Origin of the sequence: Nocardia sp. NPDC059154 (assembly GCF_042755705.1) — a bacterium.
Taxonomy (GTDB): Bacteria; Actinomycetota; Actinomycetes; order Mycobacteriales; family Mycobacteriaceae; genus Nocardia.
In genome coordinates this window covers 56,205-112,863 of sequence record NZ_JBHZCS010000030.1, presented here as the reverse complement: position 1 = coordinate 112,863, position 56,659 = coordinate 56,205, and the positions used below count along the sequence as shown (strand labels likewise).

Here is a 56,659-nt window from a genome sequence, read left to right as displayed (position 1 = left end):
TGCGGATGTCGTCGAGCCCGGTGAAGGCGCCCTCGGAGCCCTGCGAGCCCAGACTCTCCCCGTACACCAGTAGTTTCGGACGCTGTCCCGGCGGCAGCTGCGCCCAGCGCTCATGGACGGCGTGGATCACCGCATTCCCGGACTCGGTGGCCTTCTGGCGGTCGGACAGGAACGACAGCACGCTCGGCAGGTAGGAGTACTGGGTGGCGGCGATGGCGGTGTCACCGCCGTACATGTACTCGATGGACGAGGCGGTGGTGGAGTCCACCCAGCCGGTTCCGGTGGTGGTGACCACGACCAGCACCTTGCGCTCGAAGGCGTGGGTGCGATCCAGTTCCCGCACCACCAGATCGGCGATGTCCTGCTGCGTGTTCGCCGAGTCCAGGCCCGCGTACACCCGAATCGGTTCGCGCGCGGGCCTTCCCGTGACCTGGGCGATCCGGTCCGCGGTCGGCGCGGTGGCGACGAACCAGCGGCCCTCCGACCCGAGGGTGTCCCACGGCGCCAGTGACTGTGGGCTGCCGGACCTTTCGGGCAGCTGCGGCTGGACGGCGCTTGCCGAGGTCTTGCCGTTGCGCAGGCTGAACGCCGAATTCGCCACGGAGAAGAAGGCTTTCGCCAGCACACCCTGGAACAGCAGCACCGCGACCACCGCGACCACGATCACCGCGCCCGGGTAGGCGATGTCCCTCGGCACCCGCCATTCGATGTTGAGCAGCCGCACGATCAGCCGGATCAGCCACCGCACCAGGCGATACGACACGATCACCAGCGCGAGGGTCGCCGCCGCCACCAGTTCGGCGCGCAGGTAGCTCGAGGTGGTGGTCGGCATCATCCCCATCAGCACTTCGAGATCACGCTGCCAGCGCGCCGACCTGGCCAGCACCAGGGCCGCGCCGACGATGGTCCCGACCACGATCACGGCCTTGCTGACCGCCAGCGTCGTCTCGCTCGGATGCCACAGCTTGGCCAGGCCCTCCGCCGACTCCGGCAGCCGTGGCCGCACCCACTTCTTGAAGGCCCACTCCAGCACGCCACCCACGCCGTATCCGATGGCGGCGCTGATCCCGCACACCAGACCCTCGAACAGCCAGGTACGCGGCAGCAGTGAGGGCGACACCGCCCAGAGGAAGAAGATCCAGGCCACCACCAACCCCGGATAGCTCGGATTGACGGCCCGCTCCGCACGATCCGCGACCGCCCATACACGTGAACGCAGCGATGCCGGCCGTGCCGTGCCTGCGGCCTGCCCATTCGTCTCACCCGTGTCGGTCGACTTACCAGTCGCGGTCAGCTCTTCGCGCGCTGTCGTCTCATCACGCCCGGTTGTCTCGTCACGCCCGGTTGTCTCGTCACGTTCGGTCGTCTCATCACGTTCGGTCGTCTCGGCGGGCTCGATCGGCTGCTCGGGCTCGGTCGGCTGCTCCGGCTCGGCCGCAGGCTGAGATACGGGCGGCTGGGGTTCGGTCGCTTCGCCGCGCCCGGTTACCGCGTCGCGGGCATCGTCCCCGTGCTCGTCACCCTGCTGTTCGTCCGCCGTCATGCCCTCGAGTCTGGTCGCCGGACGGCGGCCGCACGGCAGCGACACGCGCGGGCACGGGCGCCTGCACCGCCCGGACAACGGGGGCTCAGTCCGTCGCCCGGCGGTGCCGGCTATCCGAGATCGTCTCACCGGGTAAATGAGGCAGTCGCGAGCCTTGGGCGGGCTCGCCGGTGGACGCCGCACCCCCCGCGTTGACCGCCCACGCGGAAACACATTAGGGCGCAGGGGAACCGGTGTGAAACAGCTATTTCCCAGCCAGTGACAAGCGCCGGTTGTCAATCACAGATGCTGCGGCAGGGTGCAGTCGTCGAGATCGGGTTGTTCCAGGCGCGCGACCAGGTCGGGGTTGGCGTCGCGAACGCGGCGCGCGATGTCCACGAACGACCGCACCAGCGGCGTCTCGTGGTCGACGCGCCAGCCGACCGTCACCTGGTTGTGCGGGGCGTCCGCAATCGGCAGCACCCGGACCCGGGGAAAGGGCATCCACCGCGCCGACGCCACCGTCAGCACGACGCCGACCCCCACCGCGACCTTGTGCAGCTCCTCGAGCAGCGAACTCGACCGGGACACCACCGGGGCGGGCCGCCCGTCGCGGTGATCGTGCAACTCCCAGAAGGCATTCCACTCCGGATCGGTGGTGGCCGCCCCGAGCAGCGGCTCGTCGAGCAGGTCCCGCACCCGCACCTCGGGCAGTTCCGCCAGCCGGTGCGCGGCGGGCACCAGCGCCACCAGCGGCTCGGCGAACAGGGGCTCGAAGCGGATTCCGGCCGCGCGGAACGGGAGTCGCACGAAGGCCACGTCGACGGTCCCGCTCTCCAGTCCGGCCGCGGGCTCCTCGTAGGTGAACTGCCGCATGTCCACCGTCACCCCGGGATGCTGTGCACGGAAGGCCGCGAGGATCGGCTCGGTGAGGGTGAGCGCCGCGCCCTCCAGATAGCCGAGCACCAGCCGATCCGACTCTCGCCGCTGCGCCACCCGCGCCTGCTCGACCGCCATTTCCAGTGTGGTCAAAGCACTTCGGACACCTTCGAGGAGGGCCGCCCCCGCCGCGGTGAGCTCGACGCTGCGGGTGGTCCGCGTGAACAGCACCAGATCCAGCGCCTTCTCCAGCTGCCGGATCTGCGCGCTCAGCCCCTGCTGCGCCACATGCAACCGCTGCGCTGCGCGCGTGAAGCTCAGCTCCTCCGCCACCGCAACGAAATACCGCAGCTGCCGCATGTGAATTTCCATAGCGGGCGAGTCTAGAACCTGTTCTCGGTGGCAAAAGGGCCATCGCCAACCACAACTCACCCGACGCGGCAGCAACCCGGCCGCCGAATCGCCACTGCGAACAAGGGGCAGCGACCACAGACGCCGAACGGCGGCGGTGCCGGCGCGGCGGCAGCCATGGCCCTCGGCCCGATGCGAGCCGTGTCACCTCATCGCCTGCTAGTCCCGGCTGCTGAGCCGCCTCGAAGCCTTCTCGCCTCGATCCTGGAGCGGCTGGCCCGTTACGCCGCCGGAACCCTGTTCCGCAGTGGCTTCCGTGCCCTGCCGCCGGGCCGAGAGTGTCGGCAGAAGGCGATCGGCTATGCGCGACGGGCGGCCGCGGTGCCCGCGCGGCGGCCGAAGAAGGTGCCGTCGCCGAGGGAGGTGCCGGAGATGTAGCCGAAGCCGTGCAGGCCGTTGGCGGCTCGACCGGCGGCGTAGAGGCCGGAGATGGGGCGGCCGTCGAGGTCGAGGACGTGGCCGTCCAGGTCGGTGTGGAGGCCGCCGAGGGTGAAGACGGAGGCGCCGGTGCCACGGCGGTCACCGGCCTCCGACGGCGGGCGCACGCCGGCCTTGACGTCGATGGCGGCGAACGGCGGGGTCAGTTCGCGCAGCCAGCGGGGCGACTTGTGGTGGTCGAGATCGGTTCCCTGCCGGGCGAATTCGTTGTAGCGGGTGATGGCCGCGGTCAGCGAGCCCGCCGGCAGGCCGGTCAGCTCTTCCAGTTCGGCGGGCGTCTCGGCGACGTGGGTGGGCCGCACACCCCAGCGCTGCGGCTCGGGGACGTCCTCGAAGCCGTCCTCGTCGACGACGACCCAGACCGCGGTGTCGTCGCCCGCCCAGCTGCCGCCCATGTTCTGGCGGTAGAGCGCGTGCTGGCCGATGCGGCCGGGGTAGGTGTCCTCGTTGACGAAGCGGCGGCCGAGGGCATTGACCACCAGGCCGCGCGCGGCCAGCCCGGGAACGAGGGACATGCCGACCTGACCGGCGGACATGTGGCGCACGGCCGCGCCGAGGGCCTGGGCCATGCGGATGCCGGAACCGTCGTCGGTGCCCGCGCTGACCTTGGTGTGGCCCAGCAGTTGCGGCGCGTGGGCGGCGAGCATGTCGTCGTTGTCGACGAAACCTCCGGTGGTGAGCACGATGCCGCGCCGGGCGCGGATGGTGATCTCCTTGCCGTACCGCCGCGCGACCGCTCCGACCACGACACCGTCGCCGTCCACGATCAGGGTGCCGACGTGGGTGTCGAACAATGCGGTGGCGCCGGCGGATTCGGCCGCGCCGGCCAGGCACTCCATCAGCAGCTTGCCGCCGAAGTCATTGGCGGTGGGCCGGTGCCCGCGCGGGGCCGGGTGCGCCAGTTCGGTGAAGGGCCAGCTGTTCTCGCCCAGCCACATGAGCCCGTCGTCGGTGGGCGGCACCCAGGTGGGGGCGTCCCACATGGTCGGCTTGAACGGCACGCCGCGGTCGACCAGCCAGTGGAAGTGCTCGACGCTGCCCGCGCAGTACTCGTCGATCTTGGCCGCGTCCGCACCCGCGCCGAGCGCCGCCTTCAGGAAGGCCGCCATCGCCTCGGGGGTGTCGTCGTAGCCGCAGGCCACCTGGATCGGGGTGCCGCCGCCCAGATAGATCTCGCCGCCCGACATGGCCGACGCGCCGCCCGGACCGCCGGACCGGTCCACCACCAGCACCCGGGCGCCCGCGTAGGCCGCCTCGTAGGCCGCCGAGGCGCCCGCCGCGCCGTACCCGACGACCAGCACATCGGTCTCGATGTCGTAGTGGCTCACCTCGCCGGCCGCCCGCGGCGTGACCGGATTCCGCACTGTCATGCCTCGACGGTGCCCGCTCCGACCGCCGTCACTTAGCGCCCCATCTTGCTGAGCGATTCACCGATCCCGTTGACCGGGACTGTGACCCGTCACCACCCGTTGCACTGGGGATGGTGTGTGAACGGCGTCACTGTGGTTGGGGATGCCTGCACGAGGAGGAGAGTCAATGCGGATTCTGGTCACCGGTGTCACCGAGCCGAGCGGCCGTGCCGTGGCGCGCATGCTGCTGGCGGCCGGCCACGAGGTGGTCGGCCTGGACCGGCAGCGGCACCGCTACGTGGACCCGCGGGTCGAGGTGATCGTCGGCGATCTGTCCGACGCCCAGGTCTGCGCGCGGGCCGTGGCCGGAGTCGACGCGATCGTGCACCTGGCAGGTCCGGCGGTGGCGGCAATCGCCCAGGCGGTCAAGGATTCCGGTACGCGCCTCGTGGTTCCCGTTGCGGCGGGCGGCGATTCGAGTGTCGAGAAGATCGTGACCGGCTCCGGCGCGGACGCGCTCATCGTGCGCACCGCGCTGGTGGCCGGCCGGCGCATCGACCGCGGCAGCTGGCGCGCGCTGGAGAGCCTGACCGCCGGCGGCAAGGGCAGCATCCAGGTGCTGCACTACGACGACCTGGAGCGCTTCCTGGTGCTGGCGACGCTGTCGCAGCGCGGCGGCGTGGTCGAGCTGGCCGCGCCCGGCAACGTGTCGAGCGCCGAGGTGAAGCGCATCCTCGCCGACGCGGGCGTGAAATACGGTGCGTGGCTGCCCAAGTCGTCTGCGTCGCAGACCTCGGTGGACGCGAGCGCCGCCCGCGAGGACTGGGGCTTCCGCTACGGCTGGACCGCCACCGAGGTGATCGCCGACGTGGCGCGCGCCCTGCACGGCCGCAAGAGCGGCGGCTCCGGTATCCGCGCTCGCCGCGGCGCGATTCCGCTGCCCACCCACGTGGTACCCCAGAACGCCCCGACCTCCGACGGCTACGCGCTGAAATCGGCTGCGCCCGAAGGCCTGCAGGGCGAGTTCGACGACATGGTCGACGACCGCATCCCGGTCTACACCGCCACCAACACCTCCGAGGCGCTGCCCGGCCCGCTCACCCCGCTGACCATCGATCTGCAGGCGGGCGCCATCCGGCTCGGCAACGAGGCCATGGGCCACATGATCGCCATCGAGGGAATCGCGCTGGAGCACTGGGTGTCCCGCGTGACCAGCGTGCTCGGCCACAGCGTGTACATCAACGCCTCCATCGGCGTCTTCTCCGCGCAGAACATGCCCGGCTGGGACGAGGAGAGCGTGCGCCGCGACGTCTACGGCACCATCGGCGATGTCGAACTGCACCCCAAGGGCCGCCCGGCCATGCCGACCGGCCTGGCCGCCCGCGCCGGCACCTTCAAGGCCATGGGCCGGGTCGCCGCCACCGCGCTCGGCTTCAGCAAGACCGCCGAGCACATCAATGCCGCCTCGCACGCGGAAGCGCTGACCCGCGACCAGATCTCGGAGCTCACCGACGAGCAGCTGCACGCCCGCGCCCTGCTCTGGCGCGACCGCCTCAACCAGGCGTGGCAGGCGGCCTCCATCGGCGTCATGATGACCGGCGCGGCCACCGCCGCCCACAAGGGCGAGGTCAAGATCGACCTGAACCGCCTGGAGTCGGCCAAGACCATGCTGGCCGTGGAGCGGCTGGCGGCCCTGTGCCGCAAGGACGCCGGACTACAGGCGCTGGCCAAGACCGGTGACGTGGCGGCCGCCCGCGAGAAGTCGCCGGAGTTCTCGCAGGCCCTCGACCAGGAGCTGGCCCGGATCGGCCACCGCGGCCCGGGCGAGTGCGAACTCATCAACGCCACCTTCGGCGACCGCCCCGAGCTGCTGGTCACCGCCGCCGGGCGGGCCGCGGAAATGCCCGCGCCGCACCGCGAACCGGTGCCGGAGCCGACCAGCCGCACCGCCAAGATGGCCGTCGGCGCGACCGTCTACCGCGAGCGCGCCCGCGACGCCGTCGTGCGGGTCACCCATTGTCTGCGCCTGGCCACCCAGGAGCGGGCCGCGCGCCTGGTGCACGCGGGCAAGCTCACCGCGATCGAGGATTCGGCGTTCCTGAACCTCGACGAAATCCTCTGGGCCCCGGCCGATCTGCAGGAGCGGGTGGCGCGCCGCCGCGCCGAGCGCACCCGCTTCCAGGCCATCCGGATGCCCGATGTGGTCAACGGCCCGTGGGAGCCGGAGGAGATCTCCGGCGCGATCGCGGTCGGCGACACCATCTCCGGCCTGGGCGTGAGCCCGGGCGTGGTGGAGGGCACCGTCAAGCGCGTACTGACCCTCGACGACGACATCGAGCCGGGCGACATCCTGGTGGCCGCGGTGACCGACACCGGCCACACCGCCATGTTCGGCTACGCGGGTGCGGTGGTCACCGACATCGGCGGCTCGGCCTCGCACGCCGCCATCGTGGCCCGCGAGTTCGGCGTCCCCTGCGTCGTCGACACCAAGACCGCCAGCACGGCGCTCCAGGACGGCCAGCGCGTCCGGGTCGACGGCGCCGCCGGAACCATCACGCTGCTGGCCGACGCGGAATAGCTCGGCCGGCAACCGCACCGTGCCTCGGGCGCGCTCCCGCGCTCGCGCCCGAGGCCGGTCGGTCATGCCCGGACCCGCGGGGCCCGCGCCGTATCCGGCAGCCGGGCCCGCGTCAGAAGCCCGGACCGGGACACCCCACCACCCGGTCCGTGACCGAAAGGAACCCCCTAGTGACGATCTCGCGCGCCGTACGCGGCACACTCACCGGTGTAGCCGCCGCGCTCATCGCCCTCACCCCGATCGCCGTCACCCCGGCGCTGGCGGCGCCCGTCCCGGTGCTACAGACGCCCAAGGGCGCGTCACTGGACCTGCCGTCCGCGCCGAATGCCCGGGACCTGAGTGGCATCCCGACACAGGGCGGCGGGGGGAAGGTCAAGGACGGTTCGGTCTTCCGCTCCGACGCGCTGAACAAGCTGAGCGACGCCGAGCAGCAGCAGCTGGTGTCGGCGGGCATCGTCGAGATCATCGACTTCCGCAGCCCGACCGAGCGCGGCCAGAACCCGGACAAGCTCCCGGCCTCCATCCCGGAGAAGTCGCTGCCGGTCTACGACCCGAACAACGACTTCTACCTGTTCTTCGCCAAGGCCGTGCAGGGCGGCCCGGCCGTGCAGCAGCAGCTGCTCGGTGACGGCAAGGGCCATCAGTACATGGTCGACTACTACAAGTGGATGGTCACCGACCCGACCGCGCGCTCGCAGTTCAGCGCCGCGGTCAAGGAGATCGCCAACGCCAACGGCCCGGTGCTGTTCCACTGCACCGCCGGTAAGGACCGCACCGGCTGGATGTCGGCCATCCTGCTGAGCGCCCTGGGCGCGCCGAAGGGCCAGATCTACAACAACTACCTGGCATCCAACGACAACCTGGCCGCGTCGAACAAGGCCACGCTGGACGGCCTGGTCGCCAAGGGCCTGGTCACCGATCCGTCGCTGTTCGAGCCGGTGCTCGGCGTGGACCGCGACTACCTGGACGCCTCCTTCGACGCGGTCCAGCAGAGCTTCGGCTCCTTCGACAACTTCCTGTCGCAGGGCCTGGGCGTCGACGACGCGACCGTCGCCGCGCTGAAGTCCAAGCTGGTCGGTAAGTAAGCAGTTCCCGGGATGCCGGCGCCGTGTGTGGGACGGCGTCGGCATTCGCATGTCCGCCGCATGTCCGCTTCACATTTGTGATCGACATGCGAAAATTCGCATGGTGCACGAGATCTGGCAGCTGGACGGGCGGCGCACCCGCTCGGTGAGCGCGGAGAACCCCACCGGCGCGGCCGGCAAGGGCGGGCGCGCCATCTCCGGAACCGGGGCCTTCGCGGCCGCGGGGCTGGGACGCGGGTGGAAGGTGTCGCCGTCCATCGATCTGCCGCCCGGCGAAACCGCCACGCTCGCCGACCTTTCCGGGCCCGGCGTGATCCGGCACCTGTGGCTCACCACCGATCGCGCGCTGCTGCGCGACTTCACCCTCCAGATGTATTGGGACGGTTCGCCCGAACCGGGCATCGCGGTGCCGCTGGGCGACTTCTTCTGCAACGGCTGGGATCAGCTGGCGCTGATCAATTCCGCCATGGTGGTGGTCGCGCCCGCCGGCGGGCTGAACAGCTACTGGCCCATGCCCTTCCACACTCGCGCGCTCATCACCCTGCACAACGGGTCCGAGCGGGCCGCGCCGGTGTACTACCAGATCACCTATCTGGAGGAGGAGTTACCCGGCGCCGCCGGGTATCTGCACGCCCGGTGGCGCTGCTCCGATCCGCTGGGCAACCCGGCGGAGCATCCGATCGTCGAGATCGACGGCGGCCCCGGACGGTATGCCGGGACGTATCTGGCCGTGCAGCCGCGGGCGGCGGGCTGGTGGGGCGAGGGCGAGCTGAAGTTCTATCTCGACGACGACACCGAATTCCCCACCCTGTGCGGGACCGGCACCGAGGACTATTTCGGCGGGGCCTGGAATTTCGAGCTCGACGGCGCTTATCAACCCTACTCCACCCCCTATCTGGGCATGCCGCAGGTGTTGCCGCCGCATCGAATCTACGAACCGCACCAGCGATTCGGCATGTACCGCTGGCACATTCCCGACCCAATCTGTTTCGACCACGGCCTGCGCGCCACCGTGCAGGCGCTGGGCTGGCGCGCGGACGGCCGCTACCTACCGCTGGACCAGGCGCATGTGGCCTCCACCGCCTTCTGGTATCACGCCCTCCCCTGATCCCCCGCGTGTCCCCGTAACGATTGCGGGAAAACAGAAAGATTGCGATTGCTATTGCGTAAAACGCGTCGAGCGGGTGGCACGCGGGTGCATGGTTATTGCTATGCGCGCCTTGGTGGTCGAGAAGCCCGGACAGTTCTCGGTCGAATCCGTGCCGGATCCTACTCCGGGCACCGGTGAGGTAGTGATCCGGGTGGATGCGGTCGGGATATGCGGTACCGATATCCATATCGTGGAGGGCGAATTCCCGCCCACGCCCTATCCGATCGTGCCGGGCCACGAATTCGCGGGGGAGGTGGTGGCGCTCGGCGCGGACGCGGCCGGGGTGCGGGCCGGTGACCGGGTGGCGGTGGATCCCTCGCTGTTCTGCGGGCGCTGTCACTACTGCGCGATCGGGCGCGGCAATCTCTGCGAGAACTGGGGCGCCATCGGCGACACCGTGGACGGCGCCATGGCCGAGTACGTGAAAGTGCCCGCCGCCAACTGTTATCGGCTGCCCGGGCATGTGCCGCCCGCGCACGGCGCACTGGTGGAACCACTCTCGTGCGCGGTGCACGGATTCGACGTGCTGCCACGGCGACTCGGATCGCACTACCTGATCTACGGCGCGGGCACCATGGGGCTGCTCATGCTGCAGCTGGCCATCGCGGCCGGCGCGGCGTCGGTGTCGATGGTGGACACCAATGCCGACCGGCTGGCCACCGCGCGCACGCTCGGCGCGGACGCGGCCACCGTGTCCGCCGAGGACATGGACCGGCCCGAGGGCTGGGAGATCGTGATCGATTGCAGCGGAACGGTGGCCGCGATCGAGGACGGGCTGTCCCGGGTGCGGCGCGGCGGCACCTACCAGCAGTTCGGGGTGGCGCCGGCGGCGGCGCGGGCGAGCATCTCGCCGTTCCGCGTCTACAACGACGAGATCACCATCGTCGGCTCCATGGCCGTGCTGCACAGTTTCGGACGGGCCGTGGACCTGCTCGGTGAGGGCGTCATCGACGCCGACACCGTGATCACCCACGACTTCGCACTCGACGAATTCGGCGATGCCCTGCAGACCTTCCGCGCGGGCACCGGACGCAAGATCCAGCTGCATCCCGGACGGGCGGCGGCACGATAGAGGGTGGTGGCTGGCCAATGACGGTCGTTGCCGGAGTGGACTCGTCCACTCAGTCCTGCAAGATCGTGGTGTGCGATGCCGATACCGGAACGATATTGCGGCACCGCCAGATTCCGCACTACGACGGGACCGAGGTGCCGCCGCTCATGTGGTGGGAGGCACTGCGGGCGGCGTGTGATCGCATGATGCGCGATGTGGAGGCCATCGCGGTGGCCGGGCAGCAGCACGGACTGGTGGCGCTGGACGCGGCCGGGCATCCGGTGCGGGATGCGTTGCTGTGGAACGACACCCGGTCCGCGGAGGCGGCGACACAGCTGGTGGACGAGCTGGGCGGGCCGCAGGCGTGGGCGGACGCGGTAGGGAGTGTGCCGCTGGCCGCGCACACGGTGGCCAAGCTGCGCTGGTTCGCCGATCACGAACCCGAGCTGGCCGACCAGACGGTCCGGGTCCTGCTGCCGCACGACTATCTGACCTGGCAGCTGCGCGGCGGTGATCCGGCCACCGAGCCGACCACCGATCGGGGTGACGCCTCCGGCACCGGGTACTGGTCACCGGCCGCGGGCGCCTACCGCCCGGATCTGCTGGCGCTGGCCTTCCGCGGCCGCAGTCCCGCGCTGCCGCGGGTGCTGGCGCCCGCCGAGATCGCCGGGCACACGCCGGGCGGGCGGCTGGTGGCGGCCGGCACCGGCGACAATGCCGCCGCTGCACTGGGTTTGGGCATCGCGGAGGGGGATGTGGTGGTCTCGCTCGGGACCAGCGGCACCGTCTTCACCCGCGCCACGCACCCCAGCGCCGATCCCTCCGGCGCGGTGAACGGGTTCGCCGACGCCACCGGGGCGTTCCTGCCGCTGGTGTGCACGCTCAATGCCGCCCGGGTGCTGGACGCGACCGCGATGCTGCTGGGCATCGATGTGTCCGGCCTGGAGGTGCTGGCCGCCCAGTCGCCCGCGGGCGCGGACGGTCTCACCCTGCTCCCCTATCTCGCGGGTGAGCGGACCCCGAATCTGCCGTACGCCACCGGCAGCCTGCACGGCCTGCGCCCGCACACCATGCGTCCGCACCATCTGGCCCGCGCCGCCATCGAGGGCATGCTCTGCAATATCGCCGAGGCCCTGGACCGCCTGCCGACGGTGCCGAATCGAATCCTGTTGATCGGCGGGGCATCCCGGTCCCGCCTCATCGCGCATGCCGCCGCCACCATCTTCGGCCGCACCGTCACGGTGCCCAATCCGAGCGAATACGTCGCCCTCGGCGCGGCCCGCCAGGCCGCCTGGGCCCTGCGCGGCGGTCCCCGCCCGCCCCGCTGGCCCGCCCCCGCGGGCACCGAATTCCATGCTCTGGCAGTGGGGATCGGCGACGCTATTCGCCAGCGCTACACCGAGATACGCGACACCTACTACCCGTAGACGACCGGACCGTCGGACAGATAGTCGTCCCAGGTCTGGTGCCGGGTGATGTAGGTCCGGATGGCGTCCCGGGCAATGTCGTGTTTCGACCGCCCCTCCGTCGCCGCCTGCGCACTCAGCGCAGCTTCTTCGTCCTCGCTGAGCCGCAAAGTCCATGCCACCGCGAATTCATACCACCCCCGCGCAACCCTGTCTGCCGAACGGTTGACCAGTTGGCGTCCATCACATGGCCGGCGGGTAGCTCCGGGGCCGTGCGACCGGCCGCGATTGCGCTCACGGCGAGCGTAACCATCGTCGGTACCGGTGGCCGGGTCGTAGCTTCACGCGGTATGACAACCGAGCTGAGCACTCCGTTGAACGACATCGTCGAGGCGACCGGCCGGGCCGTGGCCGAGACCACCCTCGTCACCCAGTAGGAACACGTCCCCAACCCACCGGAGGCCCCGATGACCGCATCCGCTCTGCCCGAAGACCCCACCGCCGCCTGGAGTTTCGAGACCAAGCAGGTCCACGTGGGGCAGACGCCCGACGGCGCGACCGGCGCCCGCGCGCTGCCCATCTACCAGACCACCTCCTACGTCTTCCGCGACACCGATCACGCCGCCGCGCTGTTCGGGCTGGCCGAGCCGGGAAACATCTACACCCGCATCATGAATCCCACCCAGGACGCGGTGGAGCAGCGGATCGCCGCGCTGGAGGGCGGCGTGGCCGCGCTGCTGCTGGCCTCGGGTCAGGCGGCGGAGACCTTCGCGATCCTGAACCTCGCGGGGGCCGGGGACCACATCGTGTCCAGCCCGCGGCTGTACGGCGGCACCTACAACCTGTTCCGGTACACGCTGCCGCGGCTGGGCATCGAGGTGAGCTTCGTCGAGGATCCGGACGACCTCGACCAGTGGCGGGCGGCAATCCGCCCGAACACCAAGGCTTTCTACGGGGAGACGGTGTCCAACCCGCAGAACCACATTCTCGACATTCCCGGCACCGCGGAGGTCGCGCACGGTTCCGGGCTCCCGCTCATCGTCGACAACACCGTCGCCACCCCGTATCTCATCCAGCCGCTCGCAAACGGGGCGGACATCGTCGTGCACTCGGCGACGAAGTACCTGGGCGGGCACGGCGCGGCCATCGCGGGCGTGATCGTGGACGGCGGTGCCTTCGATTGGCGCAGTGGACGTTTCCCCGGATTCACCGAGCCCGACCCGAGCTACCACGGTGTGGTCTACGCCGATCTCGGCGCACCCGCCTACGCGCTCAAGGCGCGGGTGCAGCTGCTGCGTGATCTGGGCTCGGCCATCTCGCCGTTCAACGCCTTCCTCATCAGCCAGGGCCTGGAGACCCTCAGCCTGCGCCTCGAGCGGCACGTCGCCAATGCCCGGGCGGTGGCCGAATTCCTCACCGAGCGACCCGAGGTCACGGCCGTCTCCTATGCGGGCCTGCCGTCGTCACCGTGGTACGAACGCGGAAAGCAACTGGCCCCCAGGGGCGTCGGCGCCATCATCGGCTTCGAGCTGGCCGGCGGGGTCGACGCGGGCAAGCGCTTCGTCGAAGCCCTCACCCTGCACAGCCACGTCGCCAATATCGGCGACGTCCGCTCCCTCGTCATCCACCCCGCCTCCACCACCCACTCCCAGCTGACCCCCGAGGAGCAGCTCGCGGCGGGCGTCACCCCCGGCCTGGTCCGCCTGGCCGTGGGAATCGAGGGCATCGACGACATCCTCGCCGATCTGCGCGCCGGATTCGCCGCCGCGCAGTAGCCCTCAGAAACGATCGAACGGGCGAATCGGCGGGGAGACAGCCGAATTCACCTGGAGTGCGATGATCAGCCCGATGCTCAGGTAGGTGCTGATCGGGCAGAGGACCACCGCCGCCGCATACAGCAGTTGCACGATGCCGATGCGGCGGCGGATGGCCGTCAGGTCCTCGGGTCCGGTGTGCTCGGCGAGCAGACCGGCGCGACGCGCATAGCGGAGCGCGGCGAGCTGGACCAGGCCCAGATACAGCAGGTCGGCCCAGTACACCAGCAGGGCCAGGCGGGACTGGGGGAAGGCGGCCAGCAGCGCGGTGGCGAAGGGCACCAGGCAGATTCCGAACAGGAACATGAGATGGATCCAGGTGAGCGAGCGGTCCGCCCGGTCCATGAGGTTGAGCTGGGTCTGCTGGCCGATCCAGAACATGCCGAGGGTGAGGAAACCCAGCAGGCAGATGAGGAACTGCGGGCCCACGTGGGTGAGGGCATGCCAGACCGGTTGCTCGTCGGAGACCGCGCCCGCACTCCACAGCGAGCGCTCGTGCCACGCCTCGCCCGCGGGCACGTGCAGATCCAGCACCAGCAATGTCATTGCCACAGCGAAGATTCCGTCGCTGAGCGCCCCGAGGCGGCCGAGGTCCTGCGCCGCGATGCGGTGATATCGAGTCATCCACCTGCCCTTCCCCGCCGGACCCTAGCGGGTGTCACGGGGCGGCGCGGTGTTGCTCCCGGGCGAGGAAGTGGGCGGTGGCTCTCGTTGCGTCGTAAAGGGATCGGTAGTGGCGGTAGTACGGGGCGTAGTGGGCGGTGACCGACGGGTCGGGTTCGACCGTGGTGATGATCGGGTTCCAGGCGGCGGTGTCCAGGCCCAGGGATTCGGCGGCGAGCAGGGCGTCGCCCAGGGCCGCACCGACCGTGTCGGCCGGAAGCTGCTGGGGCAGGCCGGTGATGTCGGAGACGATGCGGGTCCACAGCCCGCCCTTGGTGCCGCCGCCCACGGCCACCAGCCGGGTGGCGGGAGCCCCCGCGGCGGCCATGGCCTCGAGGTTGTGCCGCACGCCGTAGCCGATGCCCTCGAGGACCGCGCGGTAGAGGTCGGCGCGCTGGTGGGTGACGGTGAGACCGGCGATCACGCCGCGGGCGTCCGGATCGAACAGGGGCGTGCGTTCACCCGCGAAGTAGGGCAGCACCAGCAGCCCGCGGCTGCCGGGCGGAACGTGGGCTGCCTCGTCGACGAGTTCGGAGAAATCGCCGCCGGTGAGGGTGCGCAGCCAGTCGGTGATCGCGCCGGAGGTGGCCATGCCGGCGGCGGACGTGTAAGTGCCGGGCCAGGTTCCGCAGGTGGTCCACAGGCCGGGCTGGGGGCGGGGGCCGGTCAGCACCTGGATGAGGAACATGGTGGTGCCGTACATGATCATGCAGTCGCCGGGGGCCCGGACGCCGACACCGGCGGCCTCGGCCCAGGCGTCGATGGTGCCGGTGGTGACCGGCAGCCCGGCGGGCAGGCCGGTGGCCGCGGCGGCCTCGGCGGTGACCCGGCCGACTATCTCGGTGGGCCAGGCCAATTCGGGTAGTCGCAGGCCGGGTGCGACGGATTCGGCCCAGTCCACGGCCCAGTCGCGGGCCATCAGGTCGTACATGGGCACGCACTGGCTGGCGGATTGATGGTCCAGGACGTAGCGGCCGGTGAGTCGATGGACCAGAAACGAGCTCGCCATCAACAGCATCCGGGTGGCCCGCCACACCTGCGGCTCGTGGCGGATGAGCCAGCGCAGCTTCGGCCCGACCGCCTGACTGGTGAGCGGCGAGCCGCAGCGCTCCAGCACGGTCTGTGCGCCCAATTCCGCGTTCAGTTCCTCGATTTCGTCGCCGGCGCGCGTGTCGACCCCGTAGAGGATGGCGGGCCGCAGCGGACGGCCGGCGGCGTCGGCGGGCAGCAGGCACGGCCCGATGCCGCTCACCGCGAGCCCCTCGAGGGGTTCGCCGTCGGCGGCCGCCACCAGTTCGCGGGCGATGGCCGCGAAGTCGGCCCACCACACGGTCTCCGCGTCGTGCTCCACCCAGCCCGGGCGCGGCGTCGAAACCCGGTGCGGTCGTTCGGCTCTCATCGCGACCGTGCCCGCGTGGTCGACCAGGACGCCCTTGGATCCGGAGGTGCCGATATCGATGCCGAGGAACATGTCAGCTCGCCCGGCTGAACTCGTCGAGCGTGACGTCGAGCAGTTCGCAGGCCGCGCGGACGGTGGCGCGCTGGTCGCCCGGCACGGCGTGAATGTGATTGGCGCCGAAGCGGGACAGGAAGTCCCCGGCGTCGGCGTCCAGGCGGGCGAAGGCGTGCGGCCACTCCCAGGTGGACTGTTTCATCAGCGATTCGTTGGTGGCCGGGTCGTAGGTCTCGAACTCGCCGAGCATCAGCTGCATGCGGTAGGCGCCGTCGCGGCGGGTGAGCCGGGCCAGCGTCATCTGCCCGGGCGCGGCCAGGTGATGCACCGACGCGCCGCCGGCCGGGAAGAAGAACACTTCCGGATACAGGTGCACCCGGGCCAGATTCTCGGCCGGATCGTCGCTGCGCGCCGCGTACCAGGTGGCGTGCTGGCCGGAATTGCACAGATCCCAGATGTCGCGGTCGGCGTGATAGTGCCGGACATCGGCGAAGAGCACCGGCGTGCCCGCGATCTGCTTGAGCAGCTGCATGGTGAGCGCCCCGTCCATATCCGCCTCGGTGGCGCATACATGGGGCTGTTTGGGCCCGTTCCAGTCGTAGGGGTCGTTGAGGAACGCCTCGGTGATGTCCATGGTGGCGAAGTACTGGGTGAGCTCCGGCTGTCCCTTGATGCCGGAGAAATCCAGCCGCCATTCCGCGATCAGATCCCGCATGGCCAGGTACGAGCGCAGCTGCCGTTCCAGCAGCTCAGGCGTCAGCTTGCCGCCGTCGTAGTGGACCCCGGCGGTATTGCGCTCCAGCCATTCTCGCGCCGCCCGGGCCTCACCAGCGTCGGCGAGTTCGGCCCGGCGCACGATCTCCCACTGGTCGATCTCCTCGACATCGATGCCGAACGCCCGCTGCCACTGATCGGTATTGGCGACCGCGGTGTTCATGCCCATGGGCCGCCCGCCGATGCGCCCGAAGGTGCTGCCCCGCAGGCCGGCCACCGCCGCCGCACCGCGAGCGCGTTCCCCGATGGCCGCGATCAGGTCTGGATCGGCGGGATCGCCCCACAGCCGGGCGTGCGCGCGGCCGATCTGATCCAGCGCGCCGCCCGCAGCCAGCATGCCCACCATGCCCGGCTGCACCGGGTCGATATTGGACAGCAGCAGCAGCGGCCCGCGCAGCGCGCCCGCGGCCAGCATGGTGAAGTGCGGGAACGCCCACACCGCGTAGTGCAGCACGGTCAGGTCCACCCCGGCCGCCTCGACCTGCCGGGCCACCCGCACCGCCTGGTCGTTGCCGCCGATGGGTTGCACACCGCGAATCACGGTGTGCCCGGCCGCGGTCAGCTCGGTGACGAGCCGGTCCTCCGCGGTCCGGATGAATCCGACGATGCCGCCGTGCACATAGTCGCGGCCGTCGGAAAGACTGATCACGCCGATTCGGGCCATACTGCCTGCCTCCCCGCACTGGGTGGACTCTCGACTCCGTTCAGAATTCCAGTTCAGGCCGCACGCCACGCCCGAAATCGGATTTTCGGGGTGAACGCGGGCCGGGCTCCCTCAGCGTGGGAAGTGCAAGCGGGCCAGCGCGACTCCGCCCTGCGCCCAGCCCGCGTGGGTGATCCAGAGGGCGTCCTCGTGGGTGATCACCTCCGCCGCGTGGGCGGGCACGTGCCCCACGCGGCCGGACGCGTCGAAGTGAAAAGGGTTGTCGCCGCGGAAGATCTCGGTGCCGACATAGCCGGGGCGCGGACCGATCAGCAGATACCAGGCGCCGGCGTGGCGGAGTACGAACGGCGATTCGGTATTGCCCGCGCCGGTTCCGGTCGCCGGGTCGGTGTAGGCGATGCGGCGCTCGCTCCAGTGCACCAGGTCCGGGCTGGTGCGGTAGGCGACGACGTGGTTGCCGCCGGTGGGGGCGCTGGTCGCGCAGTAGTACATGACCCACTGCCCGGCCACCCGCAGCACCATGGGGTCGCGGGCGTCGTAGCCGTCGCGGAAGACCGGGCCGCCCGGATGCCGGGTCCAGTGGAACAGGTCGGTGGAGATGGCCAGGCCCATACCCGTTGCGGTGCGGTCGGTTCCGCCGCCGTCGTAGAACATGAAGTAGGTGTCGCCGTCGCGCACCACGAAGGGGGCCCACAGGTGGGTCTCGCCGCGCTCGCGGTCCACCGTCAGCGCGGCCGGATGCTTGGTCCACGGGCCGTGCGGGTCGTCGGCGGTGGCGTGCGCGAACTCGGTCTCGTCGAAGGGGTCGGCGGGCTCGGGATGGGTGATGCCGAACAGGTGCCAGCGCCCGCCGGTGTCCTGGATCAGGGTGTGATCGTTGATGTACCAGCACTGATCCGGCCCGCTGGGGTCGTAGATGTGCCGGAACTCCCCCGCCGTCACCGTGCCCATACGTCCTCCATATAGGATCTGATCTGTCCTAGTTCCGTCGAAAATGGACCCATGCCGGAACTCTCGCTGCGAACCCTAAACCGCACGCTGCTGCTGCGTCAGAAGTTGAACGAACGGGTCGCCATGCCCGCCGCCGAGCTGGTCCGGCATCTGGTCGCGGTGCAGGCGCAGGAACCGAACTGGCCGTATGTGGGGCTGTGGTCGCGCCTCACCGATTTCCGTCATGAGGATCTGACCGCGCTGCTGCGTGATCGAACCGTGGTACGCGCCACCACGATTCGCCGGACCGTCCACCTGACGGACGCCCAGGACTACCGCTGGCTGTACCCGACGGTCCGCCCGACGATCGAGCCCACGCTCCGCTCGGTGTATCTCCGGGATGCGGTCGAGGGCCTCGATATCGCCGAATTGGCCTCGGCCGGAACGGAACTGCTGACCGGCACCACCATTTCCCGCCGCGACCTCGGCAAGCGGCTGTCCGAACGCTTCCCGGGCCGTGAACCGCGCGCCCTGGTGCACGCGCTCGGCATCATCCACCCGCTGGTACATGATCCCGCCGCGGGTGTGTGGGGCGCGTGGCGCGGCCGCTCGGTCTCGGTGTCGCCGGCCGCGGAGGCGATCGGCGCGTCCCTGGCCGACGGCCCGCGCCCGGAAGCCCTCATCCGCCGCTACCTGGCCGCCTACGGCCCGGCCACCGCCGCCGACATCCAGGAGTTCGCGGGCGTCACCCGCCTGGCAGCGGTGATAGCCCGCCTGCGCCCGGAACTCCGTGTCCTGCACGATGACTCGGGCCGCGAACTCTTCGACCTCCCGGACGCCCCGATCGCCGACCCCGAACTCCCCGCTCCCGTCCGCTTCCTCCCCGCCTTCGACAATGCCTGCCTCGGCCACCGCGACCGCAGCCGCATCATCAGCGACGCCGACCGCGCCCGCATCGCCAAGATCGCCTCGGGCGGCGTGCCCATGTATCTCGTCGACGGATTCGTCCACGGCCGTTGGGATCTGGACGGTTCCACGATTCGGATCACGCCCTGGCATTCCCTCACCCGTGCCACCGAGGCCGCTGTCCGCGACGAGGCCGAACGCCTGCTCCCGCTCGTCGTGCCCGGTGAAGAAGGCAAGATCATGATCGAGGCGCGCTGATCGGATCTCTCTCCGGCGCGGCCACATCAGGGGGTCAGCGGGCCTTTCTCGCAGCGCGGAGGAAGTCCCTGTTCAGGCGGCCGATGACGTCCTGCGGGATTTCCTTCGGGCAGGCCAGGGTGCATTCGCCGGTGTTGGTGCAGCCGCCGAAGCCCGCATCGTCATGGGCTTCGAGCATGCCGACGACGCGGGAGCGGCGCTCCGGCTGCCCCTGCGGCAGGAGGCCGAGGTGGGTGACCTTGGCGGCGGTGAAGAGCATGGCCGAACCATTGGGGCAGGCGGCCACGCACGCGCCGCAGCCGATGCATTCGGCAGCCTGGAAGGCCAGGTCGGCGTCGGGTTTCGGCACCGGGATCGAGTGGGCCTCGGGTGCGGCGCCGGTCGGCGCGGTGATGTAGCCGCCCGCCCGGATGATCCGGTCGAAGGCCGAGCGGTCGACCATCAGGTCCTTGATGACGGGAAAAGCCTTGGCCCGCCACGGTTCCACGGTGATCGTGTCGCCGTCGGCGAACTTCCGCATGTGGAGCTGGCAGGTGGTGGTGGCCTGCTCCGGGCCGTGCGGAGTGCCGTCGATGACGAGTGAGCACGCGCCGCAGATGCCCTCGCGGCAGTCGTGGTCGAAGGCGATCGGCTCCTCGCCGGCGCCGGTGAGCCGTTCGTTGAGGACGTCGAGCATTTCCAGGAACGACGCGTCGGGCGAGACCTCCACGCCGTAGTCGACCATCCCGCCCTTGTCGCGGGAGTTCCGCTGCCGCCAGATACGCAGGGTGAGTTTCATTCTCGATTCCGCTCTTACTTGTAGGACCGCGTGCTGGGCTGGACGTACTCGAAGCTCAGCGCTTCCCGGTGCAGCGTCGGTGGCGCGTCCTGGTTCCATTCCCACGCGGCGACATAGGAGAAGTTCTCGTCGTCGCGGCGTGCCTCACCGTCCTCGGTCTGCGACTCGGCCCGGAAGTGGCCGCCCGCCGATTCGGTGCGGTGCAGGGCATCGATGACCATGAGCTCGGCCAGTTCGAGGAAGTCGGCCACCCGGCCCGCGCGCTCCAGCGACTGGTTGAGGTCGTCCCCGGAGCCCGGCACGTTGACGCGCTCCCAGAACTCCGCGCGCAGTGCGGGAATCAGGGCCAGCGCCTTGCGCAGACCCGCCTCGGTCCGTTCCATGCCGCAGTACTCCCACATGAGGTGGCCGAGCTCGCGGTGGAAGGAGTCGACGGTGCGGTCGCCCCGGATGGACAGGAGTCTGTCGATCATCGCGGTGACCCGGGCCTCGGCGGCCGCGATCGCGGCGGCCGGCACCTCCCCGACCGGACCCCGGGCGAGATAGTCGCCGAGGGTGGCCGGCAGAACGAAATACCCGTCGGCCAGGCCCTGCATGAGCGCCGAGGCCCCGAGCCGGTTGGCGCCGTGGTCGGAGAAATTGGCCTCCCCGATCACGAACAGTCCCGGAATGGTGGATTGCAGGTCGTAGTCCACCCACAGCCCGCCCATGGTGTAGTGCACGGCGGGGTAGATGCGCATGGGCATCTCGTACGGGTTCTCGCCCGTGATCCGCTCGTACATCGTGAAAAGGTTGCCGTACTTGGCTTTCACCGCATCGACGCCGAGCCGCCCGATGGCGTCGGCGAAATCGAGATAGACGCCGAGCCCGCCCGGCCCGACCCCGCGCCCCTCGTCGCAGACGTTCTTGGCCGCGCGGGAGGCGATGTCGCGCGGCACCAGATTGCCGAATGCCGGATAGATGCGTTCCAGGTAGTAGTCGCGCTCGTGCTCGGGCACATCGCCGGGCTTGCGTTGGTCCCCAATGTTTTTGGGCACCCACACCCGGCCGTCGTTGCGCAGTGACTCCGACATGAGCGTCAGCTTCGACTGGTGTTCGCCCGAGACCGGGATGCAGGTCGGATGAATCTGTGTGAAGCAGGGATTGGCGAAGTACGCGCCGTGCTTGTGCGCCCGCCACGAGGCCGTGACATTCGAGCCCATGGCATTGGTCGACAGGAAGTAGACGTTGCCGTACCCGCCGGAGGCCAGCACCACGGCGTCGGCCGTGTAGGACCGGATCGCGCCGGTGACCAGGTCGCGCACGACCACGCCCCGCGCCACCCCGTCCACCATGATCAGGTCGAGCATCTCGTGCCGCGCATGCAGTTCCACGGTGCCCGCGTCGACCTGCCGCAGCAGCGCCTGATACGCGCCCAGCAGTAGCTGCTGCCCCGTCTGGCCGCGGGCGTAGAAGGTGCGCGAGACCTGCGCGCCGCCGAACGACCGATTGTCGAGCAGGCCGCCGTACTCTCGGGCGAACGGAACACCCTGCGCCACACACTGATCGATGATCTGCGTCGAGATCTCCGCCAGCCGGTGCACATTCGACTCGCGCGACCGGTAGTCGCCGCCCTTGACCGTGTCGTAGAACAGCCGGTGCACGCTGTCACCGTCGTTGCGGTAATTCTTGGCGGCATTGATCCCGCCCTGCGCGGCGATCGAGTGCGCCCGCCGCGGCGAATCCTGGAAACAGAACTGGATCACGCGATAGCCCTGCTCCCCGAGCGTGGCCCCCGCCGAGCCGCCGGCCAGCCCGGTGCCGATGACGATGACCGTCTTCTTGCGCTTGTTCGCGGGATTGACCAGCTTGGCCTCGAACTTACGGGCGGTCCAGCGCTCGGCGATCGGCCCGCCCGGCGCTCTGGTGTCGGCGATGGGCTCGCCGATGCGGAAAAGACTGTCGTTCATGGCTATTTCACCCATCCGAAGGAGACAGCGATCGGGACGGCCAGGAAACCGGCGACCAGCAGGATCGAGACGGCGGCCGCGAGCAGGTCGTAGCCGCGAGCCCCGGCCAGACCCAGGGTCCGGGCGGCACTGCGAATGCCGTGCCGCAGGTGCAGACCCACCATGACCACGGCGACAACGTAGAAGAGCGTGACGTACCAGTGGGACGGCGCGAAGTCGGCGACCACCTTCTCATACGGAGTCGCGTTGCGGCCCAGAGGATTCACCGCGCCGAAGGTCAGATCCAGCAGATGCCAGACGAGATACAGCGCGATGATCACCCCGCCCCACCGCATGGTGTGAACGGCATAACCCTGCGCATGCGACTTCTTCTTCGCCGCGTACCCGACCGGCCTGGCGCGCCGCGCCGTACGCGCAAGCGAGACCGCCGACCACATGTGCAGGATCACGCTCACCGCGAGCACGACCTCCACAGCCGACAACAGCCCCCGCCGAGGCACCGCGGGCTCACCAACCGTCCGCAACCACTCGGCATAGTGATTGAAATCCGACGCCCCCAGAAACACTTTGAGATTCCCGGCCATGTGGGCGATGAGGAACAGCACCAGAATGCCCCCGGTCACCGCCATCACGGCCTTCTTGCCCACCGTCGTCCGGTAGAGCTCAGGTATTACGACAGCCACCAGCGGAAACTACGTCCGCTCCGCACCCCCGGTCCAAGTCCCCAATGCTCTGGTCTCCATGACCCTGGCCTATGCACCGAGCTGCAACCGGAATTACTACTGCAAGTAGTGAATGCGGCCCGTGAACGATGTCACACGGAGACTGAACCAGCGAACCCCGGCCGAGAGCACTCGGCCGGGGTCCGCCGCCGACGGCGTCGCGATCAGCGGATCTCTCGGGTGAGTCGGGACGACCACGGACACCAGAAGCAACCCGGCAGGAAAGCGCCGCAAGCCTCGTCCAGGTTTTCCTCGACGTAGGAGATAGCCGAGTCGCAGACCTCGATCGCCACAGTGAAGAAGCTGATCGTGTCCGGGTCGAGGTGGAAGCTCCAACCCGGGTTGTAGTCTGCCACCCGCTTCCTGATGCGGCCCATGACATGGATCGACATCTGCTCCTCGCCGGACAGGATCCGACGTGCTTCCGCGATGCGCTGCGGGTCATTGAGCCGGATGATGAATTCCTTGCCGGAGTAATCGGTGAATGCGAAGTCCGCCATGACATCTCCCTGCCAGAAGTAGTGGATGGGATTCGTACGCGGTTCTGCATCGATGCACTCAGCATCGTATCGGCGCGAGAGCGCTGTGTACACGAAATTCTCTGTGCGACAATAGATTTGGACTTCCAGCCGGTTTCTGGCGGAGGTAACCGGACCGAGGGGTCAGTTCCGGCCCTGGTTAGCGGCGTGGTGGCCGTTGCTCCGAGAGGAAAGCTGGGCTCGGATCGATCTCCCGGCGAAAATCAACTCACGGATCGCGATAGCGCCCCGCGCAACGGGTGCGGCGACCCGGCCCTCGGCGTCGATCAGCACAGCCGACGGTGTACCGCGGACGCGATATCGCAGCGCCGCCTCGTTGCCCTGCTGGACCAGCGACGGGATCTCGCCCAGACCCTGTTCGGCACCCCAAACGGCCTGCTCATCGGCATCGCCGTTCCCGACGACGACCATGGTCATGGCCGTGCGCGCCCGCCACCGCGGCAGCTCACGGGCCAGCGCGGCGCACATCTCACAGCCCGGGTGCACGAACACCAGCAGCACTGCCCGGCCCCCCGAGAGCAGGTCCGCGAGGTTCGTGCGGGCGCCCGCGAGGTCGAGCAACTCGAACTCCGGCGCGACCGAGCCGACCGGCAGGCCCTCGGCGCCCAGCGTCGAAAGCGCCTGCTCGTCCAGCCGGCGCCGCAGCGCGCCGACCTGGCCGACCAGCCACGCCAGGACCCCGCACAGCAGCGCGCCGAGCGCAAGCGCGGTCGCGGCATCGGCAGCCAGTCCGGCGGGCACCGAGGGACGGGCCAACCCGCCCCACACGACCGACGCCGCGAGCACCATCAACAGACCGTTGCGCACGATGCTGCGCGCGCCGATCGGCGTCGTACTCGCCGCGCCGAAGCATGAGCACGAGGGACGCTTGCCGCGCCGCAACAAGCCGACCATGACCACCGTGAAGACCGTCAGCAGGAGCAGCGCGCCGACGGCCGCCGCGGCGGCCGTCCACGGCAGGACGACGCCGACCGCCAACACCGCCTCGGAGACCGGCAGCCCCCACGCCACGGCGGGTACCCACCGCACCGGCACCTCGAACTCCCCCACCGCCTGCCGCGTACCGGCGCGATCGGCCAGTTTCCCCCAGGCCGACAACCCGAACACCACGGCGAGCGCCAATCGCGTAACCCACACCCCGTATTCGATCAGCATGGGCCGCACCCTCCCACATCAGCGATTATTCGAATCAAGAATCGCCGGAAGCGTATTCGAGGTGTTGCGAAGACCCCAGCTCGGCGGCCTCATGGAGGTCGAGACCGCCGGCTGGTATCTGATCGTCGAGTTCGTGACCTCGCACAGCTCATGCGACGGTAGGTACGCCGCAGGCTAGAACTGCTCGATTTTCATCCTGTCGCAGGAGAGAGTGACGGTCTCCTTCGCCGACCCAGCGTTGCCGGACTCGAGCGAGGGAACGTTCCACGAGCGAGTCCAGGCATTTATCAGACTGATCGCCAGAACGGGCTCCCCATGGTTGTCCAGTTCGGTGATCGTGATGTTCGCTCTCGCGCCGTAGGGGTCCTTCAGCGACTGCCGGATCCAGCGGTCGAATACCTCGTTCTTGTCCGGGCTCCGGGTAATGGTCACCTCACGCTGCTCGGCCTCCGGCTGGTCGTCATCCCGTCCATCGCCGAGACCTGACACCACGCTGCGAGCCTGTTCCATGAAGAATCTGCCCAGATCGATACGGAACATTCCCGTGCTGATCTTGTCCTGGGTTCGCATGTCGACCTCCTGAATTCGTAACCGGTTGGTTTCTCGCTCATGAGGCAATGCCATTCGAGAGTACGGCGTGGACGGGGCCGCCGGAATGGGAAATTGCGGTCTTCTCGATCAACGGCCGTCCGCCGTCCGCACCACGCAGCGACCTCACGCCCGATACGCCACCAGCCCCCGCTCGAGAGCACGAGTGTTCGTGATAATCGACTCGGAATCGGAATGGCGGAGTTCATAGTTCTAGGCTATCGACTGTGCAGTTGCAGCAGTTGTCGTACTTTTTGGCTGTGGCGCAGGCCAGGCATTTCACCAGAGCGGCCGATGCGCTGGGGGTTGCGCAGCCGTCGTTGTCGAAGCAAATTCGGACGCTGGAGAGCGAGCTCGGGGCTTCGCTGTTCAGCCGGGCGCGGGGGAATATCACGCTGACTCCGGCGGGTGAGGCGTTGTTGCCGTTGGCTACCCGGATTCTGGCGGATGTGGATACTGCGCGGCTGGAGGTGCAGGAGCTTGCGGGGCTGCGGCGGGGGCGGGTTCGGCTCGGGGCGACGCCGTCGCTGTGTTCGGGGCTGCTGGCCGATGCGCTGCGGCGGTATCACGACGCGTATCCGGGGATCAGGCTGCTGGTGGAGGAGGGCGGGTCGCGGGATCTGGTGCGGCAATTGACCAGGGGCGCACTCGATTCGGCGCTGGTGATCCTGCCGCTGGGCGAGGACACCCCGCTGGCCACCACACCGATTCTGCGCGAGGATCTGGTGGTCACCGCCAGGGTCGGCGACAGTTCCCTGCCCCAGCGCTCGCACCTGCGGATCACGGATCTGCGGGACCGGCCGCTGGTGATGTTCCGGCCGGGCTACGACCTGCGGGAGGCGACGATCGGGGCCTGCCGGGAGGCGGGGTTCGAACCCCGCTTCGCGGTCGAGGGCGGCGAGATGGATGCCGTGCTGCGGTTCGTGGAGGTGGGACTCGGGATCGCGGTCGTCCCGTCCACGGTGCTGGCCGGACGGCCCGGGCTGCGCGGGATTCCGCTGTCGGGCGACGGCGGGCGCGAATCCCACGGGCTGCATCGGACGGTCGCGCTCGCCCATCGCAAGGACGTCACACCCACGCACGCCGCCGGGGCGTTCCGGGCGACGCTGGAGAGTTTCGTCCGGGAGGCTGCCGCGAGCGGCGGCCTCCCGGCGGGGGTCCGGTCGCTGCTGCCGGAGGCTGGAACGACCGGACCTGAGGTAGCGACCGGGACCTGAGGCCTAGGCGACGACCAGAACCTCGCGGAGCCGCTGGAGTTCGGACTCCGAAAGTCCGTTGGCGAGTAGCCAGTTGGCGGCCCCGCCGTGCTCGGCATGCAGGTCCTTCAGGAAGCCGAGCATGACCTCCGGGGAGACGGCCAGGATGCCCGTATTGGTCTGCGGCAGGCCCTCGTAGGACGGGAGCGCGTCGAGTCGGTCGCGGACCTTCTGGATGCGCTCGTTGGTGAGGGCGTAGTCGTGGGCGATCGCCTCGGCGGGGACCCCGACCGCGTCCAGCAGGACCGCGGCGAGCACGCCGGTGCGGTCTTTGCCTGCGGCGCAATGGAACAGCACCGAATGGCTGTCCGGATCGACGATGAGGCGAACCGCCTCGACGATGTGCTCGCCGCTGCCGCCGAGCAGCTGACCGTACAGCTCGGTCAGGTCGACGCGGGTCTTGTCGGGGACCAGATCCCGTGCGGCCAGCGAGGATTGCGGCGACTTACGGATCGGCAGGTTGGCGATGCGCAGACCGGAGTCGGCGATCAGCCCGTAGCCCTCGCGCTCCACCTCGTCGGGCAGGCGCAGGTCGATGACCGTGCGCAGGCCCAGCTTCTCGACCAGGTGCGACAGGTCGTCGCAGGTGGCCTGCTGCAGCGTGGAGGAGCGCAGCACGATGCCGAAACGTGTGGTGCCGCCGCCGGTTACGGGGAGCCCGCCCAGGTCGCGCACATTGTCGATCTGGGCGAAGTCGATCCAGCGGGAGGGCATGGAATCAGTGGTCACGACGGGCTCGGTGGTCATATCAGGCTCAGTGGGCACGGCCGGCCGCCGCCTCTTCCGCGCGGGTCAGGCCGCACAGGCCGATCAGGTCTTCGTGCAGCTCGAACCAGACGGTGTGGTAGCTGTCCATGATGGGCCGGGCCACGTAGGTGTGGTCGCCCTCGGCGATGCGCTCGACGGCGCGGTCGAGGCGGTCCAGGTAGCGGGACAGGCGCGGGGCGAGCCCGCCCAGGCGGCCGATGAGCGGGCGCAGGCGCTGGTGAGTCTCGTTGAGCCGGCCCAGCACCGAGGCGTCGTACTCGGCGTCGGCGTGATCGTTGACCGTAGCCGGGTCCTTCATCTGCCAGTCGGTGATGATGACCTTGAGGTCGCCGTTGAAGACGCAGAACTCGTCGTAGGCGGCGGTCATGGCGGCCGCGTCGACGGTCGCGCGCTCCTCGGCCAGCAGCTGCTCCAGGCGCGGGCGGCCCTCGGGGGTGATGCGGAAGCCGGCCGGGGTGGTGGCGCAGTAGCCCGCGGTCACCAAACCCTCACAGCAGGAGGCGATCTCGGCGGTGTCGGCGAACAGGCTGGCGGCCAGATTGTCGACGTTCACCCGGCCCTTGATGCCGACCAGCCGCAGCACGGCCAGCTCGGTGACGGGAGCGTTCACGGAAACCTCTTCCTGCTCGGCGTTCTCGGTGGCGGCCTCGGCGTCTTCCGATGCGACAGCGCGGTTTTCGAGCCGGTCGGCGAGCTGCTCGCCGGTCACGCCCGCCCACTGGGCGAGCTGACGCACATCGTCGAGGACGGCCTGCTCGACCGGCTTGGCGACGACCTCGCCGGGCAGCACCAGCCCGGCGCCGCCGTCGACGGTGACAGATTTGCCGGTCAGCGCGGCGACCACACCGGGCCCGCAGCCGACCACGCACGGGCGGCCGAGTTCCCGGCTGACCAGCGCGGCATGCGAAGTGGTGCCGCCCAATTCGGTGACGATGGCCCGCGCGGCGATCATGCCGTGCAGATCGTCGGGGCTGGTGGTGGGACGCACCAGGATGACGTCCTCACCCGCCTCGGCGCGCGCCTCGGCCTCGTCGGGATCGGTCACGACGACGCCGGAAGCCAGTCCGGGACAGGCGGATTCGCCGCGGGCGAGGGGCTCCTGACCGCCGGTGTCGCCGGAGGCGGGGCGCAGCACCTCGTGCACCTGGTCGGCGGTGACCCGGTCCAGGGCCTCGTCGGCGCTGATCAGCCCCTCCTCGACCATGGCGACCGCGGTACGCACCGCGGCCCGCGCCGAGCGCTTGGCGGGACGCGACTGCAGCAGCCACAGCGTGGCGGATTCGACGGTGAACTCCACGTCCTGCAGATCGCGGCCGTCGTGCTCGAGCAGCTGGGCGGCGGCGATCAGCCGCTCGTGCACCGCGGGCTGGGTGGCGGCCAGCTCGTCGAGCGGGCGCGGGGTCAGGCGGCCGGACACCACGTCCTCGCCCTGCCCGCCGACCAGCCACTCGCCGTAGACGGGGCCGTCGCCGGTATTGGGGTTGCGGCTGAAAAGCACACCGGTGCCGGACAATTCGTCGAGGTTGCCGAATACCATGGCCTGCACGGTGACCGCGGTGCCCAGGGTGTCGGGCACGCCGCGGTTGGCGCGATAGGTCTTGGCGCGCGCGGAATCCCAGGACCGGAACACGGCCTCGATCGCACCGCGCAGCTGGTCCCACGGATCGGCCGGGACCGCGCCGTTCGCGTCGCCGAGCACGGTCTCGCGGTACTGATGCACGAAGCGCTGCCGGGTGTCCTGCGCGTAGGTCGGATTGCTGGTCTCCACGGCCAGCGCCTGCTGCACCGCGTCGGTCATGCCGAGGTTCAGGACGGTGTCCATCATGCCGGGCATCGAGATGGCCGCACCCGAGCGCACCGACACCAGCAGCGGGCGCTCCGCCGACCCGAAGCGACGGCCGGTGCCGCGCTCGATCATGGCGATGCCGTCGAGCACCTGCGCCCAGATCTCATCGGCGATGGCGCCGCGTCGCGTGTAGTCGGCCCAGCCGTCGGTGGTGATGACGAACGCGGGCGGCACCGGCAGACCGAGGGCCCGCATGTGGTCGATGCTCCACGCCTTGCCGCCGATCTTCTCTCGCGACAGTCCGCACGCGCCGTCGAGTTCGACAACGGTCGCGCCCGCCGCAAGGTCCAGACGCTGCGCAAGCTCCGTTCCGGCCGTCATGTCACTCCTTCGAGGTCCTGGATTCATTCGCACTCCAGCGCTCCGCCGCTGCTCGAGCGGCCTGCCGGGCAATATCCATCCCGTCCCCACTACGGGACCACTTCAACGAGCGTGCCGGGTGAGCGCGCCCACACCCAACTCCCATCCCGATCAGCGGAATGAAAGGACCGACACTCACACCCGGCCCCGTTGCCCAACGCGACAACTGATCTCGCGCCGACCGGGGTAACTCCCCGGGGACCCCCAAAATCGGTGGCGCTCCAGACCGCCGGCACGCGTGCGAAACCGGCAACGGCTCCCAAACCGTGCGCTGAAGTCTCGGGGAGGCGGAACAGCACGCCCGGTCAGCGGGATGGCACTTCGAAAATGGGCTACGCGGACTGCGGGTTGGGGCAGGATGGGCGGATGGATCGGCGGCACTCGGGCGGCAGCTCCGCGGCCGGGCCCGTGACGACCATTCCGGCGCTGGTGGCGGACCGGGCGCGGCGCTATCCGGAGGCGGTGGCCATTGCCGGGCCGGCGGGGCGGCTGACATTCGCCGAACTCGCCGAGGATGTCGCCGCGGTGACCCGGGCGGCCATGGCGTCGGGGCTCGAACCCGGCGACCGGGTGGGCATGTGGGCCCCCAACAGCGTGCGCTGGATCGTGACCGCGCTCGGAATGCTCGGTGCGGGAGCGACTCTGGTGCCGATCAGCACCCGGCTGCGTGGCGCGGAGACCGCCGAGGTGCTGGCCCGCAGCCACGTCAAGGCGGTGTGCACGGTCCAGGAGTTCCTGGGCGCGGACTATCCGGCCATGCTGGCCGAATCCGGCCGTCCCCTACCGGATCTGGAACATGTCATCCTGCTCGACGACGCCCGCGGCGAGAACGCGGCCGACTGGGACATCAGCTCCTGGGCAGGATTTCTGGCTCCCGGCACCGTGATCGAGCCGCAGTCCGCGGTCGAGCGCAGCGCCCAGGTGGATCCGGAGTCGGTGTCCGACATCCTGTTCACCTCCGGCACCACCGGCGCACCCAAGGGCGTGCTCGCCACGCACCGGCAGACCCTGGAGGTGCTCGCGCAGTGGGCCGACGCGGTGACGCTGCGCCCGCGCGACCGGTATCTGCTGGTGAACCCGTTCTCGCACACCTTCGGGTACAAGGCCGGCATCCTGGCCTGCCTGCTGCGCACCGCCACCATGGTTCCGATGGAGCGCTTCGACGCCGCCCGGGCGCTGCAGCTCATCGAGAGCGAGCGGATCACCGTGCTGGCCGGGCCGCCAACGCTTTTCACCGACCTGCTGGCCGCCGAGCACGATCAGCACCTACTGGGCTCGCTGCGCCTGGCCGGGACCGGCGGCGCGACCATCCCCACCGAACTGGTGCGGCGCATTCGCGAGGATCTGCGCGTCCCCTACGTCTTCACCGCCTACGGCCTCACCGAATCCATCGGCGTCGTCTCCATCTGCCCGCCCGACGCCCCCACCGAACTGGTCGCGGGCACGGTCGGAAAGACCCTGTCCGGCAGTGAGATCCGCATCCTCGATCGCGACGGCACACCGGTGGCGCCGGGCGAACCCGGCGAGATCACCGTCAAGGGCCCGAATGTCATGCTCGGTTACCTCGACGACCCCGAGGCCACCGCCGCCGCCATCGACGCGGACGGCTACCTGCACACCGGCGATGTCGGCACCCTCGACCACGACGGCTACCTGCGCATCACCGACCGGCTCAAGGACATGTTCATCGTCGGCGGCTTCAACGCCTACCCGGCCGAGATCGAGCGGGTCTTGCTGCAGCACCCGGATATTCGCGATGTCGCGGTGATCGGCATCCCCGACGAGCGGCTCGGCGAGGTCGGCCGCGCCGTCGTGGTGCCCGCCGACGGGGCCGCGACCGATCCGGCCACCCTCATCGAGTGGTCGCGCTCGCGCCTGGCCGGCTACAAGGTGCCGCGGGAGATCGTCTTCGTCGACGACCTCCCGCGCAATGCCGGCGGCAAGGTGCTCAAACAGCAGCTGCGCGATCCCAGCTGATCAGTTCGGCAGCACCGCTCAGTTCCCCAGCACCGGGCCGTCGGCCCAGCGGTACAGGTGCGCGATCGCCGGTTCCACGATGGAATCCGGGATCTCGCCGTCGAACCAGCGATCCACGTGCGTCCAGTGGTAGGGATGCAGCAGGTAATCGCCATTGAGCCCGTCCGGGTCGGCGAACTCCTGCTCCCACACATGGGTCCAGCGGCCGTGGCCCGGCACCCGGCTCAGCGACCAGGACCGGATGGCCGAGATGTGCGCGGGCATGGCCATCAGGTCGGATTCGAAGCGCGCCACCGTATCCGGAGCCGTGCCGGACCGCACCGTGAGCAGCAGGGTGCGCTTGATGCGGCGGGCGGAATCCAGCCGCACCACGCGGGCGTTCACCGGGGCCAGTGGAACCACATCGGCGGTGGCGGGCAGAACGGGCAGGACGGTCGCGGGCGCCGAGTCGGCGGCCAGATCCCAGACCGCGCCGAGTCCGCCCGTGCTGCCGGGCAGATCGACACCGGCCGAGCAGTGCGTGACCCCGGGTGTCGCGGTCGCCGCCGTGGCCTGCGCGGCGAGCTGCCCGTCCGCGTCGTCTCCGGCGGGCGGGGCGGTGAGAATCACCCAGCGGCTCATGACAGTTCCTCCTGTACCGCCAGGACGTGCCGCTCCCGCGTCAGCGCGACCGCGTCGGTGTCCGACCAGAAGGCCGAGACGGCGGGATCGGCGGCGGCCGCGCCCCGCATGCCGTAGAAGTCGTAGATGCCGGGCAGTTCCCAGATGATCTGCACGGCAACCGAATCCGCGCCGGTGTGCTCGTGCAGCACCTGGGGCGAACGCAGTCCGCGGGCGGTGGCCCCCGGCAGATAGTCGCTGCGCCAGCGGGTCAGCCAGTCCTCCGCACGGTTGGCGGGCAGGACGATGCGGTCGACAACGCGGACAGCCGTCGCGGGATTCACAGCTTCGCCTCCACCTCGTTGCGATACCGATCCACGTAGGCCGCAAGGTTTTCCACGCCGTTGAGCAGGGACTCCGGGCCGAACATGGGCGGGGTGAGCACAACGCGGCTCGCGCCCGCCGTGACATAGGGGCGCACGTAGCCGGGGTCGAACTCGCGCGTGAAATCGAAGGAGCCCGGCCAGATGGTCATCTCGACCGCGTCCTCGGCACGTCCCGCCTCCCGCGACAACTCACGAATCCGGTCCGCCCCGCGCGCGAAATCCTCGGACGAGATGGTGTACGGGAACCAGCCGTCCCCGACCCGGGCCGCGCGCCGCACCGCCGGAGCGCTGTTGCCGCCCAGCACGATCGGAATCGACCGTTCGGGCTGCGGCAGGCAGAACTGCTTCTCGAACGACACGTGCTTGCCCTGATACGTGGCCGGGGACTCCGTCCACAGCGCGCGCATGGCCCCGATGCAGTCGTCCAGGCATCCGCCACGATCCTCGAACGGCACCCCGATCGCCGCGTATTCCTCTTTCTGCCAGCCGATTCCGAGCCCGAGCAGCAACCGCCCGCCCGACTGCCGATCGATGGTGGCGGCGCGCTTGGCCAGCACCACCGGGCTGTGCAGCGGCGCCACCACCATGGCGGTGCCCAGCTTCAGGGTGCTCGACGCCGCCGCCACGAACGCCAGCGTCTCCAGCGGATCCGTCATCGGCACCCCGAGATCCCCGCCCGGCATCCGTCCGTCGGGCGAATACGGGTACAGCGGCTCGTAATCCTGTGCCACCACAACGTGTTCCACGGTCCAGATCGAATCCAGCCCGCATTCCTCCGCCGCCGCCGCGAACTCCCGCAGAAATCCGCCCGAGGTCACCAGACCCTCGAGATATGGCATGAGCATGCCGATGCGCATCGGCCGCCTCCGTCCTTCCGGGTACGACCCGCCACTGGGCCACCCTCCGATCGTGGCGTGTTAGCGGGGTCACAAATCGCTCCGGTCCCGCTCACCGAGACCAACGAAATCCCAGTTCAGAGCAGTCAATTCAGGCAACGACAGCTGGCCCCGCACCGTACGGTGCAGGGCTGACGCGGGCGCGGCCGGACAAGGCGAGCCGCCGCAGCGGCGGGCCGCCGCGGCGATGACGACTTGTTCACCGTTATCACTGAAAGGTCGGCGGTAGACCGCCCGCCGAGCAGCCGGGCCGATCGGCAGCGGTCGGCGCCAATATGCTCGAGCGCCACTGCGCTCGAGCGCCAATGTGCCTGGGCAGCAATGGGTGTGGACAGCCTGGATGCCCCGGCAACTCGATCAGCTCGGTCCGAGCCCAACCGGACAGCTCACCAGGGCACTACTCAGCACCCCTCGGTCCGTGCCCCGGTGCGGAACGCACCGGGGCACGGGAGCCGCGAGAGCTACCTCAGATTTCCTTGCGCATCTGGGCGGTGAGGGGCTTCATGTAGCCCGAGCCGAGCAGGCGGCGCATGATGTTCATGGCCTTGGCGTCCTTGCCGATCAGGATGAGCGGCTTGTTCTTCCGGATGCCGTTGACGATGGTCTTGGCGCAGTCCTCGGGGCTGGTCTGGGCCAGGCGGTCGAAGTTGGCGGCCAGGTCGTCGCGGTCGCGGGTGGCGGCGGCGCGGGCCTTCCAGGCGATCTCGGTCTTGATCATGCCGGGGTGGATGCTGGAGACGCCCACGTTGTAGCCGGCGATGATCATCTCCTGGCGCAGTGCGTCGCTGATGGCGTGCATGGCGTACTTGGAGGAGCTGTAGCCGCCCTGGCTGGGGCAGGCCACCAGGCCGAACATGCTGGAGACATTGGCGATGTGCCCGTCACCGGAGGCGATCACGTGCGGCAGGAACGCCTTCACGCCGTGCAGGGTGCCCCAGTAGTTGATGCCGAAGATCCACTCCAGGTCTTCCCAGGAGACTTCCTCGATATTGGCGGTCAGCGAGACGCCCGCATTGTTGACGACGACATTGACCTTGCCGAAATCCGCGACCACCTCGTCGGCGTGCGCGTACACGGCCGCCCGATCGGTCACGTCCAGCTTGTAGGCGCGGGCCTTGGCGCCCTCCTTCTCGCACAGCGCCACGGTCTCCGCGACATTGTCGAGATTGCGCCCGGACAGCGCCAGCTGCGCGCCGTTCCGGGCGAGCTCCAGGGCCAGCGCCCGGCCGATGCCCGCTCCCGCACCGGTGATTACGGCGACTTTGCCGTGGAAGTCCTTCATGGGTGTTTCCTTGTCTCGCAGCGGAGTTGTTACTGGGTGGTGAAGCCGCCGTCGGCGATGAATTCCGCGCCGGTGCTGTAGGAGGAGTCGTCGGAGATGAGGAACAGCACCATGTTGGCGAGTTCCTCGGGGGTGGCCGGGCGGGCGATGGGCTGATTGGCCGCGATGTTCGCCGACCGCTCGGAGGCCGCGACCATCTCGGTCGCCACGATGCCCGGGTGCACGGAGTTGACGCGGACATTGTCGGCCGCGAATTCCTGTGCGGCCGTTTTGGTCATGCCGCGCACGGCCCACTTGGAGGCCACGTAACCCAGGATGTTGGAGTAACCGATGAGCCCACCGGTCGAGGAGATGTTCACGATGGAACCCACCCCGGCCCGGCGCATGGACCCGATCACGGCCTTCATGCCCAGGAACACGCCGACCTGGTTGACGTCGATCACCTTGCGGTAGTCGGCCTCCGAGAGCTTCTCGATCGGGTCGACGTGCACGATGCCCGCATTGTTGACCAGGCCCGAGACCGGGCCGAACGCGGCCTCGGTCTGCGCGACCACGTCGTTCCAGGCCGCCTCGTCGGTCACGTCGAGCGGGAGGAACCGTGCGGCGTCACCGATTTCGGCCGCGACGGCCTGGCCTGCCTCGGTGAGCACGTCGGTGATCACCACCCGCGCGCCCTCGGCCGCGAGCTTGCGGGCGAAGGCTGCGCCCATGCCGCGCGCACCGCCGGTGACGACGACGACCTTCGAATCAACCCGTCCCATGTCAGTTCTCCTGTGCTGCTTCGGATTCCGCGTCGGCCAGGTGGTTGGCCGCGATGTAGCCGAACACCATGGCGGGTCCGATGGTGGCGCCCGCGCCGGCGTAGTCGTTGCCCATGACGGCGGCGGAGTTGTTGCCCGCCGCGTACAGGCCGTGGATGACCTCGCCCTGGTCGTTCAGCACGCGGGCGTGCTCGTCGGTGACCAGGCCGCCCTTGGTGCCCAGGTCGCCCGGCACCATCTCGACCGCGTAGAACGGGCCGCGCTCGAGCGGGGCCAGGGTCGGGTTGGGCTTGACGGTCGGGTCGCCGTAGTAGCGGTCGTAGGCCGAGTCGCCGCGCAGGAAGTCCTCGTCGCGGCCCTTGCGGGCGAAGACGTTGAAGCGCTCGACGGTGGCCGCCAGCTTGTTCGCCGGGATACCCAGCTTGTCCGCCAGCTCGGCCAGGGTGTCGGCCTGCTTGATGATTCCCGCGTCGAAGTACTTCTGGGGCAGCGGCCGCTTGGGGAAGTTACCCAGGAACAGGTACCGGTCGCGGAAGTTCTGATCGAAGATGAAGTGCGCCGGAATGCTGCCCGGCACCTTCTTCTCCTCCTCGTACATGGTGTGCACGACGTTCACATACGGCGCGGACTCGTTGACGAAGCGCTCACCGTTGGCATTGACCACGATGGCGCCCGGCTGCGAGCGCTCGGCCAGCATGAAGAACGGCGGACCCCCGGGGTTGCGCACGGACGGACCCCACCAGGCGTCGTCCATGAGATCCACTGCGGCGCCGGCCTTCTGGCCCGCCACGATGCCCTCGCCGACATTCTCGGTCGCGCCGACGGTCCAGCCGGTGTTCTGCGGCCCGTCGATGTACTGCTTGCGCATCTCCAGGTTGTGCTCGAAGCCGCCCGCGGCCAGCACCACGCCGCGGCGCGCCTTGATGGTGACCGGACGGCCCTCGTGCTCGGCGCGAATGCCGACCACGGCGTCGCCCTCGACGATCAGGTCGGTGAGCGGCGTGTTCAGCCACACCGGCACGCCCGCGTCGCGCAGCGACAGCCACAGCCGGGCGGCGAGGGCCTTGCCCAGGCTGAGCGGCTTGGCGCCCTTGATCAGGTTGAGCGCGGTCTGCGCGCCGACCTTCATGGCGGTCTTCTTGCCGGTCCAGGTGCGCGCGATCATGTTCAGGTCGTGGAAGTCCTTGACCGTGATGGCGATGCCCTTGGGCGCGGACATGGTCGGCTGGTTGATCTTGTGCAGATCCCCGCCGAGCAGGCGGCCGTCGATCGGCTTGGGCTCGATGCTGCGGCCCTGCGCGAGACCGCCCGGGAACTCCGGGTGGTAGTCGGAGTAGCCGCGGTCATAGGCGAAGTCCCAGTGCTTGGAGCGAGCGCCGATGTAGCGGAACATCTCCGGGCCCTGCTCCAGGAACGCGCGCTGCTTGGCTTCCGGAACCCGGTCGCCGACAACGGCTTTCAGGTAGGTGCGGGCCAGCTCCGGGCTGTCCGGCACGCCCGCGGCCTGCAGCACCGGGTTGTTGGGCACCCAGATACCGCCGCCGGAGCGCGCGGTCGAGCCGCCGAACAGGCGGCTCTTCTCGATGAGGGTCACCGACAGGCCCCGATAGGCGGCGGTCAGCGCGGCGGTCATGCCCGCCGCGCCGGAACCCACCACAACGACGTCGAATTCGAATTCCATGAATCTCGTTCCTTAGTAGCCGCAGCTGGTCAGCATGCCGCCGTCGACGACGAATTCGCCTCCGGTGCAATAGCTCGAGGCGTCCGAGGCCAGGAACAACGCCACCTCGGAGACCTCGACCGGCTGACCCCAGCGCGGAATGGGCAATTCGGAGAAGAAGGTGTTGCCGTCCACCCCGGACGCGCCCGCGACGGACGCGGTCATGGGGGTGGCGATGCCGCCGGGATGAATCGAGTTCACCCGGATACCCGAGTGCCCCAGTTCCCGGGCGGCGGACTTGGTGAGCCCGCGCAGCGCGAATTTGCTCGCGCTGTAGGCGGAGAGACCGGCCGCACCGACGAAGCCCTCGACCGAGGAGACGTTCACGATGGACCCGCCGCCGGCGGCGGTGAGCGCGGGCGCGGCCGTCTTGATGCCGAGGAAAGCGCCGGTGACGTTGATGTTCATGATGGTGTTGAACTCGTCCAGGCTCATCTCCACGATGCGCTTGAACCGCAGGATGCCGGCATTGTTGATCAGCACATCCAGCTTGCCGAACGTGGTGGTGGCCGTGGAAACCGCTGCCTGCCAGTCGCTTTCGCTGGTGATGTCGTGGTGCACGTAGTGGACGGCGGCGCCCAGCTCGGCGGCCAGCGCCTTGCCCTCGTCGTCCAGCACATCACCGAACACGACCTTGGCGCCCTCGGCCACGAAGCGGCGCACGTGCTCCGCTCCCATGCCCCGGGCACCACCCGTCACCAGTGCCACCTTGCCGTCCAGCTGTCCCACCGATTCCATCCCTTCCTCTGCTCGTCAACCGACGCTAAGTCCCGATGCGGAACCCCGGCACGATGTGGTCCCGGCCACTGAGACAGACCCATGACCTGAGGCTATGGGTGCAGTTGTATTCCGGTTAGGCATAAGCGCCCGGACGGGTGAGGCAGCGTCGCGGCAAGGAGCCCCGGATGAAGTTCTCGATGATCTTCGAAGCGCAGATGACCGACCCCACCGCCGCGCACGAGGCCCAGGTCCTGCGCGATTGCGTCGAGCAGGCCGTGCTCGCGGATCAGGTCGGCTTCGACGCGGTGTGGGCGGTCGAGCATCACGGGCTCAAGTGGTACGCGCACATGAGCGCGCCGGAGATCTTCCTGACCTGGGTGGCCGCCAAGACCTCGCGGGTGCGCATCGGGCACGGCGTGGTGTGCATGCCGTTCGGCTTCAATCATCCGGTACGCACCGCTGAACGCGCGGCCATGCTCGACGTGCTCTCCGGCGGCCGCCTGAACCTGGGCGCCGGTCGCGGCGCGACCGCCGTCGAAACCTCCATGTGCGGAGTCGATCCCGACCGCACCTATCAGGAGGTCGAGGAATCGCTGCGCATGATCGCGGCCGCCTGGCAGGACCCCGAAGGCGAATTCGAGTACCACGGCGAGCTTTTGGACATCGACCCCCACCACCTGCTGCCGCGCCCGGTGCAGCGCCCGCATCCGCCGCTGTTCATGGCCTGCACCAAGAAGGACACCCTGAAGCTGGCCGCCGAGTACGGAATCGGCGCATTGGTCCTGGGTTTCGCGGGCATCGAGGAGATCGCCGAACTGCGCGGCATCTACGACGAGGCCATCGCGGCCCGCACCGGCGACCGCTTCGTCTCCACCGTTGTCAACGATCATTTCGCGGCGCTGTGCCCGACCATCGTCCTCGACGATCGGGAGCAGGCACAGCAGATCGGCGCGCGCGGCCAGCGCTTCTTCGCCCAGTCCATCAAGTACTACTACGGCGCGGGCCCGGTCCCCGACGAGGCCGTGGACCCGGCCGTCGACGAGATCGCCAAGATGCGGCAGGTCGCCGACGAACACGTCGCCTACCTGCACGAGGCCAAGATCCCGGTGAAGACCGGATCCACCGCCATCTTCAACACCGAGCACGCCTACGGCACCGCCGACGACGCCATCGCCTACGTCGAACGGCTGCAGGCGGCCGGGGCCGACGAGATCCTGTGCCTGATCCAGATGGGCACCGTGCCCCAGGACGCATGCCTGGAAACCATCCGCCAGTGGGGCGAGAAGGTCATCCCCCGCTTCCGAACCCGATAACACCGTCGTAACCGATAGACGACCGACAAGTAGATGACACAGAAAGAAGTCGAAATGGCTGATCTGACAGGCAAAGTCGCCCTGATCACCGGCGCCGCCCGCGGCCAGGGTGCGGCCGAGGCGCGACTGTTCGTGGAGCGCGGCGCCAAGGTGGTCATCACCGACGTGCTCGAGACCGAAGGCAAGGAACTCGCCGAATCCCTCGGCGACGCCGCACGTTTCGTGCGCCACGACGTCACCGACGCCGAGAGCTGGGACGCCGCGGTCAAGGTCGCCGTGGACACCTTCGGCAAGCTGGATGTGCTGGTGAACAATGCGGCCATCTACATCATGAAGCCGCTCACCGAGACCACCGCCGAAGAGCTGGAACGCATCCTGAAGGTCAACCTGATCGGCGCCTTCCACGGCATCAAGGCCGTGCTGCCCGCCATGACCGCGGCCGGCGGCGGCTCCATCGTGAACATCTCCTCGCAGGCCGGGCTCGAGGGCCTGATGAACCACAGCGCCTACGGTTCCTCCAAGTGGGGTCTGCGCGGCCTGTCCAAGATCGCCGCCCTGGAGCTGGGTCCGGCCCAGATCCGGGTCAACTCAGTGCATCCCGGCCCGATCGCCACCCCGATGGTGCCCTACCTGACCACCGGCCCCGGCAGCTTCCCGACCCTGCCGCTGGAGCGCACCGGCCTGCCCGAGGAGGTCGCCGAACTGGTCGCCTTCCTCGCCTCCGACGCCTCCGCCTACGTCACCGGCGCCGAGGTGACCGTCGACGGCGGTCTCGCCGCGGGCAAGTTCATCCCGCGGAACATGCAGTAAGACAGCGCGATCCAGGAAGGCCCGCAATGACCCTGTCCCCCGAATGGCAGACCTTCGTCGACGCCGCCACCGCGGCGTTCCCGGCGCTGGGCACCGAGGTGCTCGACGCCGCCGAAGCGCGGGCCTTCCTGGCCGCCCGCCCCGCCGCCGCCGTCGAGCCGATTCCCGTTGCGGGAGTGGAGGAATGGCTGGTGCCGGGGCCCGAGAACGCGCCGGAGGTGCCGGTGCGCCTGTACCGGCCGCTGGACGCCGAACCCGTTCCGGCCGTGGTGGTCTTCTACCACGGCGGCGGATTCGTGCTGTGCAGCCTGGACTCCCACGATCGGTTCTGCCGCACCATGGCCAATGAGGCCGGGGTCATCGTGGTCTCGGTCGACTACCGCCGCGCCCCGGAGGCCCGCTTCCCGGCCGCGGCCGACGATGCCTACGCCGTCCTGCGCTGGGTCGCCGACCACGCCGAATCCCTGGGCGGGGATCCCGATCGCATCGCGGTGGCCGGGGACAGCGCGGGCGGCAACCTCGCCACCGTCGCCGCCATCACCGCCCGCGACAACGGCGGTCCCGACATCGCCTTCCAGCTGCTCATGTACCCGCTGCTGGACCCGAACTGCGACCGACCGTCGCACATCGAGAACGCCGAGGGCTACTTCACCACCGCGGCCCACATTCGGTGGTACTGGGAGCAGTACCTGTTCTCGGACACCGAGAAGTCCGACCCCTACGCCAATCCCACCATCGCGGACCTGACCGGACTCCCGCCCGCCCACATCGCCACCGCCGAATTCGATCCGCTGCGCGACGAGGGCGAGGCCTACGGGCACAGGCTGCGCGAGGCGGGCGTCGAGACCGAGATCCACCGCTGGAACGGCACCGTGCACGGGTTCATGTCGATGGCCTTCCATCTGCGAGAAACCCAGCGCGCCAATGCGACCGCGTTCAGCGCGCTGCGCCGGGCGCTGGCCCGCACACCCGTCGTCTGAAATTCCCCGTGGGTTCACGGGCGGACCGGTTAGCATCACCTGCGTTCACATATCTGAAACGTCAGGAATTCTCTTGCCGGTCGCACGCCTCATCCCCTCGGCGACGAATCATGCCCGATTCGCCACGGGGGCAGCCGCTCTCACCGCGGCCATCACCCTCACCGCGGCCCTGGCGGGATCCGCCGGGGCCGCACCCCAGTCCTTCGGCACGCTGGCGCTGTCCCGGTTGAAGAACGCCGCGGTCGCCGACATCGGCACCACCAAGGTGACCGCCGACGCCGCCGCGATCCGCGACTGCGCCAACTACGACTGCGAGATCGTGCTCCGCTTCACCGGCGGCTGCGGCGCGGTCGCCCAGGGCGCGGACGGCACCTGGGGCTGGGCCCAGGGCGCGAGCCTCGACGAGGCCGAACAGAACGCCGTGAACGGGCTCGGCCAGAGCGCTCCCCCGTTCCCCGACCTGGGCAGCGCGCAACCCCGCGCCGCCCACGTCGTTGCGAGCACCTGCACCGAAAGCGGGCAGTAGCAACGGTTTTCGAGGCTCAGTGCGGGTACTGGGCCTCGTAGGCCGCGCGTTCGGCGGCCCGGCGGGCAGCCCGCGCCGGATTCTCCAGGTCCTCGGGGAAGCCGTGCTTCACCAGGCGGTGCGCCCGGTTCATCGGCATGTAGGCCACGATGTAGAACAGCGCCAGCAGCAGGCCCAGCAGGATCACCGCCAGCTTCAGCCACAGCTCACCCGGCAGCAGGAATGCCAGCGCGAACACCGGGACCAGCGGCACCAGCTGCCGCACGAGGTGCCGCGGCACCGCCCAGGGTCCGGTGAGGTCGTTGCGCACCCACTCGTGCAGATCCTCGGGCAGCACGCGCCCGCACGAGTAGCCGAGCCACTGAACAGGGTTGGGGCGCTTCATTTCCGGTTTCCCTTCGTCGATCCGGCCTGCTCGCCATCCGCCAAGACCGACCGCCGCGCCGCGGCGTTGACCCGATTCAGCACCTCGCGCAGCTCCTCGAGATCCGCCAGGCTCACCCCCAGCCGCGCCACCACCGCCGGCGGAATCCGCTCCGCCTCCCTGCGCAATTCGCGCCCGGCCTCGGTCAGATCCACAACCAGATTGCGCTCGTCGTGACTGTCGCGCCGGCGAGTGATGAGCCCGGCCGTCTCCAGCCGCTTCAGCAGCGGCGAGAGCGTCGGCGAATCGAGTTGAATGGCCTCGCCGATGTCCTTGACCGACATCGGCGCCTCACCCCACAGGGCCAGCATCACCAGATACTGCGGATGCGTCAGGCCCATGGGCTCGAGCAGCGGCCGGTACACCGCCAGCACCGCCCGATTGGCCACCGCCAGCGCGAAGCACACCTGCCGGTCCAGCCGCAGCGGGTCCTCGACCTCCAACTCCACCGCTCAGCCCTCCTGATCGTCTTGGTTAGGGCAATAATAGTTAATGCGCTAACTGTTCGTCGACGATCGGGTGGGTAATCGATATCACACGCTCAACCCTGCAGCGCCTGCCGCATGGTCAGGATCCGACCGGTGTCCATGTAGTCACGGAAGAGCGTGACCAGGCCGTTCTGCACGCGAATCACATTGACAGAACTGCGAATCCAGGCGCGCGGCTGCCCCGGGCGGGTGATGTCGATATCGACCTCGGTGATGAGCAGTTCCGGATCGCCGGTCTCGTGAACGACCGGACGGATGCCGTGCAGCTCCAGACTCGGCATTCCCGACCAGCGGGAGGCCAGGTACTCGCGGATCGCCTCCCGGCCCTCGATGCGGGTGGGCTCACCGGGAATCAGGAACGGGATCTCGAATACGGCATCCGGATCGAAGAGCGCGACGAACCGGTCGGCATCGCGCGAGGGCAGGCTCTGAAACAGCTGTTCAACAAGGTCACGAGGGGTTTCGACGGAAGTGGACACGACTGCCTCCAAAAACGGAACGTTGGACCCGGTTAGCATTCGGGGCGTGCGCCCCGTTTGTCAACGGCTGGGTAGGCTATCGGAGTGACGGATCGACCCCTGCGCGCCGATGCGCGCCGCAATCGCGAGCGGGTGCTGGCCGCCGCCCAGGAAGCCTTTGCCGCCGAAGGCCTTTCGGTGCCGCTCGACGAGATCGCCCGGCGGGCCGGCGTCGGGGCGGGCACGGTGTACCGCCACTTCCCCACCAAGGAGGCGCTTTTCGAGGCCGCCATCCTGGATCAGGTCGAGAAGATCACCGCACACGCCCGCGACCTGACCACCGCCGACGATCCGGGGACGGCGTTCTTCGAATTCCTGGAGAAGCTGGTCCTGCAGGGCGGCGTCAAACGCGACCTCGCGGACGCGTTGCGCGCCAACGGCGGTGAATACCCGCGCACGGTCTCGCGCGACCTCGAAACAGCACTGGGGACCCTGCTCTCCCGCGCGCAGCAGGCGGGCGCGGTGCGGCCCGACATCAGCGTCGGTGACCTGCTCACCATCATCAAGGGCATCTTCCTCGCCGCACACGACACGAGCGCGACCCCGGGACTGCGCGAGCGCACCTTCGCCGTGATGACCGACGGATTACGCACCTCGCGCTGACCGGCCGGAACAAACGGAGACCAGCCCGTCCAGCCGTTCGCAAACCTGGGGCAATAATCGCTGAAATATTGCGGAATTGCCTGAAGCGCGGGCGAATCGCGCGTCCAGTTCGGCGATGTCCGCACGTTTTCTCAACTCGGATGCTTTGATGCACCATGTGCTGACCGGTTGCCTCTCCGGCACCTCGGCCCGGGGCTGTTCTTCGACGTTCATCCGCACGAGTTGACGACAGGAGATCGGATTCGATGAAGCGTGCGATCCGCGCCGTCGCGGTTATGACCGGACTGGCACTCGCAGCCTGCGGTAACACTCCGAAACCCGACGACGCGCCGCGGTCGGCGCCACCGCGGACGCTGACCATCGGCATCAAATTCGATCAACCCGGGCTGTCGGTCGAGGGACCCGACGGCAAACCCCACGGCTTCGATGTCGACACCGCCGTCTACATCGCCGACAAGCTCGGCGTCACCCCCGACCACATCACCTGGCGCGAGGCCCGCACCGATCAGCGCGAGGACCTGTTGAACTCGGGCGCAGTCGATTTCATCGTCGCCTCCTACTCCATCACCGCCGCCCGCCAGCAACTGGTCTCCTTCGCCGGGCCCTACCTGCTGGCCGGGCAGGACCTGCTGGTACGGCAGAGCGAACGCGCCATCGACCAGCCCGAGGACCTGGACGGACGCACCGTCTGCACCGCCGAGGGCTCGACCTCCGCCGACAAGATCCGGCGCAGCTTCGCCCAGAACGTGAAGCTCGCCACCCGCGACACCTACGCGGAGTGCGTCGCCGACCTGATCGCGGGCACCATCGACGCCGTCACCACCGACGACGTCATTCTGGCCGGATACGCCCATGAGCACCCGGGCGTGCTGCGCGTGGTCGGGCACCGCTTCACCCGCGAGCGCTACGGGGTCGGCGTGCGCAAGGGCGATCTCGAATTGCAGAGCCGCATCACCACGGTCATCCGCATGATGATCGACGACGGCAGCTGGCGGCGCGCCATGGACGCCGATCTCACCGCAAGTGGATACACGCCGCTGCCCGCGCCGGTGGTGTTCAATGCGCCGGACAAAACGGTCACTCCCGGCGATCCGACCACCCTCGACCCGGAATTGGTGAATGCGGCCACGGCCGTCGCGGCCACCTCCAATGCTCGCGACTGGGAGGGCTTTCGTTCCCTGGTCTGCCCCGAAACAGCCGACACCATCGACCAGATCGTCTTCCAATACACCCCGCAATTCGACAAATCACTCGGTGCGGAAGTGAAGAACGCCGGCTACACGAACACTGTCACCGGAGTCACCCAAAACGACCCGAACTCCGCCACCTTCGCATTCCACGAAACCTTCACAAACGTCCCCGAGAAATACCGCAGCTACTTCAAGGACATCGATTACACCGGCACCATGGTCCGGCGCAACGGCGCCTGGAAGCTGTGCGGCCTCGCCGCGGATTTCGTCGAACCCTGACCGCCGGATAAATACGGTGCACCGGGACGGGCGGTGGACCTACCGTGGACAGCAGTCGAGAGGAAGGAAAGTCCCATGTTTCCCGTCGAGCTGCGCGGTACTCGGGCGCAGACGCTCATGTGGGCCCACGAGCACGAGGTCGAACCGGCCGCGCTGCAGCAGCTGCGGAATATCGCGCAACTGAAGTGGGTGTACGGGGTACGGGTGATGCCGGACGTGCACCTGGGCAAGGGCGCGACGGTCGGCTCGGTCATCGCCATGAAGGACGCGGTCGCGCCCGCGGCGGTCGGGGTGGACATCGGTTGTGGAATGGAGGCCGTGCTCACTTCGCTGACCGCGGCCGACCTGCCCGACAACCTGCACTCGCTGCGATCACGAATCGAGGCGGTGCTGCCGGTGGGATTCGCGGCCCACCACGACCCGGTGAACGTGAACAGGTTGAACGCAGAGGTTTTCGGTCAGCGCGCGGCGGGCACCACCCTGCGCGCGGGGTGGGACCGCTTCTGGAAGGCGTTCGATTCACTGGATCCGGCCGTGCAGGCTCGCGAGTCCAAGGCACACAAGCAGATGGGAACGCTGGGCGGCGGCAACCACTTCCAGGAGCTGTGCATCGACACCGAGCAGCGCGTGTGGATCCTGCTGCACTCCGGAAGCCGCAATATCGGCAAGGAACTCGCCGACCGGCACATGACCGTGGCCCGCAGACTGCCGCACAATGCGGATCTGCCGGATCGCGACCTGGCGGTATTCCTGTCCGGGACACCGGAAATGGATGCCTACCGCCATGACCTGACCTGGGCGCAGGAGTACGCGGCGCGCAACCGCGCTGTCATGCTCGCCCTGGTCTGCAAGGCAGTGCGCGACGAATTCCACGGTCTGGACGTGCGATTCGACGATCCCATCTCCTGCCACCACAACTATGTGGCGGAGGAGGTCATCGACGGGATCCCCATGCTGGTCACCCGCAAGGGCGCGGTGCGTGCGGGTGCGGGCGACCTGGCGCTGATTCCGGGGTCGATGGGCACGCGCTCATATGTGGTGCGAGGCAAGGGGAATCCGGCCTCGTTCCAGTCGGCGTCGCACGGCGCGGGCCGGCGGATGAGCCGCAATGCGGCCAAGCGCCAGTTCACCGTGGCCGACCTGGTCGCGCAGACCGAGGGCGTGGAGTCCCGCAAGGACGCCGGGGTGATCGACGAGATCCCCGCGGCCTACAAGGACATCGACCAGGTCATCGCGGCCCAGTCCGACCTGGTCGACATTGTCGCCACGCTGCGGCAGGTGCTGTGTGTGAAGGGTTGACCGGGGTCAGCGGCGGCGGAAGGTCGCCGCTGCACCCGCACCCACCAGCAGGATGCCCACGATGAGCGGGAATCCCGTTTGCAGCCACTGGAACAGCGCGATGTGCATGTCGTCGGACACCGGCAGATCGCCGATCAGGCGGAAGGTGTCGTCCGGGAAGATGAAATGGATGATCCCGGGCAGCACCCCCCACACCAGCCCGGCGATGATGGTGCCCGCCGGCGAATAGGCGGCCAGGGCCGCCACCAGCAGGAACACCACCGCGGCAATGAGGATCTCGACGGTCGAGCCGACGCGGTCGGCGAAGTCCCCGAGGATCGTCCACTGCCTGGTCCCGGCCGCGCCGCGGGCGGCGAGGACGATGCCGACGGGGGTCAGGATCAACCCCACCAGCGCGCCGGTCACCGTCCGCGAAACACCTCCACTACTGCGAAACTCTGTACCCGGCGGAGTCCACCCCGCGGGCGACGGAAACTTCTCCGGCATCTGCGTCTCCCTGCGCAACCCCGGACGCCCTTCGTGCCCGGAATCCTATTGTCCGTCCGCGCACGGGATTCCGCGCGATCTTGACCCCACCGCAACCAAGGCGGTCTCCACCGGTGTTTTACAGGGCAGACGTTTGTCCGGTTCGGAGTATTTGCACGGGTCGCACGCGCGGGTGGCACGCAAGGGGTGCGAAGTCGGTCGAAAATTCGGGCAGGGGGCAGGTGGTGTCGGTGCGGTGGGGCACCATGGAGCGCGTGACCTCGACCGACCCAGCCACCTCGCCCGCCACCGACCCTTCGGCCTCGGCGACGACCGGCACGTCCCGGCCGTCGCCCGATACCGCCGACCCCCGCTCGGCGGCCTCGGAGCCGGTTCGCGCGGGCGGCCTGAGGGAGGACGCCGAGTCGCTGCTGCGGGAGCTGGCCGGGCCGCAGGCGCGGCTGCGCGAGGATCAGTGGATCGCGATCGAGGCGCTCGTAGTGCAGCGGCGGCGGGCACTGGTGGTGCAACGCACCGGGTGGGGCAAGTCGGCGGTGTACTTCATCTCCGCGAAGCTGCTGCGGGCGCAGGGGCGGGGGCCGACGGTGATCGTGTCGCCGCTGCTGGCCCTGATGCGCAACCAGGTCGCGGCGGCCGAACGCGCGGGAGTCGTCGCGGCGACCATCAATTCGGGGAATGTCACCGAGTGGGACGAGATCCACGCGCGGGTGGCGGCCGGGGATGTCGATGTGCTGCTGGTGAGTCCGGAGCGCTTGAACAACCCGGACTTCCGCGATTCGGTGCTGCCGAAGCTGGCCGCGGACGCGGGGCTGGTGGTGATCGACGAGGCGCACTGCGTGTCCGACTGGGGCCACGACTTCCGGCCGGACTATCGGCGGATCCGCACGCTCATCGCCGATCTCGGGTCCGAGGTGCCGGTCCTGGCGACCACGGCCACCGCCAACGACCGGGTGGTGACCGATGTGGCGACCCAGATCGGCACGGACACATTGGTTTTGCGCGGCAGTCTGGACCGGGAGTCCCTGCATCTGTCGGTGGTGCGCATCCCCGATGCGGTGCAGCGCACGGCCTGGCTCAGCCGGCGGCTGCACGAACTGCCGGGCTCCGGCATCGTCTACACGCTCACGGTGGCCGCGGCCCACGATCTCGCCGACGTTCTCAACTCGCACGGACACCACGTCGCCGCCTATACCGGGCAGACCGACCCCACCGAACGGGAAGCCCTCGAGGCCGCGCTGCTGAACAACGAGGTGAAGGCGCTCATCGCCACCTCCGCGCTCGGAATGGGTTTCGACAAGCCGGATCTCGGCTTCGTCGTGCACCTCGGCGCGCCCTCCTCCCCCATCTCCTACTACCAGCAGGTGGGCCGTGCGGGCCGCGGCACCGAGCGGGCCGAGGTGGTGCTGCTGCCCGGCCACGAGGACCGGCAGATCTGGAGTTACTTCGCGTCGGTGGCCTTCCCGCGCGAGCACATCGTGCGCTCCGTGCTCGCCGCCCTCGACACCGACCGGCCGCTGTCCACCGCCGCCCTGGAACCGCTGGTCGAGCTCAACCGCTCCCGCCTGGAGATGGTGCTCAAGGTGCTGGACGTGGACGGCGCGGTGCGCCGGGTGCGCGGCGGCTGGCTGGGCACCGGTCAGCCCTGGGCCTACGACACCGAACGCTACGAGCGGCTCAGTGTGGCGCGCGAGGCCGAGCAGCAGGCCATGATCGACTACGAGTCCACCGCCGAGTGCCGGATGACGTTCCTGCGCAGGCAACTCGACGATCCCGGCCTCACCGCGGACGCCCGCTGCGGCCGCTGCGACAACTGCACCGGCACCCGCCTGGACATCGCCGTCGACGCCGCCGACCTGGCCGATATCCGCACCCGCCTGGACCGGCCCGGCATCGATCTCGCGCCCCGCAAGCAGTGGCCCACCGGCCTGGCCAAACTCGGAATCCCGTTGTCCGGCAAGATCACCGACGGTCCCGAGACCGGCCGCGTCCTGGGCCGCCTCAGCAACCTCGGCTGGGGTCAGCGCCTGCGCCCACTCCTCGACGGCCCCGACGCTCCGATCCCCGACGAGGTCTTCCGCGCCTGCACCACCGTGCTGCGCGAATGGAACTGGGCCCAGCGCCCCACCGCCGTCATGGCTCTGGACTCCGGCGCGCACCCGATCCTGACCCGCTCACTGGCCGCCCGCCTCGCCGAGGTCGGCCGCCTAGCGGACCTCGGCGTCCTCCACCTGCGCCCCGACCTGCCACCGGTCTCCGCCGCCAACTCGGCCCACCGGGTGGCCGCCCTCCACAATGCCTGGGAGACACCGGATCTCAGCGCGGTCGACGGCAAGCGCGGGGAGGCGGAGCGCATCCTGCTGGTCGACGCCCTGACCGACACCGGCTGGACCTTCACCATGGCCGCCCGCATGCTCCGCGCCGCGGGCGCCGCCGCCGTCCTCCCCTTCGCGCTGGCCACCCCGTCCTGATCACCCCGCGAGCTCAGGCGTCGGCGGGCGGGCGGCGGTTCTTGAGGTCGTCGATGGCGTCGACGTAGCGGAGCATCAAGCGGGCGAATTCGAGGCGGTCCTGTTCGGGCCATTCGGCGGTGATGTATTCGTACGCGGCACGCTGCCGGCGACGGAAGGTGCGCATGAACTCGAGGCCCTGCTCGCTCAGCTCGAGGACCGCGCGGCGGCCGTCCAGCTGGGAGGGGACGCGCCGCAGGTAGCCCGCCTTGATGCTGTCGGTGACCATGCGGCTGGCCACCGAGGGATCGACGCACATGCCCGCGGCGATACCGCCGACCGTCATCTCCTGCCCGGGCTCGCGGGGGTCCTGGCCGGCACTCTGAGGGCAGCCGAGCACCATGCCCAGCAGCAGGGCGCGGGTCGAATCCTTGGTGCTGATGGGGTCTTCGACCTCCTGGAGGACACCGCGGCGGAGCTTGCCGAATGCCGGTCCGATGGCATCGAGCAGCTCGTCGGGGGTGCGGTCGTCCTGGGTCATGGGCACATCGTATCTGCATGCATTCGCGAACATATGTGTTGACTCGCAAATGTGTGCATGACAGCATGCATTTGTCCATCTGCATGGATTCCCACTCGATCGGAGTACGCCATGACCATCCTCGTCACCGGCGCCCGCGGCCAGATCGGCCGCGCCGTCCTCACCACCCTGCACGCCCGGGGGCTGCCCGTCCGCGCGGCCAGCAAGGACCCGTCCGCCCTCGACCTCCCCGCCGGAATCGAGGTCGTCGCACTGCGCGGCGACGATCCCGAAAGCCTCACCGCCGCACTGGAAAACGTGCGCCAGGTCTTCCTCTACGCCGACCCCGGCACCGCGACCACCTTCGTGCGGGCCGCCGAGCAGGCGGGAGTCGAGCACGTCGTACTGCTGTCGTCCTCCGCGGTCGACTCCCCCGACGCCGCTTCCAACCCCATCGGCGCCAGCCACCTGGCGGTCGAAAAGGCGCTCGCCGCTTCTACTCTCGCCACCACCACGCTGCGACCGGGCGGATTCGACAGCAATGCCTTCGGCTGGATCCCGGCCGTCTCGGCGGGACAGCCCATCGAGCACGCCTACCCGGACGCCGCCCTGGCCATGATCCACCCGCTGGATATCGCCGATATCGCCGTCGCCGCCCTCACCGGCCCCGAATTGCGCGGCCGCACAGTCAGTCTCACCGGCCCCGAGGCGATCAGCTTCCGCGCGCAGATCGCCGCGCTGTCGGAGGCCATCGGCCGGGAGATCCCGATCGTCACCATCACCCCGGAGCAGGCACAGGCACAGCTGTCGCAAACCATGCCGCCGTACATCGTGGACGCCCTGCTGACCATCTGGGCGCTCACCACCGAGCAGCCCGAGACCCCGGCCGACACCACCGACACCCTGCTGGGCGTCCCGGGCCGCACCTTCGCGCAGTGGGCCCGCGAGAACGCCGCCGCCTTCACCGCCGCCTGACCAGCGCCACGCCGGGCTGATTGCCCGGCCGTCGCGGAAACCACTGCCCACCAGGGACGCAGCGCGTAGGCTCAGGCAAATCCCGCAGTCGCCGAACGATCCTGGGGAGTTCAACATGGCGTCCGCATCACTCAAAGCTCCACCTTTGCCATTGCTGCGCGCCATCACCTGGCTCCGCGACGGCATGTATGCCCTGCATCGGCGGATGGTTCCCGGGCACATCGCGCTCCTCGAACTGGCCACGGCCGGATATCTCAGTCAGGCCACCTGCGCGGCGGCCGAGCTGGGCATCGCCGACGCGCTCGCCGAGGGCCCCAGGCAGCCTGGCGACCTCGCGGCGGCGGTCGGCGCGAACGAGGACGCGCTGCGGCGGCTCATGCGCCTGCTGATCAGTGCGGGCGTGTTCGCGCAGCGCCGGGACGGCGCGTACGAGCTGACCGGCATGTCGCAGGCGCTGTGCTCGGATGCGCCGGTCACGCTGCGGGATCTGCTCCTGTTCTTCGGGGCCGATCTGCATCGCAAACACTGGACGCACCTCAGCGGCTCGGTCCGGTCCGGCGGATCACTCTGGCCCGAGCTGGAAGGCATGGAGTTCTTCGAGTTCGCCGACAAGCATCCCGAGGCCGGGGAGATCTTCGACCGCGCCATGACCAGCGTCAGCAGTCTGTCCAACGAGCCGTTGCAGGCCGCCTTCGACTTCGGCCGATTCGGCTCGATCGTGGATGTCGGCGGCGGGCGCGGCAGCCTGCTCGTCGACATCCTGCAACGCCACCCCTCCATGCGCGGCACCGTCTTCGACCTGCCCCGCGTGCAGGAAGGCCTCGAGGAAAAGCTCCGGATGCCGGGCCTGACCGGCCGTCTGACCTTCGACCCGGGCAGCTTCTTCGACTCGGTCCCCAAGGGCGCCGACGCCTACCTGCTCAAACACATCCTGCACGACTGGTCGGACGAGGATGCCGAACGCATCCTGCGCACCATCCGCGCCGCCATGGAATCCGAGGCGCGCCTGCTCATCATCGAAATGGTCATGCCGCAACACCACCGCCCCCACCCGGGCAAGATCATCGACCTGGAGATGCTGATCCAGACCCCGGGCGGCCGGGAACGCACCCAGACCGAATTCGGAAACCTGCTCTCCCGCAGCGGATTCGTGCTCACCGGGGTGACCGCGACCGCCGCCCCCGACTGCGTGATCGAGGCCCATCCGGCGTGGTGATCGGGCCTGCCCGCCCGATCAGTGAGGCACCCGCGCGGCGTGTGCGGTGCAAGGTCACACGCCCGGCGCGGGCCTCCCGCCACCCGGATGCGGTTGCCGCACCGGCACTTCAGGCGGAGCGGCGGATTCTCGGGCCGACAACCCCTGCGGCCCGATCGGTCCAGCCGTCCGCCATCTGCGCCAGTAGGAACCAGGCGGCGTGTACTTGTTCGTCCGATACGTTCTCGGCCGTCCGGAGCAGATGCACGGCGCGCACATGGGCGGCCGCCATGGCATCCACCACGGCCCCGAGGGATTCGGCCCGCGCTGCACCCCTCGGCAGCGCCCGGCTCGTCACCCACTCGTCGATGAACGAGACCAGTTGAGCGCGTAGCTCGTCGATCCCGCCCGCATCGCCGGACTGTTCCCGCCGCTGCAGGTGCAGTTCGGCCAGCGCCCGGGCCCAGCGGGTGACCGCGTGGTCCTCGGGCTGATCACCGATGTGGCCGCAGAAGGCGGCCAGCAGTTCATGCCAATCGGGCAGTAGTGGGCGTTCGGCGAACCTCTCCTCGAAACTCGTGTCACGTCCGCTCGCCCGCCACAGCTCTGTGCTATCAGGTTGCGGTACGTACATACCTACCTCCACGGGCGGTGCGGCGCACCCGGAGCCGCGGGCGATCACCGGACCGCGAGCCCGGCGCGGCAAGGGCGGACCGCGCCGGATCCAGGCGACCGCTATCGGCGAAGGGCACATCTCGATGCGGCACCGGGTGCTCCTCAAGCATGAACCTCCGGGCCGTCCCGCCCACTGCCCTTCCCCCGCCCTCCCCCTGCCCCTCGCCCGAGCGACCAACCGACCGGTTCGTGGCGTTACTTCGCCTCTCCCCCAATGCAATTCGCCCGTAACCGACACTTCGCCTTCGTGTGCCGCGGGCGAAACCAGACCTTCACCAGGACCGTGGCTAGACCTTCACCAGATCGTCGGCATGCACGACCGGGCGCTGCATGCTGTCGGGGAGGGCGGTGGTGGAACGACCCTTCATGGTCTCCAATTCGTCGCTGTCATAGGCGGCCACGCCGCGGGCGACGAGCAGGCCGTCGGGCGCGATCAGATCGACGACGTCACCGGCATAGAAGTGACCCGCCACCTCGGTGATGCCCGCCGCCAGCAGCGAGTGGCGGCGCTCCGACACGGCCGCGACCGCGCCCGCGTCCAGATGCACCGCGCCCCGGGCGTCGGCCGCGTGCCGGACCCAGAACTTGCGAGCCGAGAGCCGCACCGGACGCGCGGCGAAGGCGGTGCCCACGGTCGCGCCCGAAAGCGCCGCCGCCGCATCCGAAGCCGCGGCCAGCAGCACCGGCACGCCGGCATCCGCGGCCAGGCGGGCCGCCGACAGCTTCGAGGCCATACCGCCGGTGCCCAGCGCGCCACCGGATCCGGCGATGACGCCGTCCAGATCGGCGCTGCTGCGCACCTCGGGAATGAAGTTCGCCGAACCCTTACGCGGATCGCCGTCGTAGAGGCCGTCGACATCCGACAGCAGGATCAGGGCATCCGCGCCGACCAGGTGGGCCACCAGGGCCGCCAGCCGGTCATTGTCGCCGAACCGGATCTCTTCCGTTGCGACAGTGTCGTTCTCGTTCACCACCGCGATGGCGTGCAGTGAGCGCAGGCGGTCCAGGGTGCGCTGGGCATTGCGGTGCGGTTCACGGCGGCCGAAGTCGCCCGCGCTCAACAGCACCTGGCCGACGACGCGATCGTAGCGGGCGAAGGAGGTGCCCCAGGCGTGCGCCAGCGCCAGCTGCCCGACACTCGCGGCGGCCTGCTTGGTGGCGAGATCCCTTGGGCGCTTGGACAATCCGAGCGGAGCCATGCCCGCGCCGATGGCGCCCGAGGACACCACCACCAGATCCGATCCCGCGCGCATACGGGCCTCGACCGCATCGGCCAGCCGGTCCAGCCGGCCGGTATCGAGGCCGCCCTCCAGGGAGGTCAGCGCCGACGAGCCGATCTTCACCACCACACTGCGCGCCGACGCGATCGCCTGCCGCGCCGCACTGAGCTCTCCGGATCCAGCACTGCGCTCTCCAGATCCAGCACTGAGCTCCCCGAGTCCAGCGCCCTGTCCCGTCACCTGAGTGCCGCTCGAACCCACTTGCACCACACCTCAATTCGCCCGCGGCGCCGCAGCGCCGTCGCACCCGAATCCGTTGCCCACCCGCACCGGCCGCCCGCTCCGTCGCGAACAGCCCTGCGGCACTGTATTACTCGTCGTCCTCGGTCACCAGGCCGCGGCGCACACGCGAGGCGTGCTTGCGCTCGGCGGCGCCGATGCGTTCGGTCTGATCCAGGCGCGGGTCCACGCCGCGGCGGGTCATCAGGGTCTCCACACCGGCGGAAATCGAAGGCTCCCAATCGAAGCAGTAATCCGCGATGGTGACCGACGCACCCGGCTCCGCGCCGAGCTTGACCAACTCGTCCTCGACACCGAGGCGGGCCAGCCGGTCGGCCAGGTAGCCCACGGCCTCGTCATTGTCGAACTGGGTCTGGTGCACCCACCGCTCGGGCCGCTCGCCGATGACGATGAAGCCGCCCTCGACCTCGGGATCCTGAATGACCCGGAAACCGCTGTCGCCCTTGGCGACCGGTCGGATGATCTGCCGCTTCGGCTCCGCCTTCGGATGCGCCGCCCGGTACTCGGCGACCATCTCCGCGAGCGCGAAGGTCAACGGCCGCAAGCCTTCCCGGCTCACCGCCGAGATCTTGTAGACCGGCCAGCCGCGCTTCTCGAACTCCGGCAGCACGAACTCGGCCAGCTCGTCGGCATCCGGGATATCGGCCTTGTTCAGGATGACCACGCGCGGGCGATCCGCCAGATCACCCAGACCGGCGTCGCCCACCAGCGCGGGCTGGTACGCGGCCAGCTCGGCCTCCAGCGCGTCCACATCCGACACCGGGTCACGGCCCGGCTCCAGCGTCGCGCAGTCCACCACGTGGGCCAGCACCGCGCAGCGCTCCAGATGCCGCAGGAAATCCAGGCCCAGGCCGCGGCCCTCGCTCGCGCCCGGGATCAGGCCGGGCACATCGGCCACGGTGAAAGTGGTGTCACCCGACAGCACCACACCGAGGTTCGGCACCAGCGTGGTGAACGGGTAGTCCGCGATCTTCGGCTTGGCCGCCGACAGCACCGACACCAGCGACGACTTACCGGCCGACGGGAAGCCCACCAGGCCCACATCCGCCACCGACTTCAGCTCGAGCACCAGCTCGCGCTCCTGGCCCTCCTCGCCGAGCAGCGCGAAACCGGGCGCCTTGCGCGACTTGGACACCAGCGCGGCATTGCCCAGCCCGCCGCGGCCGCCCCGGGCCGCCACGTACGTCGAACCCACCCCGATCAGGTCGGCCAGCACCTCACCGTCGGTGCTCATGACGACGGTGCCGTCCGGCACCTTCAGCAGCAGCCCCTCGCCCTGCTTGCCATTGCGGTTGCCGCCCTCACCGGGCTTGCCGTTGCCGCCCTTGGCATGCGGGTGGAAGTGGAAGTCGAGCAGCGTGTGCACATTGGGGTCGACCTCGAGGATCACGTCCCCGCCATTGCCCCCATTGCCGCCATCCGGGCCACCCAGGGGCATGAACTTCTCACGCCGCACCGAGGCACACCCGTGCCCACCCTTGCCCGCGCGCACATGCAAAACGACACGGTCGATGAATTTGGACATATCGGTGATCATCCTCCTTCAGGACTAGTCGACTCTGTCTAATTTGCCCTCCGCTGCGCTCCGGGCTGGTTCGCGGCGCTGAAGGTCTCGTTCTTCCCTCCTCCGCTCCTCCGCTTCGCTCCCCCGCTCCGTCAGTCCAGAACGAGACGCGCCGCGAACCTGTGAGCATCGGCGGTGTGGTGCTGCTGTAAACAGCAAAGCGGGCCAGGGTTAATCCAAACCCTGACCCGCTTCGGAAGTGTATGGAGAGAACTCCGGTGCGCCGGTCAGGCGTTCACCGGCTCCGGAACCACGATGTTGACGGTCTTGCGGCCACGCTTGGTGCCGAACTGCACCGCACCCGCCTCGAGGGCGAACAGCGTGTCGTCGCCGCCACGGCCGACGTTGACGCCGGGGTGGAAGTGCGTGCCGCGCTGACGAACCAGGATCTCGCCGGCCTTGACGGTCTGACCGCCGAAGCGCTTCACACCGAGCCGCTGCGCATTCGAATCGCGACCATTGCGCGAGCTGGATGCACCCTTCTTATGTGCCATTTCAGAACTCCTCGTGCCGGGGTGCGAACCCCAAGTCGGATTACTTGATGCCGGTGACCTTCAGGACCGTCAGCTTCTGACGGTGGCCCTGACGCTTGTGGTAGCCGGTCTTGTTCTTGAACTTGTGGATGCGGATCTTCGGGCCCTTGGTCTGTTCGACGACCTCGGCGGACACGGAAACCTTCGCCAGCTTGTCAGCATCGGTGGTCAGCTCGGCGCCGTCAACGACCAGCACCGGCGCCAGGGACACCGCAGTGCCCGGCTCACCCTCGATCTTCTCGACCTTCACCAGGTCACCGACCGCGACCTTGTACTGCTTTCCGCCGGTCTTGACGATTGCGTACGTTGCCATCGGTCGGCTGCCCTTCTTTCTTTACAAGTGCGCGAGGTGCTCGGCACTCTGCTCACACGGCCGGTCGTCCGGTTCGCACCGGAAACCGCCGCAGACTGGTCTGGTGGTTTTCACCGCCGCCTCGGGCCTTTGGTTCTACCGAACCGAACCTGGCCCACTCACAGCACTAGTCACAACAGAGTGCCGTCGCAGGGGGCAGCGACTGACCAAGACTACAGGACACCGCCGACCCCCTCCAAACCGGGCCGCCGCCCACCACCGATGGTGTTCGTCACCGCCCCAAAAGGCCGTGGCCCCGACAGAACTTCGCGGGGACCCGAGTCCGGCTTGCGGGGGTCGGCTAGTTTTCACCCTCCGGCGGCAGGGC

Annotated in this window: 53 protein-coding genes (1 of these 53 running past the window's edge); 20 read left to right on the top strand and 33 right to left on the bottom strand. The window is 69.2% G+C overall.

Annotated features, from left to right (window positions below; all coding sequences use genetic code 11):
• The 3 genes from ACFXN1_RS25430 to ACFXN1_RS25420 all read right to left on the bottom strand — a co-directional run.
• Window positions 1–1,543: the 5' portion of an alpha/beta hydrolase gene (locus tag ACFXN1_RS25430; protein WP_379440157.1), read on the bottom strand. 509 nt of this gene lie to the left of the window's left edge; the window shows 1,543 of its 2,052 coding nt (coding positions 1–1,543); it begins with the start codon at window positions 1,541–1,543; its stop codon lies beyond the left edge, outside the window.
• A gap of 279 nt (window positions 1,544–1,822) precedes the next feature.
• A complete protein-coding gene (locus tag ACFXN1_RS25425; protein ID WP_379398860.1) occupies window positions 1,823–2,773 on the bottom strand; it encodes a LysR family transcriptional regulator in 951 nt (316 codons plus the stop codon).
• Between the two features lie 338 nt (window positions 2,774–3,111).
• Window positions 3,112–4,620, bottom strand: a complete 1,509-nt coding sequence (locus ACFXN1_RS25420; RefSeq protein WP_379440156.1) for an FAD-dependent oxidoreductase — start codon at window positions 4,618–4,620, stop codon at window positions 3,112–3,114.
• Window positions 4,621–4,786: 166 nt separating this feature from the next.
• Here ACFXN1_RS25420 and ACFXN1_RS25415 point away from each other — a divergent pair, with 166 nt between their 5' ends.
• From ACFXN1_RS25415 to xylB, 5 genes are all read left to right on the top strand, one after another.
• The gene (locus ACFXN1_RS25415; RefSeq protein ID WP_379440154.1) at window positions 4,787–7,177 is read left to right on the top strand and encodes a PEP-utilizing enzyme; all 2,391 of its coding nucleotides are present in this window, start codon (window positions 4,787–4,789) and stop codon (window positions 7,175–7,177) included.
• Window positions 7,178–7,347: 170 nt separating this feature from the next.
• Window positions 7,348–8,262, top strand: coding sequence for a tyrosine-protein phosphatase (locus ACFXN1_RS25410; RefSeq protein ID WP_354834944.1), 915 nt, complete (start codon window positions 7,348–7,350; stop codon window positions 8,260–8,262).
• 100 nt (window positions 8,263–8,362) lie between these two features.
• Window positions 8,363–9,370, top strand: a complete 1,008-nt coding sequence (locus tag ACFXN1_RS25405) for a glycoside hydrolase family 172 protein (RefSeq protein WP_379463682.1) — start codon at window positions 8,363–8,365, stop codon at window positions 9,368–9,370.
• A 103-nt stretch (window positions 9,371–9,473) separates the two neighbouring features.
• A complete protein-coding gene (locus ACFXN1_RS25400) occupies window positions 9,474–10,484 on the top strand; it encodes a zinc-dependent alcohol dehydrogenase family protein (RefSeq protein ID WP_379398864.1) in 1,011 nt (336 codons plus the stop codon).
• A 17-nt stretch (window positions 10,485–10,501) separates the two neighbouring features.
• Window positions 10,502–11,890, top strand: a complete 1,389-nt coding sequence (gene xylB, locus ACFXN1_RS25395; protein WP_379440151.1) for a xylulokinase — start codon at window positions 10,502–10,504, stop codon at window positions 11,888–11,890.
• Here the strand turns inward: xylB and ACFXN1_RS25390 are convergent.
• Entirely contained in the window at window positions 11,881–12,051 is a 171-nt protein-coding gene (locus tag ACFXN1_RS25390; RefSeq protein WP_379398866.1) for a ribbon-helix-helix protein, CopG family, read from the bottom strand. The two genes, xylB and ACFXN1_RS25390, sit on opposite strands and share 10 nt — an antisense overlap.
• 51 nt (window positions 12,052–12,102) lie before the next feature.
• Here ACFXN1_RS25390 and ACFXN1_RS25385 point away from each other — a divergent pair, with 51 nt between their 5' ends.
• Window positions 12,103–12,306, top strand: a complete 204-nt coding sequence (locus ACFXN1_RS25385; protein ID WP_379440149.1) for a hypothetical protein — start codon at window positions 12,103–12,105, stop codon at window positions 12,304–12,306.
• A 30-nt stretch (window positions 12,307–12,336) separates the two neighbouring features.
• Window positions 12,337–13,644 (top strand): bifunctional o-acetylhomoserine/o-acetylserine sulfhydrylase, encoded by a 1,308-nt coding sequence (locus ACFXN1_RS25380; protein WP_379440147.1) that lies wholly within the window; start codon window positions 12,337–12,339, stop codon window positions 13,642–13,644.
• Window positions 13,645–13,647: 3 nt separating this feature from the next.
• Here ACFXN1_RS25380 and ACFXN1_RS25375 read toward each other — a convergent pair whose 3' ends face one another.
• The 4 genes from ACFXN1_RS25375 to ACFXN1_RS25360 all read right to left on the bottom strand — a co-directional run bounded on the left by ACFXN1_RS25375 (window position 13,648) and on the right by ACFXN1_RS25360 (window position 18,188).
• Entirely contained in the window at window positions 13,648–14,307 is a 660-nt protein-coding gene (locus ACFXN1_RS25375) for a TMEM175 family protein (RefSeq protein WP_379382436.1), read from the bottom strand.
• 34 nt (window positions 14,308–14,341) lie between these two features.
• Window positions 14,342–15,817: an FGGY-family carbohydrate kinase gene (locus ACFXN1_RS25370; protein WP_379398868.1), complete on the bottom strand. Its 1,476-nt coding sequence runs from the start codon at window positions 15,815–15,817 to the stop codon at window positions 14,342–14,344.
• Between the two features lies 1 nt (window position 15,818).
• Window positions 15,819–17,237, bottom strand: a complete 1,419-nt coding sequence (locus tag ACFXN1_RS25365; protein ID WP_379440146.1) for an L-fucose/L-arabinose isomerase family protein — start codon at window positions 17,235–17,237, stop codon at window positions 15,819–15,821.
• Between the two features lie 111 nt (window positions 17,238–17,348).
• Window positions 17,349–18,188 (bottom strand): glycosyl hydrolase family 32, encoded by an 840-nt coding sequence (locus ACFXN1_RS25360; protein ID WP_379440144.1) that lies wholly within the window; start codon window positions 18,186–18,188, stop codon window positions 17,349–17,351.
• Window positions 18,189–18,239: 51 nt separating this feature from the next.
• On the opposite strand from ACFXN1_RS25360, the gene ACFXN1_RS25355 reads away from it, so the two are divergent.
• Window positions 18,240–19,331: a winged helix DNA-binding domain-containing protein gene (locus tag ACFXN1_RS25355; protein ID WP_379440143.1), complete on the top strand. Its 1,092-nt coding sequence runs from the start codon at window positions 18,240–18,242 to the stop codon at window positions 19,329–19,331.
• A 34-nt stretch (window positions 19,332–19,365) separates the two neighbouring features.
• Here the strand turns inward: ACFXN1_RS25355 and ACFXN1_RS25350 are convergent, their stop codons facing one another.
• The 6 genes from ACFXN1_RS25350 to ACFXN1_RS25325 all read right to left on the bottom strand — a co-directional run bounded on the left by ACFXN1_RS25350 (window position 19,366) and on the right by ACFXN1_RS25325 (window position 25,044).
• Window positions 19,366–20,109 carry a succinate dehydrogenase/fumarate reductase iron-sulfur subunit gene (locus ACFXN1_RS25350; RefSeq protein WP_379440141.1) on the bottom strand — a complete coding sequence of 248 codons (744 nt, stop codon included), beginning with the start codon at window positions 20,107–20,109 and terminating at the stop codon, window positions 19,366–19,368.
• A gap of 14 nt (window positions 20,110–20,123) precedes the next feature.
• Window positions 20,124–22,058 (bottom strand): fumarate reductase/succinate dehydrogenase flavoprotein subunit, encoded by a 1,935-nt coding sequence (locus tag ACFXN1_RS25345; protein ID WP_379440140.1) that lies wholly within the window; start codon window positions 22,056–22,058, stop codon window positions 20,124–20,126.
• A 2-nt stretch (window positions 22,059–22,060) separates the two neighbouring features.
• Window positions 22,061–22,741 carry a succinate dehydrogenase cytochrome b subunit gene (locus ACFXN1_RS25340; RefSeq protein WP_379382449.1) on the bottom strand — a complete coding sequence of 227 codons (681 nt, stop codon included), beginning with the start codon at window positions 22,739–22,741 and terminating at the stop codon, window positions 22,061–22,063.
• A 203-nt stretch (window positions 22,742–22,944) separates the two neighbouring features.
• On the bottom strand, window positions 22,945–23,373 hold the full coding sequence (locus ACFXN1_RS25335; protein ID WP_354834914.1) for a calmodulin: 429 nt from the start codon (window positions 23,371–23,373) through the stop codon (window positions 22,945–22,947).
• Window positions 23,374–23,442: 69 nt separating this feature from the next.
• A complete protein-coding gene (locus tag ACFXN1_RS25330; protein WP_379440138.1) occupies window positions 23,443–24,474 on the bottom strand; it encodes a peroxiredoxin family protein in 1,032 nt (343 codons plus the stop codon).
• Window positions 24,475–24,648: 174 nt separating this feature from the next.
• Window positions 24,649–25,044 carry a phage tail protein gene (locus ACFXN1_RS25325; RefSeq protein ID WP_379440136.1) on the bottom strand — a complete coding sequence of 132 codons (396 nt, stop codon included), beginning with the start codon at window positions 25,042–25,044 and terminating at the stop codon, window positions 24,649–24,651.
• 245 nt (window positions 25,045–25,289) lie between these two features.
• Here ACFXN1_RS25325 and ACFXN1_RS25320 point away from each other — a divergent pair, with 245 nt between their 5' ends.
• Window positions 25,290–26,279, top strand: coding sequence for a LysR family transcriptional regulator (locus ACFXN1_RS25320; RefSeq protein ID WP_379440135.1), 990 nt, complete (start codon window positions 25,290–25,292; stop codon window positions 26,277–26,279).
• A gap of 3 nt (window positions 26,280–26,282) precedes the next feature.
• On the opposite strand, the gene ACFXN1_RS25315 is transcribed toward ACFXN1_RS25320, so the two are convergent.
• Together ACFXN1_RS25315 and ACFXN1_RS25310 are read right to left on the bottom strand one after the other, a co-directional pair.
• Window positions 26,283–27,065 carry a tyrosine-protein phosphatase gene (locus ACFXN1_RS25315; RefSeq protein ID WP_379440133.1) on the bottom strand — a complete coding sequence of 261 codons (783 nt, stop codon included), beginning with the start codon at window positions 27,063–27,065 and terminating at the stop codon, window positions 26,283–26,285.
• A gap of 7 nt (window positions 27,066–27,072) precedes the next feature.
• Window positions 27,073–29,253, bottom strand: a complete 2,181-nt coding sequence (locus ACFXN1_RS25310) for a pyruvate, phosphate dikinase (protein WP_379440132.1) — start codon at window positions 29,251–29,253, stop codon at window positions 27,073–27,075.
• Between the two features lie 405 nt (window positions 29,254–29,658).
• On the opposite strand from ACFXN1_RS25310, the gene ACFXN1_RS25305 reads away from it, so the two are divergent.
• Window positions 29,659–31,269, top strand: a complete 1,611-nt coding sequence (locus ACFXN1_RS25305; protein WP_379440130.1) for a FadD3 family acyl-CoA ligase — start codon at window positions 29,659–29,661, stop codon at window positions 31,267–31,269.
• Window positions 31,270–31,287: 18 nt separating this feature from the next.
• Here the strand turns inward: ACFXN1_RS25305 and ACFXN1_RS25300 are convergent, their stop codons facing one another.
• From ACFXN1_RS25300 to ACFXN1_RS25270, 7 genes are all read right to left on the bottom strand, one after another.
• Window positions 31,288–31,890 (bottom strand): Dabb family protein, encoded by a 603-nt coding sequence (locus tag ACFXN1_RS25300; protein WP_379398882.1) that lies wholly within the window; start codon window positions 31,888–31,890, stop codon window positions 31,288–31,290.
• Window positions 31,887–32,213: a hypothetical protein gene (locus ACFXN1_RS25295; RefSeq protein ID WP_379398883.1), complete on the bottom strand. Its 327-nt coding sequence runs from the start codon at window positions 32,211–32,213 to the stop codon at window positions 31,887–31,889. Before ACFXN1_RS25295 ends, ACFXN1_RS25300 begins: the two co-directional genes overlap by 4 nt.
• Window positions 32,210–33,112, bottom strand: coding sequence for an LLM class F420-dependent oxidoreductase (locus ACFXN1_RS25290; RefSeq protein WP_379440128.1), 903 nt, complete (start codon window positions 33,110–33,112; stop codon window positions 32,210–32,212). Before ACFXN1_RS25290 ends, ACFXN1_RS25295 begins: the two co-directional genes overlap by 4 nt.
• Window positions 33,113–33,617: 505 nt before the next feature.
• Window positions 33,618–34,433, bottom strand: a complete 816-nt coding sequence (locus ACFXN1_RS25285) for an SDR family NAD(P)-dependent oxidoreductase (RefSeq protein ID WP_379382484.1) — start codon at window positions 34,431–34,433, stop codon at window positions 33,618–33,620.
• Between the two features lie 29 nt (window positions 34,434–34,462).
• On the bottom strand, window positions 34,463–35,194 hold the full coding sequence (locus ACFXN1_RS25280; RefSeq protein WP_379440127.1) for a glucose 1-dehydrogenase: 732 nt from the start codon (window positions 35,192–35,194) through the stop codon (window positions 34,463–34,465).
• 1 nt (window position 35,195) lies between these two features.
• Window positions 35,196–36,875, bottom strand: a complete 1,680-nt coding sequence (kstD, locus tag ACFXN1_RS25275) for a 3-oxosteroid 1-dehydrogenase (protein ID WP_379440125.1) — start codon at window positions 36,873–36,875, stop codon at window positions 35,196–35,198.
• Between the two features lie 12 nt (window positions 36,876–36,887).
• Window positions 36,888–37,652 (bottom strand): glucose 1-dehydrogenase, encoded by a 765-nt coding sequence (locus ACFXN1_RS25270; RefSeq protein WP_379440124.1) that lies wholly within the window; start codon window positions 37,650–37,652, stop codon window positions 36,888–36,890.
• A gap of 167 nt (window positions 37,653–37,819) precedes the next feature.
• Here ACFXN1_RS25270 and ACFXN1_RS25265 point away from each other — a divergent pair, with 167 nt between their 5' ends.
• The 4 genes from ACFXN1_RS25265 (at window position 37,820) to ACFXN1_RS25250 (ending at window position 41,263) form a co-directional block, all read left to right on the top strand.
• Window positions 37,820–38,947: an LLM class flavin-dependent oxidoreductase gene (locus ACFXN1_RS25265; protein ID WP_379440122.1), complete on the top strand. Its 1,128-nt coding sequence runs from the start codon at window positions 37,820–37,822 to the stop codon at window positions 38,945–38,947.
• Between the two features lie 54 nt (window positions 38,948–39,001).
• A complete protein-coding gene (locus tag ACFXN1_RS25260) occupies window positions 39,002–39,757 on the top strand; it encodes a glucose 1-dehydrogenase (protein ID WP_354834881.1) in 756 nt (251 codons plus the stop codon).
• A gap of 26 nt (window positions 39,758–39,783) precedes the next feature.
• Complete coding sequence (locus ACFXN1_RS25255) at window positions 39,784–40,737, top strand: alpha/beta hydrolase (RefSeq protein ID WP_379440121.1); 954 nt, start codon at window positions 39,784–39,786, stop codon at window positions 40,735–40,737.
• 73 nt (window positions 40,738–40,810) lie between these two features.
• On the top strand, window positions 40,811–41,263 hold the full coding sequence (locus ACFXN1_RS25250; RefSeq protein ID WP_379382494.1) for a DUF4189 domain-containing protein: 453 nt from the start codon (window positions 40,811–40,813) through the stop codon (window positions 41,261–41,263).
• 16 nt (window positions 41,264–41,279) lie between these two features.
• Here ACFXN1_RS25250 and ACFXN1_RS25245 read toward each other — a convergent pair whose 3' ends face one another.
• The 3 genes from ACFXN1_RS25245 to ACFXN1_RS25235 form a co-directional block, all read right to left on the bottom strand.
• On the bottom strand, window positions 41,280–41,648 hold the full coding sequence (locus ACFXN1_RS25245; protein WP_354834872.1) for a DUF5313 family protein: 369 nt from the start codon (window positions 41,646–41,648) through the stop codon (window positions 41,280–41,282).
• The gene (locus ACFXN1_RS25240; protein WP_379399025.1) at window positions 41,645–42,130 is read right to left on the bottom strand and encodes a MarR family winged helix-turn-helix transcriptional regulator; all 486 of its coding nucleotides are present in this window, start codon (window positions 42,128–42,130) and stop codon (window positions 41,645–41,647) included. Before ACFXN1_RS25240 ends, ACFXN1_RS25245 begins: the two co-directional genes overlap by 4 nt.
• Before the next feature lie 98 nt (window positions 42,131–42,228).
• Complete coding sequence (locus ACFXN1_RS25235; protein ID WP_354834870.1) at window positions 42,229–42,654, bottom strand: nuclear transport factor 2 family protein; 426 nt, start codon at window positions 42,652–42,654, stop codon at window positions 42,229–42,231.
• Window positions 42,655–42,738: 84 nt separating this feature from the next.
• Here ACFXN1_RS25235 and ACFXN1_RS25230 point away from each other — a divergent pair, with 84 nt between their 5' ends.
• From ACFXN1_RS25230 to ACFXN1_RS25220, 3 genes are all read left to right on the top strand, one after another.
• A complete protein-coding gene (locus ACFXN1_RS25230) occupies window positions 42,739–43,296 on the top strand; it encodes a TetR/AcrR family transcriptional regulator (RefSeq protein WP_379440119.1) in 558 nt (185 codons plus the stop codon).
• Window positions 43,297–43,541: 245 nt separating this feature from the next.
• Complete coding sequence (locus ACFXN1_RS25225) at window positions 43,542–44,765, top strand: glutamate ABC transporter substrate-binding protein (RefSeq protein WP_379398892.1); 1,224 nt, start codon at window positions 43,542–43,544, stop codon at window positions 44,763–44,765.
• Window positions 44,766–44,840: 75 nt separating this feature from the next.
• Window positions 44,841–46,064: an RtcB family protein gene (locus ACFXN1_RS25220; RefSeq protein ID WP_379440118.1), complete on the top strand. Its 1,224-nt coding sequence runs from the start codon at window positions 44,841–44,843 to the stop codon at window positions 46,062–46,064.
• 6 nt (window positions 46,065–46,070) lie between these two features.
• On the opposite strand, the gene ACFXN1_RS25215 is transcribed toward ACFXN1_RS25220, so the two are convergent.
• Window positions 46,071–46,469, bottom strand: a complete 399-nt coding sequence (locus ACFXN1_RS25215) for a hypothetical protein (RefSeq protein WP_354834858.1) — start codon at window positions 46,467–46,469, stop codon at window positions 46,071–46,073.
• A gap of 467 nt (window positions 46,470–46,936) precedes the next feature.
• Here ACFXN1_RS25215 and ACFXN1_RS25210 point away from each other — a divergent pair, with 467 nt between their 5' ends.
• Window positions 46,937–49,018, top strand: a complete 2,082-nt coding sequence (locus tag ACFXN1_RS25210; protein ID WP_379440172.1) for a RecQ family ATP-dependent DNA helicase — start codon at window positions 46,937–46,939, stop codon at window positions 49,016–49,018.
• Between the two features lie 13 nt (window positions 49,019–49,031).
• Here ACFXN1_RS25210 and ACFXN1_RS25205 read toward each other — a convergent pair whose 3' ends face one another.
• Entirely contained in the window at window positions 49,032–49,538 is a 507-nt protein-coding gene (locus ACFXN1_RS25205; protein WP_379440116.1) for a MarR family winged helix-turn-helix transcriptional regulator, read from the bottom strand.
• 111 nt (window positions 49,539–49,649) lie between these two features.
• Here ACFXN1_RS25205 and ACFXN1_RS25200 point away from each other — a divergent pair, with 111 nt between their 5' ends.
• Window positions 49,650–50,492, top strand: coding sequence for an NAD(P)H-binding protein (locus tag ACFXN1_RS25200; RefSeq protein WP_379440115.1), 843 nt, complete (start codon window positions 49,650–49,652; stop codon window positions 50,490–50,492).
• A gap of 115 nt (window positions 50,493–50,607) precedes the next feature.
• The gene (locus ACFXN1_RS25195) at window positions 50,608–51,708 is read left to right on the top strand and encodes a methyltransferase (RefSeq protein ID WP_379440113.1); all 1,101 of its coding nucleotides are present in this window, start codon (window positions 50,608–50,610) and stop codon (window positions 51,706–51,708) included.
• A 109-nt stretch (window positions 51,709–51,817) separates the two neighbouring features.
• On the opposite strand, the gene ACFXN1_RS25190 is transcribed toward ACFXN1_RS25195, so the two are convergent.
• The 5 genes from ACFXN1_RS25190 to rplU form a co-directional block, all read right to left on the bottom strand.
• The gene (locus tag ACFXN1_RS25190; protein ID WP_379440112.1) at window positions 51,818–52,321 is read right to left on the bottom strand and encodes a DUF4254 domain-containing protein; all 504 of its coding nucleotides are present in this window, start codon (window positions 52,319–52,321) and stop codon (window positions 51,818–51,820) included.
• A 328-nt stretch (window positions 52,322–52,649) separates the two neighbouring features.
• Entirely contained in the window at window positions 52,650–53,729 is a 1,080-nt protein-coding gene (gene proB / locus ACFXN1_RS25185) for a glutamate 5-kinase (protein ID WP_379440170.1), read from the bottom strand.
• 223 nt (window positions 53,730–53,952) lie between these two features.
• On the bottom strand, window positions 53,953–55,407 hold the full coding sequence (gene obgE / locus ACFXN1_RS25180; RefSeq protein WP_379440110.1) for a GTPase ObgE: 1,455 nt from the start codon (window positions 55,405–55,407) through the stop codon (window positions 53,953–53,955).
• A gap of 266 nt (window positions 55,408–55,673) precedes the next feature.
• A complete protein-coding gene (rpmA, locus tag ACFXN1_RS25175; protein WP_040806195.1) occupies window positions 55,674–55,940 on the bottom strand; it encodes a 50S ribosomal protein L27 in 267 nt (88 codons plus the stop codon).
• A gap of 40 nt (window positions 55,941–55,980) precedes the next feature.
• Window positions 55,981–56,292, bottom strand: a complete 312-nt coding sequence (gene rplU / locus ACFXN1_RS25170) for a 50S ribosomal protein L21 (protein WP_157354916.1) — start codon at window positions 56,290–56,292, stop codon at window positions 55,981–55,983.
• Window positions 56,293–56,659: the final 367 nt, after the last annotated feature.

Bases quoted from the DNA above. Each gene is read 5' to 3' on its own strand.
- ACFXN1_RS25425 (WP_379398860.1), bottom strand. From the start codon at position 2,773: ATGGAAATTCACATGCGGCAGCTGCGGTATTTCGTTGCGGTGGCGGAG.
- ACFXN1_RS25420 (WP_379440156.1), bottom strand. From the start codon at position 4,620: ATGACAGTGCGGAATCCGGTCACGCCGCGGGCGGCCGGCGAGGTGAGC.
- ACFXN1_RS25415 (WP_379440154.1), top strand. From the start codon at position 4,787: ATGCGGATTCTGGTCACCGGTGTCACCGAGCCGAGCGGCCGTGCCGTG.
- ACFXN1_RS25405 (WP_379463682.1), top strand. From the start codon at position 8,363: ATGGTGCACGAGATCTGGCAGCTGGACGGGCGGCGCACCCGCTCGGTG.
- ACFXN1_RS25400 (WP_379398864.1), top strand. From the start codon at position 9,474: ATGCGCGCCTTGGTGGTCGAGAAGCCCGGACAGTTCTCGGTCGAATCC.
- xylB (WP_379440151.1), top strand. From the start codon at position 10,502: ATGACGGTCGTTGCCGGAGTGGACTCGTCCACTCAGTCCTGCAAGATC.
- ACFXN1_RS25380 (WP_379440147.1), top strand. From the start codon at position 12,337: ATGACCGCATCCGCTCTGCCCGAAGACCCCACCGCCGCCTGGAGTTTC.
- ACFXN1_RS25375 (WP_379382436.1), bottom strand. From the start codon at position 14,307: ATGACTCGATATCACCGCATCGCGGCGCAGGACCTCGGCCGCCTCGGG.
- ACFXN1_RS25370 (WP_379398868.1), bottom strand. From the start codon at position 15,817: ATGTTCCTCGGCATCGATATCGGCACCTCCGGATCCAAGGGCGTCCTG.
- ACFXN1_RS25365 (WP_379440146.1), bottom strand. From the start codon at position 17,237: ATGGCCCGAATCGGCGTGATCAGTCTTTCCGACGGCCGCGACTATGTG.
- ACFXN1_RS25360 (WP_379440144.1), bottom strand. From the start codon at position 18,188: ATGGGCACGGTGACGGCGGGGGAGTTCCGGCACATCTACGACCCCAGC.
- ACFXN1_RS25355 (WP_379440143.1), top strand. From the start codon at position 18,240: ATGCCGGAACTCTCGCTGCGAACCCTAAACCGCACGCTGCTGCTGCGT.
- ACFXN1_RS25350 (WP_379440141.1), bottom strand. From the start codon at position 20,109: ATGAAACTCACCCTGCGTATCTGGCGGCAGCGGAACTCCCGCGACAAG.
- ACFXN1_RS25345 (WP_379440140.1), bottom strand. From the start codon at position 22,058: ATGAACGACAGTCTTTTCCGCATCGGCGAGCCCATCGCCGACACCAGA.
- ACFXN1_RS25330 (WP_379440138.1), bottom strand. From the start codon at position 24,474: ATGCTGATCGAATACGGGGTGTGGGTTACGCGATTGGCGCTCGCCGTG.
- ACFXN1_RS25325 (WP_379440136.1), bottom strand. From the start codon at position 25,044: ATGCGAACCCAGGACAAGATCAGCACGGGAATGTTCCGTATCGATCTG.
- ACFXN1_RS25315 (WP_379440133.1), bottom strand. From the start codon at position 27,065: ATGACCACCGAGCCCGTCGTGACCACTGATTCCATGCCCTCCCGCTGG.
- ACFXN1_RS25310 (WP_379440132.1), bottom strand. From the start codon at position 29,253: ATGACGGCCGGAACGGAGCTTGCGCAGCGTCTGGACCTTGCGGCGGGC.
- ACFXN1_RS25305 (WP_379440130.1), top strand. From the start codon at position 29,659: ATGGATCGGCGGCACTCGGGCGGCAGCTCCGCGGCCGGGCCCGTGACG.
- ACFXN1_RS25300 (WP_379398882.1), bottom strand. From the start codon at position 31,890: ATGAGCCGCTGGGTGATTCTCACCGCCCCGCCCGCCGGAGACGACGCG.
- ACFXN1_RS25290 (WP_379440128.1), bottom strand. From the start codon at position 33,112: ATGCGCATCGGCATGCTCATGCCATATCTCGAGGGTCTGGTGACCTCG.
- ACFXN1_RS25285 (WP_379382484.1), bottom strand. From the start codon at position 34,433: ATGAAGGACTTCCACGGCAAAGTCGCCGTAATCACCGGTGCGGGAGCG.
- ACFXN1_RS25280 (WP_379440127.1), bottom strand. From the start codon at position 35,194: ATGGGACGGGTTGATTCGAAGGTCGTCGTCGTCACCGGCGGTGCGCGC.
- kstD (WP_379440125.1), bottom strand. From the start codon at position 36,875: ATGGAATTCGAATTCGACGTCGTTGTGGTGGGTTCCGGCGCGGCGGGC.
- ACFXN1_RS25270 (WP_379440124.1), bottom strand. From the start codon at position 37,652: ATGGAATCGGTGGGACAGCTGGACGGCAAGGTGGCACTGGTGACGGGT.
- ACFXN1_RS25265 (WP_379440122.1), top strand. From the start codon at position 37,820: ATGAAGTTCTCGATGATCTTCGAAGCGCAGATGACCGACCCCACCGCC.
- ACFXN1_RS25260 (WP_354834881.1), top strand. From the start codon at position 39,002: ATGGCTGATCTGACAGGCAAAGTCGCCCTGATCACCGGCGCCGCCCGC.
- ACFXN1_RS25255 (WP_379440121.1), top strand. From the start codon at position 39,784: ATGACCCTGTCCCCCGAATGGCAGACCTTCGTCGACGCCGCCACCGCG.
- ACFXN1_RS25245 (WP_354834872.1), bottom strand. From the start codon at position 41,648: ATGAAGCGCCCCAACCCTGTTCAGTGGCTCGGCTACTCGTGCGGGCGC.
- ACFXN1_RS25225 (WP_379398892.1), top strand. From the start codon at position 43,542: ATGAAGCGTGCGATCCGCGCCGTCGCGGTTATGACCGGACTGGCACTC.
- ACFXN1_RS25220 (WP_379440118.1), top strand. From the start codon at position 44,841: ATGTTTCCCGTCGAGCTGCGCGGTACTCGGGCGCAGACGCTCATGTGG.
- ACFXN1_RS25205 (WP_379440116.1), bottom strand. From the start codon at position 49,538: ATGACCCAGGACGACCGCACCCCCGACGAGCTGCTCGATGCCATCGGA.
- ACFXN1_RS25200 (WP_379440115.1), top strand. From the start codon at position 49,650: ATGACCATCCTCGTCACCGGCGCCCGCGGCCAGATCGGCCGCGCCGTC.
- ACFXN1_RS25195 (WP_379440113.1), top strand. From the start codon at position 50,608: ATGGCGTCCGCATCACTCAAAGCTCCACCTTTGCCATTGCTGCGCGCC.
- ACFXN1_RS25190 (WP_379440112.1), bottom strand. From the start codon at position 52,321: ATGTACGTACCGCAACCTGATAGCACAGAGCTGTGGCGGGCGAGCGGA.
- obgE (WP_379440110.1), bottom strand. From the start codon at position 55,407: ATGTCCAAATTCATCGACCGTGTCGTTTTGCATGTGCGCGCGGGCAAG.
- rpmA (WP_040806195.1), bottom strand. From the start codon at position 55,940: ATGGCACATAAGAAGGGTGCATCCAGCTCGCGCAATGGTCGCGATTCG.
- rplU (WP_157354916.1), bottom strand. From the start codon at position 56,292: ATGGCAACGTACGCAATCGTCAAGACCGGCGGAAAGCAGTACAAGGTC.